Origin of the sequence: Caenimonas koreensis DSM 17982 (assembly GCF_009646335.1) — a bacterium.
Lineage (GTDB): Bacteria > Pseudomonadota > Gammaproteobacteria > Burkholderiales > Burkholderiaceae_C > Ramlibacter > Ramlibacter koreensis.
The window spans coordinates 339476-396143 of record NZ_WJBU01000001.1 but is presented as its reverse complement, the minus strand read 5'-3'; the positions used below and the strand labels follow the sequence as shown (position 1 = coordinate 396143).

Genomic DNA, 56668 nt, shown 5'->3' with positions numbered 1-56668 from the left:
TTGATCGCGTTTGCCGGCGATCACGTCCATGTCGTCCTCAGTGAGCTTGCCCCACTGCTCTTTCACTTTACCCTTGAGCTGTTTCCAGCTGCCTTCAATCGTGTCGTGATTCATGGAGCGTCCTCCAAAATTGTGGTCAGTCCAATGTACGGATGTGGCTGCGGGCGGCGCGTAGGCACGGCAGGAGCACTTTCGTAGGCATGTGGCTGACGGTCGTGCCCGCATAATCCTTCGGTGCCCTACAACATCGAAGCGTGCGCAGGCGTATGAACCTGGCTGGAATTCCCCTCGACTTCATCCTTTTCGCATTGACGCTGCTGGGTGTGGCTCTCTTTCACCACCATACGCTTGCAGTGGCCCTGACAGGGCTTGCGGTCATCACGCTTTACAAGCTCGGCTTTGGCGACTTCTCGGGGACGGCCGGGCTGCGCGGCCTGGTCGAACTGCTGTCCCATGAGTGGGTCACGCTCGCCAACTTGCTCGGACTGCTGCTCGGCTTTGCCCTTTTAGCCGACCACTTCGAACAAAGCCGCTTACCGGAGTTATTGCCAGCGTTGTTGCCCGATGACTGGAAGGGTGGCTTTTGCTTGCTGCTGCTTGTGTTTGTGATGTCCAGCTTTCTCGATAACATCGCCGCCGCGATGATTGGCGGCACGATGGCGGCCGTGCTCTACAACAAGCGCGTGCATATCGGGTTCCTGGCCGCCATCGTGGCGGCCAGCAACGCCGGTGGCGCTGGCAGCGTGGTCGGTGATACGACAACCACCATGATGTGGATAGCCGGGGTACCCGCGATGCAGGTACTGGAGGCCTATGTAGCCTCAGTCGTGGCGATCCTGATTTTTGGGGTGATCGCCGCGCGCCAGCAGCATGCCTTCCAGCCGATCATGAAAGACGCCGTGGTAGGTGCCCGGCTTGAGAGCGCACGCCTGACGATCGTCGTCGCGATCCTGCTGTCCGCCATCGGCGCCAATGTTTATTTCAACCTGACGAGTGCAGCCGTGCTGGACCACTGGCCAGTCATCGGCATTGCCGTGTGGGCAGCCATCGCAGTCACCGCTGCCTGGCGCAGGCCCAAGTGGTCGCTTCTGCCCGAGGCGATGCGCGCAAGCGTCTTCTTGCTTTCACTGGTGCTATGTGCGGCAATGATGCCGGTGCGGGCACTGCCGGCAGCGTCGTGGCAAACAGCCTTCGGTCTCGGTTTTGTGAGTGCGGTCTTCGACAACATTCCCCTGACGGCACTCGCATTGCGCCAGGGCGGCTATGACTGGGGCTTCCTGGCCTATGCCGTCGGCTTTGGGGGTTCGATGATCTGGTTCGGCTCCTCAGCGGGTGTTGCTCTGTCTGGCATTTATCCTCAGGCCCGCTCGGTAGGCGCCTGGGTCAAGGGCGGCTGGCACGTCGCTCTTGCGTACGTCATTGGATTCATGGTGCTGCTGGCCGTTCTCGGGTGGAAACCTGATCTGTCTCACGCGAGGCAATTGGCCGCGCCAGCGGAAGCGGCGAATGTACAAGGAGAAAAGAAGTGAGCAAACCACGCGTGCTGGTGAGTCGTGCCATCTTCCCGGAAGTCATCGCGCGCTTGCAGGAGCATTTCGAGGTCGATGCCAACCAGGGCGACGAACTCTGGTCCAGGGCCGAGTTTGCGGCGCGTCTCAAAGGCGCGGCCGGTGCGCTGACGACGGGCGCCGAGCGTATCGACGAAGATGCCCTCGCAGGCGCACCCGGCTTGCGCATCTGCGCCAACATGGCCGTGGGCTACAACAATTTCGACGTGCCCGCGATGACCCGGCGCCGCGTGCTCGCCACCAACACACCTGACGTGTTGACTGAGACGACGGCCGATTTCGGTTTTGCGCTCCTGATGGCCACGGCCCGCCGCGTCACCGAAAGCGAGCACTACTTGCGCGCCGGCAAGTGGACCCGCTGGAGTTACGACATGTTCTCGGGCTGCGAAGTGCACGGGACCACGCTCGGCATTCTGGGTATGGGCCGTATCGGGCAGGGTATCGCCCGTCGGGGCGCCCACGGCTTTGGCATGAAGGTGATCTATCACAACCGGTCGCGTCTGGCGCCCGAGCTCGAAGCCCAGTGCAAGGCGACGTATGTGAGCAAGCTGGATTTGCTGCGCACCGCAGATCACCTGGTCCTGGTCGTTCCGTACTCGGCCCAATCGCATCACTCGATAGGCGCGGCAGAACTCGCACAGATGAAGCCGACCGCCACAATCGTCAACATTGCGCGCGGGGGCATCGTCGATGACGCTGCATTGGCTGCAGCATTACGCAGCAAGGGGATCGCTGCCGCCGGCCTTGATGTGTTCGAAGGCGAGCCCCAAGTGCACCCCGACCTGCTCACGGTCCCGAACGTTGTGCTGACACCTCACATCGCGAGCGCGACGGTGCCTACTCGCCTGGCCATGGCGAACCTGGCGGCCGACAACCTGATCGGCTTTCTCGTGAACGGCAAGCCGCTCACGCCGCTGAACCCTGAAGTCTTGCAGGAGCATTGATTGGAAATCTGGATTCTTGTTGCGCTCGCCGTCGCCAACCTTGTGTTGGCGTTCGTCGTGCTGATGCGCAAGCCGCCCGCGAATGACGCAGCGCGCATGGAATTGCTTGCTGCCAACGAACGGATGGAGCGTGAACTGCGCCGCGAGATCAGCGAGTCATCCCGTGGCGCGCGCACCGAGCTGACCCACAACCTCGCGACCTTCCAGGACGCGATCATCAAGCAAGGCGCAGAAGCCACCCGTACGCAGAACACCCAGATCGACGCCTTCGGTCAGCAACTCGCACTTTTGCAGAAGACGCTGTCCGATACGCTGTCGATGCAACTGCAGAGCCTGGGTGAGTCGAACGCGAAGCGCATGGCAGAAGTGCGCGCAACGCTGGATGCGCAATTGCAGCAACTGCAGCAGACCAACACGGCCAAGCTCGACGAAATGCGAAAGACCGTCGACGAGAAGCTGCAGACGACGCTTGAAACGCGTCTGGGCGAGAGCTTCAAGCAAGTGGCCGACCGGCTCGAGCAAGTGCACAAGGGCCTGGGCGAAATGCAGGCGCTGGCGCAGGGGGTGGGCGACTTGCAGCGTGTGCTGACCAACGTCAAGACACGCGGCATGTTTGGGGAAGTGCAACTCGAGGCTTTGCTGGAGCAGGTGCTGATCGCCGAGCAGTACGCCAAGCAGGTCGAAACCAAGCCGCGCAGCAACCAGCGCGTCGACTTCGCGATCAAGTTCCCTGGCCGCAGCGCTGACGGCACGCCGGTATGGCTGCCCATCGACGCAAAGTTCCCCCGTGAAGACTACGAACGCCTGCTCGACGCGCAAGACCGGGCTGACCCGGCGGCTGCCGACATTGCAGCGCGCGCGCTTGAGTCGCGCATCCGAACCGAAGCCAAGTCGATTGCGGAGTCCTACCTGAGCCCGCCGAACACGACCGACTTCGCCATCCTCTTTCTGCCGATCGAAAGCCTCTACGCTGAAGTGTTGCGCCGCCCGGGCCTCATGGACTCGCTGCAGCGCGACTATCGCGTCACGCTCGCCGGGCCGACAACGCTCCTCGCGATGCTCAACAGCCTGCATATGGGCTTTCGCACGCTGGCGCTTGAGAAGCAGGCGTCTGAAGTCTGGAAGGTGCTCGGTGCCGTGAAGACCGAGTTCGAACGATATGGCACGTGGGTCGAGAAAATTCGCGAGCAGGTGCGCAAGGCATCGGAAACCATTGATACGGCGACAACGCGCACGAACCAGATGCGCCGCGCGCTCAAGGTGGTCGAGGCGCTGCCCGAAGAACAGGCGCAGGCCTTGTTGCCGCCTACGGCTGATGAAGGGGACGAAGCGGCCCCATGAGCAACGGCTTCAGCCCGGCGCTCGCACGCCTGATCGCGGCGCAGGTCTGTATTCATGCCTGCATGGCCGGCACGCGAATGGCCGCGCCGCTGCTTGCGCTTCGCAGCGGCTACAGCGAAGCCGCGGTCGGCTTTTTACTCGCGCTGTTCGCGCTGACACAGGTCTTCCTCTCGCTGCCTGCCGGCCGGTATGCCGACCGCCATGGCCTGAAGAAGCCGCTGGTGTGGAGCATCGCCGCCGCCGTTACCGGCGCAGGGCTGGCAGCCGCCTTCCCGGTCTTTCCCGTTCTGTGCATCGCCGCGCTATGCACCGGCGGTGCCACAGGCACCGCGTCGATTGCGTTGCAGCGCCATGTCGGTCGCGCAGCTGCGAATCCGGCCGAGCTGCGCCAGGTCTTTTCGTGGTTGTCGATCGGCCCGGCGTTCTCCAACTTTCTGGGCCCCTTTGCGGCGGGCCTCATGATCGATCATGCAGGCTTTCGCCAGGCGTTCTTCATGCTCGCCCTGCTGCCCGTTGTCACGTGGTTCTGTGTTCGCAGCCTCAACGAACTCGGGCCCGTTGTGCGCGAAGAGGGCCACAAGCGCGAGCGCGCGTGGGACTTGCTCGCCCAGCCCAACTTCCGCCGCCTGTTGCTGGTCAACTGGGCGCTTTCGTCATGCTGGGATGTTCACACCTTTGTAGTGCCGGTGCTGGGGCACGAACGCGGCATCTCTGCGTCGGTGATCGGCACGATCCTTGGTGCGTTTGCGGTGGCTGCTGCGCTGATTCGAGTCGCGCTTCCGATCGTGGCCGCGCGCGTGCCCGAGTGGAAGATGGTGACCGGCTCGATGGTGGCGACGGCCGCGCTCTTCGCGATTTATCCGTTCATGCACTCGGCCCTCGGCATGGGCATCTGCTCTGTACTCCTTGGCATCTCGCTGGGCGTGGTGCAGCCGATGATCATGAGCACGATCCACCAGATCACGCCGGCGCACCGTCATGGCGAAGCGCTGGCAATGCGGCTGATGGCGATCAATGCGTCGAGCGTCGCGATGCCGCTACTCTTCGGCCTGACAGGCGCCGCGATCGGCATCTCCGGCGTGTTCTGGGTCGTCGGGCTGGTGGTGGGCGCCGGCACGCGACTCGCCGTGAAGCTGGACGAGCGCTAGCCGTCCCGCGCCTCACAGGCGGTAGAACGTCTTGATGATGTTCCAGGCCTCCTGCGGGTCGTCCACGTACTGGAACAACTCCAGGTCAGCCTCAGAAATCACGCCTTCTTCGATCAGCATGTCGAAGTTGAGCAGCCGCTTCCAGTAGTCCGTGCCGAACAGCACGATGGGCACCTGGCGCGACTTCCTGGTTTGCACGAGCGTGATCACCTCGAACAGCTCGTCGAGCGTGCCGAAGCCGCCGGGGAACGCGACGAGCGCCTTGGCACGCATCATGAAGTGCATCTTGCGCAGGGCGAAATAGTGGAAACGGAACGACAGGGCCGGCGTCACGTACGGATTGGGCTCTTCTTCCATTGGCAGCGCGATGGCCAGACCCACGCTGATGCCGTTGCCTTCGTGGGCGCCGCGATTGGCCGCCTGCATGATGCCCGGCCCGCCTCCGGTGCAGATGAACAGCATGTCGGCAGGGTCCTTGCCGGCACTGTATTGCGCGACGATCTTGCCGAACGCACGGGCCTTCTCGTAGTAGTGCGAGTTGCGCGCCAGTGCCTGCGCCCGGCGGATCGCTGTCTCGTCGCCCGCTTTCTGCGCTGCCTCGACCAGCGCAGCGGCCTCCTCGGTGCTGCGAAAGCGCGCGCTGCCGAAGACGACGATCGTGTTCTCGATGCCGTGGGCCTGCTGCTCAAGATCGGGCTTGAGCAGCTCCAGCTGGAAGCGGATGCCGCGCGTTTCGCGGCGCAGCAGAAACTCCGGGTCGGCAAAGGCAAGGCGGCTGGCATCGGGGTCGAGCGGCAGGCCTTCGTTTGAGTGAGCTTGCAGGGTGGCCCAGGCGTCGGCCAGGCGGCGGTCGTGGAGATTTCGTGTAGATGGCATGCGCCCATTCTGCGGCAATCGAAGGCAGCCATTTCCGCTATCCTTGCCTCAACAATGAAGCACGGATCAGAAGCCCAGGAGAGCAGTTTTCACGTCTTGCTGGAGGGCGGGCGCGTTGGCCCGTACAACCGCAGGACGATTGTCGGCATGCGCATCAAGAACACGCTCACCAGCGAGCACATCGTGGTGGGCGACGACGGCACCGAGCGCACCGTGGCCGACCTGATCAGCCGCCGGCCGGCGGAGAGTTTCAGCGCCAATCGCAGCGGGGTTTTCTCGTTGGTGCGCGCCACTTACTCGGCCGCCCTGGTCGAGGCCGAACGTGGCCCGCTGGAGATCCCGGCATTTCGTGGCGAAATCGAAGCTCGTGTCCAGCACGACGTGCTGCGGCTGGCCGGCCGTTTTCGCAGTGGGCTGGGCTGGAAAGAAGGCCGTGTGAAGATTGCGCTGGCCTCGATCGTTCATGCGCGCTTGCGCGGCTCGCTGGTGGACTTGTGGCTGCGCAGCGGGGATTCAGAGAAACTGCAGAAGGTCGCGCTGGAAATGTTCACGCCCACGGCAGCGGGTGAGCTGGTGGAGTGGTTGCCTGATGCATCGGCTTGGCCGGGGGCGGTTGATGCGCCTTCGAACGCTGCATCCGGCAAGCCTGTGAGCCACTATGGCGTGTGGGTTGCCATTGCGGCTGTGGCGACGGTGCTGGTCACTGTGCTTGTGGTGCTGCTCTGGCCGCGCATTCGCTGAGCCAGCGCAGCAGGGGCTCTTTCGCGGCTGTGAGGCCCTTGTAGTCGAGCACGGCCGGCGTCATCGAAGCCAGCGAATCGTGAAGACGTTGTGCTCGCTCAGGCGTGTTGACGGCTTCGGCCAGCGGCTGCAGCATGACGCGTATCGAAAAGACCGCTTGCTTCGTGCCCTGGCCCACCGGAAAGAAGCACTGACGCTCGGCCCGCAGCCAGCTGCCCCGGGCGAATGCCGTGAAGTTGCCGGCAGCGGGCCATGGTGTACGTGTGTGCCGGCGCGGATGCTGGTCGTAGCGAGGCGACGGGTTGATCGTCCAGACGTGCCGTTCCCAGCAGTCGCCGTTCGTCGCGAGTGCGACGAGCTGCTTTGACGCAGCGACGAGCAGCGCGTTGTCGGCGACGGGCGCGTGCAGCGCGGCAAAGTCCAGGCCGAGTTTATCTTCGGGCGCCCAATGCGAAGGCACGCACACGCACAGGAAGGGAAGGGTGCCTGTGGTGCCATCGAGCACGGCAAAGTCTTCCTCGAAGGCGAGCGCGGGGTCTGCATCGCTGTGGCCCAGGGCTGCGATGGCGCGCAGCGCGGGCTGCGGATCGAAGCCTGGCACCAGCTGGCGAGAAACGCCTGCTTCGACGACGGCGCGCTTTTCCGAATAAAGCTGTCCTGATGCGTCGAGGGGCGTCAATTGCATCGCGTCTGCGTCAATACGCCGCAGGCCGGGCTGCATGCGGAAGGGCACGGTGATCAGGTTGAAGTCGAAATTCATCGCAGCTGGCATTCATCCTCTTTTCTACTGGACTGCGGCGTCTGCCGGGAGATCGAGTGTGAATACCGCACCCAAGCCCGGTCCGGCGCTGTCAGCAGTGAGCTTGCCACCCATCTCCATCGCAGCCAATGCACTGCTATGCAGCCCAAACCCATGGCCGCCGCTGCGCGTGGTGAAGCCGTGCTGGAAGATGCGCGACAGGTTCTGCGCGGCAATGCCTTCTCCTGCGTCGCGCACCGCGATGAAAAGTCGGCGGCCCGTCCCAGCAGTGGTGATGCCCGTGCTGAGCGTGATGCACCTCGCGTCGGCAGGCACGCTTTCCATGGCCTGCACCGCATTGGCGATGAGGTTCACCAGAATCTGCAGCAGGCGCTGTCGGTCGAGCTGCAGGTCGGGTACTTCGTCGTGGCGGTGAATGACTTGCACTGCGCTGCGCTGCAGCAGTTCATGGTTCAGGCGCAGTGCCTCATCGACCAGTTCCCGCGGCTGCGCCAGTTGCCGCACACTGGAAGGGCCGGCATGCGACTGCTGCATTGCCACCACATAGCTGATGTGGTCCACGCTTTGCGTGAGCCTGTCGAGGTCGCTCAAGATGCTCTCGCGCTCGGCATCCAGCACCCCAACTATCTCATTGAGGTAGGTGATCAGCGCCTTGCCACGCGGGTCGACGCTCATGAAGTTGGCAATATCACCTTCATGTTCGTTCAGCAAGGTGACGGCGCGGCTGAGGCCTTGCAGCCTGGAACTGCCGACCGTACGGCGCACGATGCTGGCAGAGACATTCACGCTGTTGAGCACATTGCCGACGTTATGCAGCACGTTATTGGCGATCTCCGCTTTGCCTGCGAGCCGCGCTGTCGTCACGAGCTGTGCTTGCGTCTGCTCCAGCTCTCGCGTGCGAGCTTTCACGCGCTGCTCCAGGCTTTCATAGAGATGCGCGTTGGCAAGTGACACGGCCAGCTGCCCGGCGATCAACATCACCGCGTCGAGCCGTTGACTGTTGAAGGCAGCTCTGCTCAACCGGTTTTCCAGCAGCAGCAGCGCGCGCGCGGAGCCCTGGCTGGCGATCGGGGCGGCCATCATGGTGCACACAGTCAGGCCTGCGAAGTAGGGGTCCCGTGCGAAGCGGTCGTCGTGCGGTGCATCGTCCACCACGAGCGGCTCCTGCGTGCGTTCGACATATCGCACGACCGAGTGCGGCACCAGGCCGCGCTGGACCGCAGCGGCCAACGAAATTGAAGTCTCACTGGGCGCAGGCGACAGCAATCTCCACTGGTCGTCCTGCCACGACAGGACCAGCACTTTGGTCGCTCCGCTCAATGCTGCAAGCACCTCAGTGACCCTGGCGGCGAGTCGCTCCAGGCTGGTTTCCGAACTGAGCGCCTGCGAAGCACGCAGCACGCCCATCACGCCAAGCGAGTCGGGGGCGGCAAGCTCACTGCCGCGCGCGTGGCTGTCTTGCCGGGTGCGTTCCAGGAAGGGATACACCCCCTGCATTTGCTCCACCTTCGCAGTGGCGCCCCAGTCGGCATACATATCGCGGGCCTGCGTCATCAATTGCCCGCCGGTGTGAGTCCACTCATTGGCGAGGTGAAATGCGGCGGCTCGCTCAGTGGCGAAGGCGAGGTGCCACGGGCGCTGGCGTGCAGCCGCCTCTTTCATCGCAATATCGAAGCAGCTCATGGCGCGCCACATGTCGCCCCGCGCCCAGGCTTCTTCGGCTTCGACCAGGCGCAGCAGATGCAAAAAGTTGTAAGGCTGGCCGGCGGCGCGCGCTTGCAGCCACTGCCTGCAACGCACGAGCTCAGCCAGCGCCGCGCTGTCGGCAGGCACATCGGATGCTCGTGCTTGCAACTGCCACGCCTGCGCCAGCGCGCGAAGCAGGTGCGTGTGGGCGCTAAGGTAGAAGCCCGGGGACGAATTGAGGAACGGAATCGCGGCGGCGCTGTGGTGCTCCAGGGTCGGCAAATCGCCGAACAGCCCCGCTGACAATGCGCGGCGTGCGTGGTAAGTGAGCTTCGCGATCGCGGGAACGGCCGTGCCGGCGATAAATGCTGCTTCGTCAAACAGGGCATCGCTGAAGCTGCCCATGCCGAGGGTTTCGCCACGCAGCGCTCGCAGCAACTGTTGGTCGTAGCGAATGAGCATGGCGGACACGTTGTTGCCGGTGCGCCGGCAAAGCGCCATGCCCGTGGCCACCTCGGCGGCATGCGTGTCGAGCGTGCGTTCGAATTCGAAGAACGCCTGACTGGTGACGAAGTACGTGAAGCACGCATAGGTGATGTCGCCCATCTGCGTGAGGTCTTCCCTGGTGCGGACCGCATGAACCACCGTGTCTTCCAGTGTCTCGAACCAGTGGCTGTTGCTGATCGTGAAGACGTGGCGCCCCTCGGACGTCTGAGGCTCGAAGCCATAGGCCAGCCCTGCGGCCAGCGCATACCGGGCTATGTCGTACCCGATGCGGTATTCGTTGCGGGTGAGCACGAGCATCATGCTCGATCGGCAAAGGGACACGACGAGTTCGGGGCAGGGGCCTTCTTCGTCCCACAGTCGCTGGCATTCGAGCGTGAGCCACGTGAGCGCATTCCTGTCGACCATGAAGTAGGCAGGCGAGAAGCACCGGCTGAGCACATTGGCGACGCCCAGGCGATGCCTGTCGGTGATCGGCGCCCGGACCAAAGGATCTGGCTGCGGCTGTCGCTGAATCCACGGGCCCAGCGCATCGAGCCGCTGCTCCATCGTTGGGTCGTCGAAGTCTGCAGGCACCTTCAGCCCGAGCCGCTTCAACAGGTCGAGGCCGAGGTCGAGCGCATCTCGCATGCGCCCGCGCATATAGATGCTGCGCATCTGCAGGCATGTTGGCTCGACCAGCAGCAATGGGTCGGCCATGCCCGCCTGGACTCGTGCGTGCAAGGCATCGGCCTCTTCCATGCGGCCCAGACTGAACTGCACAGCGTGCAGCGCGACATCGATCTGCCAGCGCAACACAGCATCTGGTTGGCCGTCGAGCGCATCAAGCAGGGTCGCTGCCGCTGTCAGGTAGCGTTCAGCGAGCGCGGGGTTCGCGTTGCCAACGAGCCGTGCGGCGGTTGAGTGAAAAAGCCGCGCAGCATGACGTACTTCATCGGGTGCCTGCTCGCGCAAGCGGTCAACGCAACCAAGGTATTGCTGCGCCGCGTACTCGTGCAATGAGCTCTGCTCAGCGAGCCGGCGGGCCATTTCGAGCTGGTGCTGGCTGCGCCGCAAGTCGTCAAGTGCACCCAGCACAGCCTGCTGCACGCGGTCATGGCGAAAGTGGGCGACGTCCTGCCCGTTAGCGTCCGGCACGAGCAGCCCGTCATCCATCGGTGCGCGCAGGTCCTCGCGCAATGCGTCGGTGTCGAGCCCGGCAGCAACCTTCAGCAGCCCGTACTCGACGGATCCACCCAGGCAGCTCATGTATTCCACCAGCAGTTGCGATGAACGCGGCAGTTTGGCGACGCGCTGGGCCAGCAGTTCCAGAACGCTGTTCTGGTAGACAAAGTGTCGAATGGCGTCGACGTCCCATTGCCAGCCGTCAGGCCCGATCCACAAGATACCTTCCTGGCGCAGGGTATTGACGATCTCTACCGTATCGAATGGATTGCCGCCGCTCAACGCGCCAACGGCCTCGGCGAGCGCATCGGCTTGTTCGTGCGACAACCTGAGCATCTGCCCGATCAGCTCGCTCATGCCCAGCGGCGTGAGGTTGCGCAGCTCCAGATGCGTCAGCGTGTCGGCCTGCTGGTTCCAGCGCAGCAGCATCGGCGAGAGCACGTGCGCCGGATCGATCTCGTTGCCGCGGTACGCGCCGACCAGGAGCAGGCCGCGAATGCCCGGTTCGTTCATTAGCCGTTCTATCGCCCGAAGCGACAGCCCGCCGGCCCACTGAATGTCATCCAGGACCAGCACGAGCGGGCGCTGCGGCGATGCAATCACGCGAAGGAGATCGGCAATGGCCTGCTGCAGCCGAATCTCTGCCTGTTGCGGATCGGCCTCTGCCATGTCGGGCTGTGGCCCGAGCAGCAACTCGAATTCGGGCACCAGCCGCGTCATCAGGCTTGCACTGCGCCCGAGACCGTCCAGGATCAGCTGGCGTTGTGCGGCTATTTCGTCTGCGGACTGCGCCAGCAGCAGGCGTCCGAGCCCGCGCAATGCCTGCGTCAAGGCTCCACCGGTGGCTCCGTCCTTTTGGTACTGGTCGAATTTTCCCAGCACGAACCATCCGCCCGCCGCAGCCACAACGGGGCGCAGTTCATTGACCAGAGCGCTCTTGCCCACACCGGGCGAGCCTTCAACCAGCACAGTGTGTCGCGCAGTCCGGATCGAATCAACGAGTGCACTGCGCAGCGCCGTGATCTCTGCCTCGCGCCCCACCAGTCGTGTTGGCGCTGCCAGCCGCATTGCGAAGTCCCGATCGCCCAAAGTGAAGATGCCGGCGTTCGGCTGGTCGATTTCAACGTGGAGCCGTTGCAAGTCATGCAGCAAGCCCTCTGCGCTCTGGTAGCGCTCCTGCGGGCCTTTGGCGAGCAGCCGCAAAATGATGCGCGAGAGCGTCGGGTGGACGTGGGGATTTCGCTTCGCCGGTGGCAATGGCTCATGCACCAGGTGGTCGTGAATCAGCGTGAGTTCGTCGTGCGACTCGAATGGCGCTTTGCCACAAACCATCTCGTAGAACGTGCACCCCAAGGAGTAGAGATCGCTGCGGGCATCGATGCCGAGTCGCGTTCGAGCCGTCTGCTCGGGCGACCGATAGGCGGGCGTGCCTGCAATCTGCCCGCCTTGTGTGGATACCACTTGCTTGTGCGACTGTATGGACAAGTCAAAGTCGATCAGCACCGGCTGTCCGTTCGTGCGGATCAGGATGTTGGCCGGATGGATGTCGCAATGAATGACGCCCGCGCGATGGACGGCGGCCAGCGTGCGGGCCAGCAAGATTGCCATCGGCAGGAAAACCTCCATCCTCAGCGGGCCGGCGCTTAGCTGCCTGCCAAGGGGGACTGCGTCGCATTCCTCAAGCGGCAGCCACCTGTCGTGATCGAACGCGCTTGCCAGCTGCACGACACCATCGAGGCCGGCGAGTCGCGCAAGTACACCCCTTTCGTGCTGCAACCGTCGCGATGCGTCCGCGCCAAGGGGCTGCTTGCACGCAAGCCGGACCCCGCCACTTTCCAGGCGGAAGACTCTTGTTGTCGCGCTTGCGTAGAGAAGCTCGGCTGCCTCGCCTTCGGTAGGGCTGGCCAGCGGAATCATCGTAAGTCCAATCAGATGTACGCCTCGCCCCATTCTTGCCGCAGCGCCCCAGCCGTGTCCAGCGCAGCGACCTCGGAAGGCAAAAAAAAGGCTCCTTGCGGAGCCTTGATTCTGAAGCCGTGTTGGCGTTAGACGCGGCGGCGGTATTCACCGGTGCGTGTATCGACTTCAATCTTGTCGCCTTGTGCCACAAAAATCGGCACGCCGACTTCGAAGCCAGTTGCCAGCTTGGCGGGCTTGAGGACCTTGCCGGAGGTGTCTCCCTTGACGGCGGGTTCGGTCCAGGTGATTTCGCGCTCGACGCTGGTGGGCAGCTCGACGGAGATGGCCTTGCCGTCATAGAACACCACTTCAGCGGGCATGCCCTCTTCGAGGTAATTCAGGGCGTCGCCCATGTTTTCCATTTCGACTTCGTACTGGTTGTACTCAGAGTCCATCCAGACGTACATCGGATCGGCGAAGTACGAATAGGTGCAGTCCTTCTTCTCGAGGACGATCTGGTCGATTTTGTCGTCGGCCTTGAAGACCAGTTCGGTGTTGAAGTTGGCGATGAGGCTCTTGAGCTTCATACGGACCGTGGCCGAGTTACGGCCGCCACGCTGGTATTCGGTCTTCAGGACGACCATGGGGTCCTTGCCATTCATGATGACGTTGCCAGCGCGGATTTCTTGAGCGATTTTCATAGCAGTTTGCTTGGGAACAAGGTAGGCCGCGAGCGGGCGTTTGACACGGCGCGAAACGGCGAAAGGCGCCTGTGGCAACCAAAAAGAGGGCACCCGGCGCAAAGCCTCTTATTCTATCGCGTTTTGCCCCTTCAGCCAGCAGGGCATGCCTGGCTTTCAGCGTCGCTTAAGTGTCCCTTTTGCAGACTCAGCGCATGCAGCTGAAAGTCAACCGTTGGGCCGCCCGGATGTTTCCCGCGACGGCGATATGGACAGTGGGTATCTTGGGACTGCTGCTTTTGTGGGACGCCAGCGACTTGGACATGGTGCTGGCCCGCGTGGGCGCTGCCGGCGCCGTTTTCCCCCTGCGCTACAACTGGTTCGTGAACGCCGTGCTGCATGACGGCATGCGTTATGCCGCCTGGTGCGTTGCCGCGTGGCTGTTTGTCGGCATCTGGGCTCCGACGGCATTGCTTTCACGGCTCACGCGGGCCGCACGTGTCCAGTGGCTCGTGAGCTTGCTGGTGTCAGTGCTGGTCATCAACTTGCTCAAGCAGGCGAGTCACACCAGTTGCCCCTGGGACCTGGCCGAATTCGGCGGGATCGGCACCTACGTGAACCATTGGGCCTGGGGCGTTGATGATGGCGGCCCTGGCCGCTGCTTCCCGGCCGGTCATGCGTCCGCTGCCTTCGGCTTTCTCGGGGGATTTTTCGTGTTCTACCCGGTGTCGCGCCGGCTGGCCTTTGCATGCCTGGGCCTATCGCTCACCGTGGGCTTGACACTGGGCATCGCGCAGCAGCTTCGCGGCGCGCATTTCATGAGCCACACCCTGTGGACAGCGTGGCTTTGCTGGCTTTGCGGCTTGCTGGTGAACTCTGTGGCCCAATGGCGCTGGCGCAACGACACCGCTCTTTCGGCTCATGAAGTTTCCTGACCTGCGGGGCACCCGTCCGGCGATCCACGTCGAGACGCTGGTCCTCGCCACTTCCATTTTCCTGTTGGCAGTCATGAACGCTCCGTTCTGGAGCGCAGCGTTGCGCGGCCGCAGTTGGGGGGAGCCGGCGACGTGGGCCTTCATGGCCGCCATGTTCGGCGTGTTTGTCTCTGCGTACTTCATTGCGGCGGCCCTGCTGTCGACCCGGCATACCGTCAAGCCGTTGCTCTCCATCCTGATCGTTGTCACGGCAGTCTGCGCCTATTACATCGACCGGTATTCGGTTTACTTCGACCGGGCGATGTTGCGCAACGTGCTTGCCACCAATTACAAGGAAGCGCGCGAGCTCGTGGGGCTGGACCTCATTACCTACGTACTGCTCTTCGGCTTGCTGCCAGCCACGCTGGTCTGGTGGCCCAGGCTCGACCAGCGGCCGCTCAAGCGGGCGCTGGGTGTGCGGGTGGTGTGGCTGACAGGGGCTATCGTGATCCTTGCCGCCAGTCTGCTTTTTGCATTTGCGGACCTCGCATCCCTGATGCGCAACCACAAGGAAGTGCGGCACCTGCTCACGCCCGGCAACGTCATCGCTGCTTCGGCAGGCAACGTATGGGGCCGAGCAAAGCGGCCGAACGTGCCAAAAACAGTCGTCGGCGGCGATGCGAAGCTCGATGCCGCGATCTGGCAGACCCACAAGCGGCCGACGCTGTTCGTCCTGGTCGTTGGCGAAACGGCGCGTGCGCAGAATTTTTCGCTCAATGGTTACGCGAGGGAGACCAACCCGGAGCTGGCCAAGCGCAACGTTGTCAACTTCCCGCAGACCGAAGCCTGCGGCACGTCGACCGAGGTGTCGCTGCCCTGCATGTTTTCCCCTTTCGGGCGGCGCAACTACGACGAGGAAAAGATCCTCACCCACGAGTCGTTCCTTCACGTCCTCAAGCGCGCGGGCATCGATGTGCTCTGGCGCGACAACCAGTCTGGCTGCAAGAGCGTGTGCGAGGGCCTGCCTGTACAGCAGCTGGATCACGCAGGCGTTGATGCGCTGTGTTCGGAAGGGCAGTGCCTCGACGAAATCCTCGTCCACGGCATGGACGGTGTATTGCGTGACGCCAAGGGCAACCTGTTTGTCGTGATGCACCAGCTTGGCAGCCACGGCCCGGCGTACTTCAAGCGCTACCCGGCCCTGTTCAAGCGATTCACGCCAGCGTGCGAGACCGACGAGCTGCGCCTGTGCAGCCCGGGCGATATTCGCAATGCCTATGACAACTCGCTGCTCTACACCGACTTCTTCCTCTCTCGCGTGATCGACTTCCTCGACAGCGCCCAGAAGACGCATGACACGGCGATGCTTTATGTGTCGGACCACGGCGAGTCGCTCGGCGAGGGCGGGCTGTACCTGCACGGCGTGCCGTATGCCATTGCGCCGGACGTGCAAAAGAAGGTCCCGATGGTCGTGTGGCTCTCGCCGGCATTCCAGCGCAGCTTCCAGGTGGACGTCGCCTGCCTGAAAAGCCGGGCGGCGCGGCCGGCGAGCCACGACAACCTGTTCCATTCCGTGCTTGGTGTCCTGGCGGTGCGCACATCCGCCTATGACGCGTCGATGGACGTTTTCGCGCCATGCCGCACCGCGGCGGGTGCTGCGGTCAAGCCGCAGGAAACGCCACGGTAACGCGCAATCCGCCTTCGGGCGCGTCGCTCAGGGTCACCGTTGCCTGGTGGCGCTGCGCCACCGCCTTCACGATGGCCAGGCCCAGGCCGCTGCCGCTCGTGCCAGACGTATCCGCGCTGCGATAGAAGCGGTCGAACACGCGGTCGCGCTCTTCGCCGGCGATGCCGGGCCCGGTATCGCTCACCTGCAAGCTCGGCTGACCTGCGTCGATCGCCGTGGCCACATCGACGCGACCGCCAGGCGGCGTGTGTCGCAAAGCGTTGTCTACGAGGTTATTGGCGAGGATGGTGAGCTGCTGGGAATCGCCGCGAATCCTCACGTCGGCACCGCAAGGCACGGCGCCCAGGTCGACGCCTCGTTGCTCGGCCCGCGCGCTGAACTGGCTGACAACGGCGCGCGCGAGGTCATCGAGCGACAGTTCATCCAAACGCAGGGGCGGTGCATCGGGGCCGAGCCGCGAGAGTTGCAGCAGCTGCTCGACCAGGTGCTGCGCGCGGGCAATTCCTGCCGCGAGTTCTGCCTGTGCGGTCTCGCGCTGGGCGGGGCCATTCGCCCGTTCGAGCAGCTGCAGCTGCAGCCGAAGCGCCGCGATAGGTGTGCGAAGTTCGTGCGCCGCATCGGCGACGAACTGCCGCTGCTGCGCCATGGCGGCGCCCAGGCGCGCCATCAGGTCATTGATGGCGCCGACCAGCAGGTGCAGCTCAGGTGGATGCGAATCAAGCGGGATCGGGTCCAGCGATTGCAGATTGCGGGAGGTCACGTCGCGCGCCGCCTGCGACAGGGGCGCCAGGGCGCGCTGCAGCGAGTAAGCCAGCAGCCCCGCCAGAACAGCAAGCAGCACGAGGGCCGGCACGATCATGATCGAAGTTGTTTCCCGTGCCAGGGCTGCGCGTTCGGTCGCGAGCTGTGCTGCCTGGACGATGCCGTCTTCGAGGACGATCGTGTACAGATACCACTGCTCGCCGTTCGCTGTCACCGTGCTGAGCCCGCTGCGGGTCAGAAAGGGCAGGCTCACCGATTCGTCGGAGGTGTGGATGCGCACGCCGTCCCTGGCCCAGACCTGTGTCACAAACTCGAACTTGCCGTACTCCTCGTACACGCGAGGCAACGCCTGGGCCAGACGCGGCTGGCGCAAAGTGCCGGATGTTCCGTGGTGATTGGCGACAGCCAGCGCGACCTGCTTGAGGTTGTCTTCGAAGACCTCGCCCATCTCGTGCGACATCACCCACCAGGCGCCCGCGACCAGCAGCGAGGCGCCGAGGGCGAGCGCGCCCATGGCCCACAGGATCACGCGCCTGCGGATCGAGCCTGTCATGCCGCGACCTTGTAGCCCACGCCGCGCACATTTCGTATCGTGTCGGCGCCCAGTTTGCGGCGAAGGTTGTGCAGGTGGACTTCAATGGCGTTGCTGCCGACTTCTTCGCCCCATCCGTAAACCGTATCTTCGAGCTGCTCGCGCGACAGCACGGCACCGGGCCGCTGCATCAACGCTTCGAGCAATGCGAATTCGCGTGCCGACAAGTGAACCGGCGCCCCGCGCAGACGCACATCCTTTCGCACCGGATCCAGTGTGAGCTCGCCGCATTCGAGCAACAGTGGCGAGCCGGCCCGCCGGCGCAGCACGGCGCGCACCCGTGCGACAAGTTCGTCGAGGTCGAAAGGTTTGAGCACATAGTCGTCGGCGCCGGCATTGAGGCCGGCGATACGGTCCGCCACTGCATCGCGGGCCGTCACGACCAGCACTGGCAGTGTTTCGCGCCTGGCGCGCAGGTCTGCCAGCACGCTCATGCCGTCTTTGCCCGGCAGCCCGAGGTCGAGAATGGCCATGTCATACACATCGTTGGCCAGCGCAAGCTCGGCAGCGCGCCCATCGGTCACCCAGTCCACAGTAAAGCCTGCGTCGGTCATGCCCTGGCGCATGCCGCGGCCGATCATGGGATCGTCCTCGACGAGCAACAGCCTCATGCGTGCATTCCTTTTTGCCGGACAAAGCGCATGAGGTTGGTCACCAGGTCGTCCTGCGCGAGCAGGCGATTGCGCGCATGGGCCGCGCAGGCGGCCCATGAAGCCATGTCGATGGCGGGCAGGGCGTTGTTCATGCCGTTCCACGCAAGATGGAATTCGCGCAGCGAGGCAGGCGCCTCGATCCAGTCGAGAAATGCCAGCAGCTTGGTGTGGTGGGCGTCGTCATGCTGCGGATAAATATGCCAGATGAACGGCCGCCCCGCCCAGAGCGCACGCACGAGTGAATCTTCGCCCCGCACGAAGTTCAGGTCGCAAGACCACAGCAAGTGATCGAAGTCGGGCTGGGTGAGCAGCGGCAGCAACTTCACTGCGAGGTGGTGTCGGGAATTCCAGCCCGGCGTCGCTTCGTCAAGTGCAGCGATTGCCTGGTGTATCGCCGCAGCGGGGCGTCCATCGGCCACGAGCAGCGCGACCTGCCTGGGGCCGGATGCGAGCTGCGCCAGCAGCTGGCACATGGCGGCAGGCTCGTAGCAAAAAAGGCTCACCACCATCGAATCGCCGCGCTCGATACCCTGTGCGCGCAGCCACGCATCCGCGTCGAAAGCATGTTGCGCGTCGTCCAGGCGCGTCTCGCGAAGCAACCCGCCTGTACCCCCGGTGAAGCCGGGATAGAAGAAGAACTTCGTCGCGCCCGCAGCCGGCCCCGTGAGCACGGGCGAGGCCAGTGTGTGGTTGCGTTCGGCGAACGATTCCGCCGTGAGGTATTCGAGATTGATCCAGACCGGTCGAGTGGCGCGCTGCGCCATCTGCTCCTGGAAGTGCTGCGGCAACTCACAGCCGAAGGCTTCGATCACGACGTCGCCCGGCGCCAGTGCAACGGCAGGCTCGTCGGTCCAGGCAATCACCTCGACGCGCTCGTGCCCTGACGGCGCCATCCAGGCGAGTGCCGATGGGTCATCCACCCACACGCGGGCGGATTCGCCGCGCCCGGCGAGCTGAGTCGCCAGCCGCCAGCACACGCCGATGTCGCCATGGTTGTCGATGACCTTGCAGAAGATGTCCCAGACCATGTTGCAAGTATGTCCTGCTGCCAGCCGGCGGTGCAGACTTGGCCACAATAGCGCCTGTATGTCCGATGTCCATTCCGATCAGCTGCTCGCCGAAGTGGCTGCGCTTCCCGCGATGCCGGGCGTGTACCGCTACTTCGATGCGAGTGGTGGCGTGCTTTACGTGGGCAAGGCGCGCAACCTGAAAAAGCGCGTGTCGAGCTACTTCCAGAAGAACCACGGCGGCACGCGCATCGGCCACATGATCGGCAAGATCGTGCGGATGGAGACCACCGTGGTGCGCTCCGAGGCAGAGGCGCTGCTGCTTGAAAACAATCTCATCAAGACGCTCAACCCGCGCTACAACATCCTGTTTCGCGACGACAAGAGCTACCCCTACCTCAAGATTTTCGGCACGGACAAATCGGCCGACGCGCAAGCGCCTTCGGCCTCAGTGTTCCCACGGGTCGCCTACTACCGCGGCTCGGTTGATCGCAAGCACCGCTACTTCGGCCCCTATCCCAGTGCATGGGCGGTGAAGGAGTCGATCCAGCTGCTGCAGAAGGTGTTTCGCCTTCGCACCTGTGAAGACACGGTGTTTGCCAACCGCACCCGGCCTTGCCTGCTCTACCAGATCAAGCGGTGTTCGGGCCCGTGCGTCAACCTCGTGTCGCCTGCCGACTACCAGCACGATGTGGCGAACGCAGAAGCATTCCTGCGCGGCGAGACGCAGTCGGTGCTGGCCGCGCTGGAGACGCGCATGATGCAGCACGCCGAAAGGCTTGAGTTCGAGCAGGCGGCTGAGCTGCGCAACCAGATCGGCGCGCTGTCGAAGGTGCTTCACCAGCAGTCGGTCGATACGAATTCCGACAAGGACGTCGACATTCTTGCCGTGAAGGTGCAGGGCGGCCGCGCCTGCGTGAACCTCGCCATGGTGCGGGGCGGCCGGCATCTGGGTGACCGGCCTTACTTTCCGACCCACGTCGAAGACGCCGCAGCCGTGCAGGATTTTGATGACCTTGCCGATCAAGGTGTGGGCGCATCGTCGGCAGTACCCGTGGAAGTGCACGTGCTTGAAGCGTTCATCGCACAGCACTACATCGGCGTGCCTGTGCCGCCCGCGCTGATCACGAGTGAGCCTGTGAGCCGCGAGCTGCTGGACGCGTTGAGCGAGCAGACCGGCGTGAAGATCAGCGCTGTGCACAACCCGCGCGAGCAGCGCAGGCTGTGGCTTGAAATGGCGCAAAAGGGCGCTGCGATCCAGCTGGCCCGCCTGCTCGCCGAGGAAGGCTCGCAACAGGCTCGCACCCGTGCGCTGGTTGAGGCACTGGACCTCGCGCCCGACGAGCTCGACACCTTCCGCATCGAATGCTTCGACATCTCGCATACAGCCGGCGAATCGACGCAGGCCTCGTGCGTGGTGTTCCACCACCACAAGATGCAGAACGCTGAATACCGGCGCTACAACATCAATGACATCACACCGGGCGACGACTACGCGGCGATGCGCCAGGTGCTGATGCGCCGCTATGCCAAGCTGGCGGAAGCCGGACGCGATTCGCCCGAGGCGACGCCTGCGCAAGACGTTGCCGCGCCCGCCGCACCGGAACCTTCGACAGATGCAGCAGCCGACGCTGCGGCACACCCCGCACCGGACGCACCGCCAACGCGTGCGGGCGGCAGCGCGCAGCGCCTTCCCGACCTGGTGCTTGTCGATGGCGGCAAAGGCCAGGTGAGCATGGCGCGCGAAGTGTTTGCTGAACTCGGCCTCGACCTCGCGGTGATCGTGGGTGTCGAAAAGGGCGAGGGCCGCAAGGTCGGGCTGGAAGAGCTTGTTTTTGCCGATGGCCGCGAGAAGGTGTACCTGGGCAAGGACTCGGCCGCGCTGATGCTCGTGGCGCAGATTCGCGACGAAGCGCATCGCTTCGCTATCACGGGCATGCGCGCGCGTCGCGCCAAGGTTCGTGTGGGCGGCAGCTCGCTCGAGGAGATTCCGGGCATTGGCGCCAAAAAGCGCGCGCGGCTGCTGCAGCGCTTCGGCGGCGTGCGCGGCGTGGCTGCTGCCGGCGTGGATGACATCGCGAGCGTGGAAGGCATTTCGCGCGAGCTGGCTGAGGAAATCTATCGCGCGCTGCACTGAAGCGCGCTGCGCCGCCAGGTCGCGCGATAGCGCGGCGCAAGGCCCGCGCGGCCAGTCATCACAGTCGTGCCAGAATCAGCCATGTTTTTCACGGTACCGACGCTGCTGACCTGGACGCGCATCGTGGCGATCCCTTTCATCGTCGGCGTGTTCTATATCGGTTTGCAGCCGCAGTTGCAGAACCTGCTGGCCACCGTCATGTTTGTCGTGTTTGCCCTGACGGACTGGCTCGATGGGTATCTGGCCCGCAAGCTCAACCAGACGTCGGCATTCGGCGCTTTCCTCGATCCGGTCGCAGACAAGTTTCTCGTCTGTGCGTCCCTGCTGGTGCTCGTGCACTTGCGCCGCGCAGACGTATTTGTGGCACTCATCATCATCGGCCGGGAAATCGCGATCTCTGCGTTGCGTGAGTGGATGGCGCATATCGGCGCCTCCAAAAGCGTGGCAGTGCACATGCTCGGCAAAGTCAAGACCACGGTGCAGATGGTGGCCATCCCGTTCCTGCTGTTCGACGGGCGGCTGTTCGGCCTGATCGACACGGGCGTCTGGGGCACGTGGCTGATCTGGATCTCCGCAATCCTTACCGTGTGGTCGATGGTGTACTACCTGCAAAAGGCACTGCCCGAAATCAGGCAACGCGTGAAGTAAGGCCATGTTTCACCGATGACCACAGCCTCAAGGCAGGCGGCGCTCATACGCGCGATGCCCGTCGTTTTTGTCCTGATCTGGAGCACCGGTTTTATCGTCGCGCGCTACGGGATGCCGCATTCGCCGCCCATGAAATTCCTGGCGCTGCGCTACCTGTTTTCTGTGGTGTGCTTCGCGGTGTGGGCGTGGCTCGCGCGCGCGAAGCCGCCGGTCGACCGCAACCAGTTCTTCCACCTGGCCGTGACCGGGGTGCTGATGCATGCCGGCTATCTGGGTGGCGTGTGGGCTGCCGTGAAGATGGGCATGGGAGCGGGTCTTGCAGCGTTGCTGGTCGGGTTGCAGCCGGTATTGACCGCCGTGTGGGTGTCGTCTCGCGGTGGTGCAGTTGCCTCGCGTCAATGGGGCGGTCTCGCGCTGGGGTTTGCCGGCCTGGCATTGGTGGTCTGGCAAAAGCTGGGCATCGGCGAGATATCGAGCGCCAATGTCATGGCTGCAACCATCGCGCTGTTCAGCATCACAGCCGGCACGCTCTATCAGAAGCGCTTCCTCAAACCCTGCGACGTGCGCGCCGCGAGCTTTGTCCAGCTTGCTGCCGCGTTCGTCGTCACGCTGCCGTTGGCACTGATGGAAACCGAAGCGATTGACTGGCAAGGCGAGATGATCGGCGCCATGGCCTGGTCGGTGCTGGCGCTGACACTGGGCGGCAGTTCGTTGCTCTACCTGCTGATCCAGCGCGGTGCGGCCACGGCCGTGACCAGCCTGCTCTATCTTGTGCCGCCCTGTACAGCCGTGATGGCGGCTGTGCTCTTCGGCGAACCGATCACGGCGTTCACGGTCGTGGGCATGGCGCTCACGGCTGTCGGTGTCAGCCTGGTGGTGCGTGCGCCACCTTCACCGCCCGCGCGGGGGTAGAGGCACGTGCTCGACTCGTTTGAGAGGTTCGAGGTGGTGCGTGGCGATGTTCGCCTGAACGCGCGGCGCGGCGGCACTGGCCCGCCTTTGCTGCTGCTGCACGGCCATCCGCAATCACACGTGATGTGGCACCGCGTCGCGCCTGATCTCGCGCAGCACCACACTGTCGTGATGATGGACCTTCGCGGCTATGGCGATTCAGCTCGCCCGGAGCCTGGCGATGGCAGTGTCGCCTATAGCAAGCGCGAGATGGCGCTCGATGCCATCGCAGTGATGCACTCGCAAGGTTTTGGCCGCTTCTGCGTGCTGGCCCATGATCGCGGTGCGCGCGTGGCTCACCGGCTCGCTGCCGATCATCCGCACGCCGTCGAGCGGATGATGCTGCTTGACATCGCGCCGACGCTCGGCATGTACGAGCACACATCGCTGGCGTTTGCGACCGCGTATTGGCACTGGTTCTTCCTGGTGCAACCACCGCCGCTGCCCGAGGCGCTGATCGAATCCGACCCGGTGCGCTACTTGCGCAGCGTGATGGGCAAGCGTCACGCCGGGCTGGCCGCATTCGCGCCACAAGCGCTCGCCGAATACGAGCGCTGCATCTCGATCGCTGGCAGCTCAACCGGGATTTGCGGCGACTATCGCGCCAGCGCCGGCATCGACCTGGAACACGACCGGGCCGACATTGCGGGCGGGCGCCGCATCGAGCAGCCGCTGCGCGTCCTGTGGGGCGAGCATGGGGCGGTAGGCGCGTCGTTTGATGTGCTGCAGCTCTGGCGCGAGCGTGCGAGCCAGGTCAGCGGGGCGGCGCTGCCGTGTGGCCATTACATTGCAGAGGAGGCGCCCGGCCTGCTCTTGCGCGAAGCATCTGAATTCTTCAAGGAGTTGACACCATGAGCAAGAAGCGTATTGCGGTGATTCCCGGTGACGGCATCGGCAAGGAAACCATGCCCGAGGGCATTCGCGTGATGGAAGCGGCGGCGAGCAAGTTCGGCATCGACCTTGAGTTTGACCACTTCGACTTCGCGAGCTGGGACTACTTCGAGAAGCACGGCCAGATGATGCCCGATGACTGGAAAGACAAAGTCGGCGGTCACGATGCGCTGTACTTCGGTGCGGTCGGCTGGCCCGAAAAAATTCCGGATCACATTTCGCTGTGGGGCTCGCTCCTTTTGTTTCGCCGCGAGTTCGACCAGTACGTGAACCTGCGGCCCGCGAGGCTCATGCCCGGCATCATTGCGCCCGTTGTGCGGCGCGACGGCAGCCCGCGCCAGCCTGGTGAGATCGACATGTATATCGTGCGCGAGAACACCGAAGGCGAATACTCGTCGATCGGCGGGCGCATGTATCCGGGCACCGAGCGCGAGATCGTCATGCAGGAAACCGTGATGTCGCGCATTGGCGTGGATCGTGTGCTGAAGTTCGCATTCGAGCTCGCGATGAAGCGGCCGAAGAAGCACCTGACGAGCGCCACCAAATCGAACGGCATCGCCATCACCATGCCCTATTGGGATGAGCGCGTTGTCGAGATGTCAAAGCACTATCCGCAGGTGCTGGTGGACAAGTTCCACATCGACATCCTCAGCGCCCATTTCGTGCAGCGCCCCGATTTCTTCGACGTGGTCGTGGCCAGCAATCTCTTTGGCGACATCCTCAGCGATCTTGGCCCGGCGTGCACGGGCACGATCGGCATTGCGCCCAGCGCCAACCTCAACCCTGACCGCAAATTCCCGTCATTGTTCGAGCCAGTGCATGGATCGGCGCCAGATATTGCCGGGCGTAACCTTGCCAACCCGATCGGGCAGATCTGGTGCGGCGCGATGATGCTGGAGTTCCTGGGGCACAAGGATGCGCACGACGCCGTGCTGCGGGCGATCGAACGTGTGCTCGAGCCCGGCAGTGGCGCACCGCGCACGGGCGATATCGGCGGCAAGGCCAGCACCACGGACCTCGGCCGCGCCATTGCTCAAGCGCTGTAAGAGGCAATCGTTTTCTGCACCATGAAATTGGCGCAGTGCCGCATAAAAATGGGCGGCAGCGGCGGGCCGTTTGCGCTGCAGACCGACTAGAATCCGCAGCCGCCCTGTTGTAAAGCTGCCCGCCTTATTGACACGCTATGGTCCCATAGCTTTAATCATTCGGTGGCTTTGCAAGAGCCGCGAACCCAAAGAAAGAGTCTCCCTCCATCGTCTGCGCCCAGCCCGTGCATGGTCACCGGCCACGATAGGGAGACTTCAATTTTTGAAGAGACATTTCTGCAACAACTTCTCTCTACGAGGGGCCTCTTGTGAACAAGACCGAACTGATTGAGCACATCGCAAAGAATGCCGATATCTCGAAGGCCGCCGCCACGCGCGCGCTGGAATCGATGATCGGCGCCGTCAAGACAACACTGAAAAAAGGTGGCTCTGTTTCACTGGTTGGTTTTGGCACATTCGCTGTCGGCAAACGGGCCGCGCGCAGTGGTCGCAACCCCCGCACTGGCGCAGCGATTAAAATCAAGGCAGCCAAGGTTCCGAAGTTCCGTCCCGGCAAGGCGCTCAAGGATGCGCTGAACTGAGACGCAATGCTGTCAAGGTGGGGTGCTTAGCTCAGTTGGTAGAGCAGCGCCTTTACACGGCGTAGGTCGGCGGTTCGAGTCCGTCAGCACCCACCACACGCCGCATGGCGAAGCGAAGGCGAACAACTTGTTCGCCTTTTTATTTTTTTAAAGACTCTCGGGTAGCGCATGTTCGATTTCGTTCGCAAGCACATGAAGGTCATGCAGTTCCTGCTGTTCCTGCTGATCGTGCCTTCATTTCTGGTCGTCGGCGTCAGTGGCTACAACAGCATGCAGGACAAGGGCGAGGTGGTCGCCAAGGTCGATGGCGTTGGCATCACCCAGGCCGAATGGGATGCAGCCCACAAGCAGGAAGTCGAGCGCATTCGCCAGCGCATGCCGCAGATCGACATCAAGCTGCTCGACTCACCGAGCGCGAGGTACGCCACGCTTGAACGCATGATCCGCGACCGCGTGGTCTCCGCAGCCGCTGGCAACGCACACCTCATGACGACAGACCAGCGGCTGGCGCGCGAGCTGCAGTCGAATCCGGCGATCGCATCGCTGCGCGGCGCCGACGGCAAGCTCGACATGGCAAGGTATCGCGCGTTGGTCGCGCAACGCGGCCAGACCCCTGAAATGTTCGAAGCCGAGGTGCGCGCGGACCTGTCGGCCCGCCAGCTGCTCGCAGGCGTGGGCAATTCGAGCTTCGCGACCGTTGCACAAGCTGCGCCCACCGTCAATGCCTTCTTCGAGAAGCGCGAAGTGCAGATCACGCGCTTTGCTCCGGCGGACTTCGCCGAGCGCGTCAAGCCGACCGATGCCGACCTGGATGCTTTCTACAAGGCCAACCCATCGATGTTCCAGGCGCCCGAGCAGGCGAGCGTCGAATACGTCGTGCTTGATCTGGATACGGTCAAGAAGGGGATTTCCGTCAATGAGGCGGACCTCAAGAGCTACTACGAGCAGAACATCGCCAAGAACACCAGGGCCGAAGAGCGCCGCGCCAGCCATATTCTCGTGGGGGTGGACAAGGCGGCGCCAGCTGCTGACCGTGCCAAGGCGAAGGCCAAGGCCGAAGAGCTGCTGGCAGCCGTGAAGAAGAACCCCGAGAGCTTTGCAGAGCTGGCCAAGAAGAATTCGGACGACAAGGGCTCCGGCGCCAATGGCGGCGACCTGGACTTCTTCACGCGCGGCGCGATGGTCAAGCCGTTCGAAGACGCTGCGTTCTCGATGAAAAAGGGCGACATCGTTGGCCCCGTCGAGTCGGATTTCGGCTTCCATGTCATCAAGCTGACGGACATCAAGGAGTCCAAGCAGAAGACGTACGACGAGATGAAAGCCGAGCTCGAAGGTGACCTGAAGAAGCAGCAGGCGCAGCAGCAGTTCGGCGCGGCGGCCGATTCGTTCACGAACCTCGTCTACGAGCAGGCGGACAGCCTCAAGCCCGCGGCTGACAAACTCAAGCTGGAGATCAAGACGGCCACTGGTGTTGCAAGAACCCCCGCCCCCAATGCCACCGGCCCGCTCGCCAATCCGAAGTTCCTCGCCGCTTTGTTCTCGCCGGACAGCACCGCGAAGAAGCGCAATACCGAAGCCATGGAGATTGCGCCCGGCGTGATGGTGTCGGGCCGGATTTCGCAGTACACACCTGCACGCACGCTCCCATTCGCCGATGTGAAAGACAAGGTGCGTGACCGCCTGATCGAGACGCGCGCTGCAGAGCTGGCGAAGGAAGAGGGCATCAAGCGCCTCGCCGCCTGGAAAGCTGATCCAGCGAAGGCGCAGATGCAGCCGGCCGTTGTCATCTCGCGCCAGGAACCTGGGCAGATGCTGCCCGCGGTGGTCGATGCAGCCATGCGCACCGACCCTGTCACGCTGCCTTCCTGGACGGGCGTAGAGCTGGGTGCCGGCGGCTACGTGGTCGTCAAGGTCACGAAGGTGCTCGCGCGTGACACGCCGACGCCTGAGGCCGCCAAGCGCGAGCGCGACCAGTACGCGCAGTGGTGGTCGTCCGCTGAGACGGTGGCTTACTTCAACTTGCTCAAAGAGCGGCTGAAAGTGCAGATCAAGGTGCCCAAGCCCGCGCCGACGGAAGGGCCTGAGGCGTTGAACTGACTCGCACCATTGATGCGCTGAACCTTCCGGCTCGACCAAACAAAAAGCCCGCAACTTTCGTTGCGGGCTTTTTTCATTTTCTGGGGTGGCTGATGGGGCTCGAACCCACGACAACAGGAATCACAATCCTGGACTCTACCAACTGAGCTACAGCCACCGTATTGGCCGTGATTATAGCGGGTCGCACTCGCGCACTGGCGGGCGCGGTGGCCTTCGGCCTCAGTTCACCATCACGAGCTTGCCCTTGACGCCGCGCGAGCCCATGTGGGCGTAGGCCGCCTTGAGCTCGGACATGGGCATGGTGCTGTCGATCACCGGCTTGATCTTGCCCTGTGCGTACCAGCCAGCCAGCTCGGCCATCATCGCGGCGTTGGCCTTGGGCTCTCGCCGCGCGAAATCGCCCCAGAACACGCCGACCAGCGAAGCGCCCTTGAGCAGTGTCAGGTTCAATGGCAGCGAGGGAATCGGTCCGGAGGCAAAGCCCACGACAAGGTAGCGGCCACGCCACGCAATGGAGCGGAAGGCAGGTTCAGCGAAGTCGCCGCCGACGGAGTCGTAGATGACGTCGGGGCCTTTGCCATCTGTTGCCGCCTTGATCGCATCGCGCAGCGATTCTTTCGTGTAGTTGATGGTGGCGTCCGCGCCGATCGACTTGCACAGTTCGCACTTTTCGTCGGTCGAGGCGGCGGCGATCACTCGGGCGCCAAGCGTCTTCGCGATCTGGATGGCTGCCGTGCCGACTCCGCCCGCTGCGCCCAGCACCAGCACGGTCTCACCGGCCTTGAGCTGGCCGCGGTCGACCAGCGCATGATGCGATGTCGCGTAGATCATGATGAAGGCGGCCGCATCGACATGCGGGAAGCCCGGCGGCAGTGGCATGCACAGCGCGGCCGGTGCGATGGTGTGGGTGCCGAAGCCGCCCGTGCCCGAAAGGCACGCAACACTCTGGCCGACCTTGAGATGGGTGACGCCTTCGCCCACCGCTGCGACAACACCTGCGTATTCGGAGCCCGGGACGAAGGGCAGGGCCGGCTTCATCTGGTACTTGTTCTGCACGATGAGCAGGTCAGGAAAGTTCAGGCTCGCGGCCTTGATCTCGATGAGTACTTCGCTTGCCTTGGGCTGCGGCGTGGGGATCTCTTTCCATTGAAGCGCATCGACGCCAACGGGGTTCTCGCAAAGCCATGCATGCATGTGAAGTTCCTGCTTGTTCGGTTGGCGCAAATCATAGGCCTGCGCGCGCAGCCCCAATGTCCCAGCCGCGACGAGGCGAGCTCATGCAGTCCTACAATCGCAGCGAAACCCCCCAATGAAAATCCTACTCTCCAATGACGACGGCTACCAGGCGCCGGGCCTGGCAGCCTTGTACGAAGCGATTCATGACCTGGGCGACGTCCAGGTCATTGCACCCGAGCACAACAACAGCGCGAAATCGAACGCACTATCGCTGCACACGCCGCTGTATGTTCACAAGTCGCACCTGGGCTTTCACTACGTCAACGGCACGCCCGCAGACTGCGTGCATGTCGCGCTCACCGGGTATCTCGGCTACAAGCCCGACCTGGTCGTCAGCGGCATCAACAATGGCGCCAACATGGGCGACGACACGATTTATTCGGGCACTGTCGGCGCGGCAATGGAGGGCTACCTGTTCGGTGTGCCGGCCATTGCGTTCTCGCAAACCCAGAAGGGCTGGGCACATATCGATTCGGCCGCGCGCAAGGCACGCGACCTCGTCCGGCTGGTGATCGAAAAGCACCTGGCCGATCAGCAGGTGTGGCTGCTGAACGTGAATATCCCGAATCTGCCGTACGACGAATTGAAGCCGTTCAAGGTTTGCAGGCTGGGGCGCCGTCACGCTGCAGAAAAGGTGATTCCGCAGTCGAGCCCGCACGGCGAGACGATGTACTGGATCGGCAATGCAGGCGCAGCGAAAGACGGCGCCGAAGGCACTGACTTCCATGCCACGGCGCAAGGCCACGTGTCGATAACGCCGCTGCAGGTTGACCTTACCGACCACACCGCGCTGGCCGCATGGTCGCAAGCTGCAAAGGCGCTTGGCTGATGATCAAGCGGCCGGGCTTTCCTGCACGCCTCGACCTGGGGCCGGCGCAGGCGCGGCCGGTGCGAGCGAAGCCGGTGGGCACAGCACTATCACCGGGCGGCATTGGCCTTGATTCGCAAGCAGTGCGTGCGCGCATGGTGCAGAAGCTGGCAGCGCAGGGCATCACCGATGCGCAAGTGCTCGCAGCGATGGGTGCAATTGAGCGCCATCGCTTCGTTGATAGCGCACTTGTGAACCAGGCTTACGAAGACACCAGCCTGCCGATTGGCCTTGGTCAGACGATCTCCAAGCCGAACGTTGTCGCACGCATGATCGAGTTGCTGTTGGGCGCGAAGAAGGAGCCATCAGGCAAGCTGGGCCGCGTGCTGGAAATCGGCACCGGATGCGGCTACCAGGCGGCGGTGTTGAGCGTGGTCGCCACTGAGGTGTACAGCATCGAACGCCTTCGTGGCCTGCATGAGAAGGCACGCGAAAACCTGCGGGCCTTTCGGCTGGCGAATGTGCATTTGCTCTTTGGTGACGGCATGGTGGGTTATGCCAAGGGCGCGCCGTACGCGGGCATCATCGCAGCCGCAGGCGGCGAGGCCATCCCGCAGGCGTGGGTGGATCAATTGGCGGTGGGTGGGCGCATCGTTGCACCGACGGTCATGGCCAATGGCAAACAGGCCCTTGTCGTGCTTGAGAAAACGCCTCGCGAATTGAAACAAACTGTGCTTGAGGCGGTTCACTTTGTCCCCCTAAAATCGGGCATCGCTTGAACGAATGAACGAAAGAGAAAAGATGCTTGAGTTGCGCGCAACCTGGATGACGGCAGTGGCATTGGCGGTATCAGTGCTTGCTGGCTGCGCATCTTCATCGCGCGCACCTGCGCCCGTGGAAGACAGAAGCTCTTCAATGCGCGCACCATCGAGCGCAGTTGTTCCTGTCGAGGTTCCGCGCGCGGGCTTGCCAGGATCAGAGAACGCGGGCAAGCCGGGTTACTACACGGTGCACGCGGGCGACACGCTCATTCGCATCGCGCTGGAAACGGGCCAGAACTGGCGCGACATTGCGCGCTGGAACAACATCGAGAACCCCAACGTGATCGAAGTGGGGCAAGTGCTTCGCGTCGTGCCGCCCGTGGCTGCGACGACCGATAGCGGCGTTGCGACGTCGCGGCCGGTCGTAACGGGCTCGGCTGTGCCGCTTGCCAGTGCGCCAGCGTCCGCTGCCAGTGCACCCAGGCCTGCTTCCTCGGGCTCGGTGGTGGCCAGTGTTCCACCGGTAGCATCCGCAGCGCCAACCCCGGCTGCGACGGCCGGCGATGACGAAGTACCGTGGGCATGGCCGACGGCTGCGGGCACGTCCGTGATCGCGGGTTTTGACGAACAGCGCAACAAGGGGCTCGACATCACGGGCAAGCCGGGTGATGCAGTGCTTGCCTCTGCCGACGGCAAGGTGGTGTATGCCGGCGCAGGCCTGCGTGGCTATGGCAACCTGATCATCCTCAAGCACAACAACACCTATCTTTCTGCTTACGCACACAACCAGGCGTTGCTCGTGAAGGAAGACCAGTCGGTGCGCAAGGGCCAGAAGATTGCCGAGATGGGCAGCAGCGACGCTGACCGGGTCAAGCTGCACTTCGAGATTCGTCGACAGGGCAAGCCGGTCGATCCAGCCAAGTACCTTCCGGCCAGGTAGTCATGAAAAAGCGCAACGGGCACAGTGAACCTGCTGCTCCGCCTGCGCCCGATGCAATTGCGGATGAACCATCCGTTGCGCCTTCCGCCACGTCCACCGCATTCGCCGACGACTCCAGCGACACGCTGACGCTCTATCTGCGCGACATCCGCAAGACGGAGCTGTTCACGGCGCAGGAAGAGTTCGAGACGGCCACGCGTGCACGCTCAGGCGACTTCGCAGCGCGCCAATCCATGATCGAGCACAACCTGCGGCTGGTCGTCAGTATCGCCAAGGCGTATCTGGGCCGCGGCGTCCCGCTGTCGGACCTGATCGAAGAAGGCAACCTGGGCCTGATGCATGCGATCGACAAATTCGAGCCTGAACGCGGCTTTCGGTTTTCGACCTACGCCACCTGGTGGATTCGCCAGTCGGTCGAGCGCGCAGTGATGAATCAGGGCCGGGTGATCCGCCTGCCGGTCCATATCGTGCGCGAGCTGCAGCAGGTGCTGCGCGCACGCAGGACGCTGCAAGCCGATCCTGCCTTTGCTCTTGAGCGCAACACTGGCGAAGGCGAGGGCGTGCGCGTGGACGACATCGCTGCACTGCTCGGGCGCGATGTGCAGGAAGTGTCAGAGCTTCTTGCCATGGCCGAGACGCCGAAGTCGCTCGACGCTGCGATGGACCTGTCAGAGGACGCGCGCACGCTCGGCGACTCCATGGCTGATGAAGTGACGATGGACCCACCGGGGGTGACGCACAGTCATGAAGTCGGCCGCTTGCTCGACAACTGGATTGACGTGCTGTCGAGCCGCGAGAAGGAAGTTCTTGAAGGCCGCTTCGGCCTGCACGACCGCGAGCCCGAGACGCTTGAGGTGTTGAGTGAACGCCTGGGCCTCACGCGCGAGCGCATCCGCCAGATCCAGAACGAGGCGATGGTCAAACTCAAACGGCACGTGATGCGCAGCGGCATCGACAAGGCGGCGCTGTTTTAGGGCCTGCTACAGTGGCCGCATGAGCTGGCCTGTACTCGTTTTCGACATTGAATCCATTCCCGATATTGCAGGTCTTCGTGCACTGCGCAGTGAGGCCGCCTCCACCAGCGACGCCGATGTTTACGCCGCGTGGCTTGCCGAGCGCAAGGAACGCGGGCAGAGCGACTTCACCCCACTGCACCTGCAGCGCGTGCTGGTCATCAGCTGTGTGTTTCGCAATGCCGAGGGCTTGAAGATCCACTCGTTTGTCGATCGCGACAATGCGAGCGAAGGCAAAGTGATCCAGACGTTTTTCAAGACGGTGGAGCAGAAGGCGCCGCAACTTGTGAGCTGGAACGGTGGCGGGTTCGATCTTCCCGTGCTGCATTACCGGGGCCTGCGCCACGGCGTGACAGCACCGAAGTACTGGGACATGGGCGAGGACGACCGCGAGCACAAGTGGAACAACTACATCAGCCGCTATCACATGCGGCACCTCGACCTGATGGACCTGTTGGCGCTGTACCAGCCCAAGAACAATGCCCCCCTTGATGCGATGGCCAAGCTGTGCGGCTTTCCGGGAAAGCTCGGCATGGACGGCTCGCAGGTGTACCCGGCGTTCCTTGAAGGCAAGCTTGAGGAGATTCGCCGCTACTGCGAGACGGACGTGATGAACACGTATCTCGTTTATTGCCGCTTCCAGAAGATGCGCGGCGGGCTGACCGAGGCCGAGTACGAACAGGAAATCGCGATGGTCAAGCAAACGCTCGGCGAGCTCGCGCAGTTCGAGCCGCATTGGAGTGAGTATCTTGCCGCCTGGGCGTGAGCCGGCAAAAGGCGTTGCTTGCGCCCTGAGACAATCGGGGCATGTCAGAAGAAGTCGAAATTGAATTGAAAGCCCCGGCCTTGCCGGAGGCGACAGGTCCGGCCTTGCCTGAAATGACGAGTCTGGCCTTGCCCGAGGGCTGGCTGCGCGTCGATGGCCTCGACCTTGAGGCGCAAGGTGTCGCACGGCGGGCAGACGGCAAAGTTGTCTTCATCGAAGGTGCCTTGCCCTTCGAAGTGGTGAGTGCCCGTGTGAACCGGCGCAAGAACAACTGGGAACAGGCCACGCTCACCGAGATGCATCGCGAGTCATCGCAGCGCGTGCGCCCGCAGTGCCCGCACTTCGGCCTTCACGACGGCGCGTGCGGCGGCTGCAAGATGCAGCATCTGCATGTGGGCGCGCAAGTGGCCAGCAAGCAGCGTGTTCTTGAGGACAACCTGTGGCATCTCGCGAAGGTCAAGGCCGACATGGTCGTGCGCCCTATAGAGGGGCCGGCGTGGGGCTATCGCTGGCGCGCCCGCTTTTCAGTGCGGCATGTACACAAGAAGGGCGCTGTGCTGATCGGCTTTCACGAGCGCAAGAGCCGCTACGTCGCCGACATGCGCGAGTGCCACGTCATTCCGCAGCACGTGAGTGACTTGCTGCTGCCGCTTCGTGCCCTGATCGGCTCCATGGATGCGATCGAGACTTGCCCGCAGATCGAACTGGCCTGCGGTGACGACGTCACAGCGCTGGTGTTGCGCCACCTTGAACCGCTCAGTGAAGGCGACATCGCCAAGCTTCGCGCCTTTGCGGCGCAGCATGCCGATATCGGCGTCCAGTGGTGGCTGCAGGCGAAGGGGCCGGACACGGTCAAGCTGCTGGATACGCCTGTGCGGGCACTGTCGTACGCGTTGCCCGAATACGGCATCACGATGCCTTTCAAGCCGACGGACTTCACGCAGGTCAATCCGCACATCAATCGCGTTCTGGTGTCGCGCGCACTGAGATTTCTGGGTGCGACGAGGCAAGAGCGTGTGATCGACTGGTTTTGTGGCCTGGGCAACTTCACGCTGCCTATCGCGACGATGGCCGGTGAGGTGCTGGGCATCGAGGGCAGCGAGTCGCTGGTCGCCCGTTCACGCGAGAACCTTGAGTGCAACCGCGCCGCTGCTCGCGCACAAGCGCCGTTCGGCAAGGTCGAGTTCGCCGCGCGCAATCTGTTCGAAATGACGCCCGAGCTGCTGGTGGCAGATGGATTCGCCGACCGCTGGCTGGTCGATCCACCGCGCGAAGGTGCATTCGCGCTGGTCAAAGCGCTGGCCGAGCTGCATGCGCAGCCCCAGATGCGCGGCGCGTGGCAGCCGCCGAAACGCATCGTCTACGTGAGCTGCAATCCGGCGACGCTCGCGCGCGATGCCGGCCTGCTCGTGCATCAGGCTGGCTACCGCTGTTCCGCCGCTGGCGTGGTGAACATGTTCCCGCACACGGCGCATGTGGAGTCGATCGCAGTGTTCGATCTGCAGTAAGCCGGCAACAGCAAAAAGGGGCCCGAGGGCCCCTTTCTGTGTGCTGCGCCGGACGACGCGCGAAACAGCGTCAGTCGCGCTGGCCGCCAGCGATGCCCAGCAAGGCCAGCAGGCTCTGGAACACATTGAAGAGGTCCAGGTACAGCGCGAGCGTGGCGCTGATGTAGTTCGTCTCGCCGCCATCAAGAATCTGCTTCAGGTCGTACAGCATGTACGCGCTGAAGATGCCGATGGCCATCACGCTGATCACCATCATGCCGGCCGTGGAGCCAATGAACACGTTGATGATGCCGCCGATCATGATCGCCAGCGCGCCGACGAAGAGCCACTTGCCCATGCCGGAGAGGTCGCGCTTGATCACCGAGGCGAGGCTCGCCATCACGAAGAACACGCCCGCCGTGCCGCCAAAGGCCGTCATGATCAGGCTCGGGCCATTGCTGAAGCCCAGCACCGCCGTGATCAGGCGCGACAGCATCAGGCCCATGAAGAACGTGAAGCCGAGCAACACGGGAACGCCGGCTGCCGAATTCTTTGTTTTCTCGATGGCGAACATGAAGCCGAAAGCACCGGCGAGGAAGACGATCAGGCCGAGGCCGCCCGTCAGGCCGATCACGATCCCCGTGGCTACGCCGACCCATGCGCCGAGAACCGTTGGCACCATGCTCAAGGCAAGGAGCCAGTAGGTGTTGCGCATCACCTTGTTGCGATTGTCCGCGCCAACGGCATAGCCGTAGTCGACGGTCTGGACGTTTTCACTCATGGTCAGCACTCCTTTTGCAGATAGCCGTTAGATGGGCGCATTCTAGGTTGGTTCAAGTCCCGGGCAATGCGCATGTCCGCAGCTTTGTACGGGCTTTGCGGCAGTATGCTTGGAGCCTTCAAAGACCAACGAGTTCCCACGCCATGAATTCCAAGCCCTTTCTCGACCTGGCCGACCTCAAGGCCATGGCTGCCGCCGCAGAAGCAGAGGCCATCAAGAACAAGTGGGCCGTCACGATTGCCATCGTGGACGACGGCGGGCATCTGCTTTGGCTGCAACGCCTGGACGGTGCGGCGCCCATCTCCGCCCACATCGCGCCGGCCAAAGCCAATACCGCAGCCGTGGGCAGGCGCGAGAGCCGCGTCTACGAGGAGATGATCAATGGCGGCCGCGTGTCGTTCCTGAGCGCGCCCGATCTCGCCGGCATGCTGGAAGGCGGCGTGCCCATCATGAAGGACGGGCAGTGCCTGGGCGCCATTGGCGTGAGCGGCGTGAAGTCCACGGAAGACGCGCAGATCGCCAGGGCGGGCATCGCTGCCATCGGCCTCTAGCGGGCGCATTGCCGGTTACTCCGGCCTGGGTTCGGTGATGAAGCCGATCTTTCGCAGGCCCGACTGCTGCGCAACTGCCATGGCTTGGGCCACGCGCTCGTAGCGCACGGCCTTGTCGCCGCGGATATGAAGCTCGGGTTGCGGGTTGCGCTGCGCTTCGGTCTTCAGCGCTGCGGCCAGGTCCTGGTCATCAACGCGCTTTTCATTGAGGAAGTAGCTGCCTTGGGCATCCACCGAGAGGCGGACTGTCTCCGGTTTTGCGTCGACCACCTTGTTCGTGGCTTGCGGCAGGTCGATGTTGACCGAGTGCTGCATGACCGGAACCGTGATGATGAAGATGATCAGCAGGACCAGCATGACGTCCACCAGGGGTGTCATGTTGATCTCGTTCATGACGTCGTCGATCTCGTCCTGTGTGCCGAATGCCATGGCTCAGGCCTTCTTCAGCGCGAGGATGCGCGCCGACGAGTCGGCGGCGATCGACACTCGCGCGCCGGTGATGAAGTACGCATGCAGATCGTGCGCGAAGCGGTTGAGTTTGCCCAGCACCGACTTGTTGCCCCGCACAAGTGCGTTGTAGCCCAGCACCGCAGGGATTGCGACGGCCAGGCCAAGTGCCGTCATGATCAGCGCCTCGCCGATGGGGCCAGCCACTTTGTCGATCGTGGCCTGGCCCGCCGTGCTGATCGACAGCAGCGCGTGGTAGATGCCCCAGACGGTGCCGAAGAGCCCCACAAACGGCGCCGTCGAGCCCACCGATGCCAGCACCGCGAGGCCTGACTGGAGCCTGGCAGTCGACTCGTCGATTGAATTGCGCAGCGACCGCGTCAGCCAGTCGCTCAGATCGAGCGAGTCATGCAACTGGGGCTGCTGCGCGCGGTGGTGTGCAGTGGCCTCGCGCCCCTCGACAGCGAGTGCGCGAAACGGGTTGGTTGCATCGGTGCCCAGTTTGTGAACCCCACTGGCGAAGTCGGTGCTGTGCCAGAAGTGTTCTGTCTGGCGGGCCTGGGATGCGCAGGTGCGCAGATTCAACGCCTTGATGATGATCACCATCCAGGACGAGAGCGACATGGCAAGCAGCAGGAGCGCCGTGCCACGGGTGACGATGTCGCCGCCTGTCCAGAGGTTGATGAGGCCGAGTTGGGAATTCATGGAAATAGGACCTATTCGAGGACAAAGTTGATGGGCACGTAGGCCCACATGGTTTCGGGGACGCCCGCTCGCTTGCCCGGCACATAGCGCCATTTCATGACCGTGGCGAGGGCCGCCTGGTCGAGCCTGTCGAACCCGCTGGCCTTGTACAGCTCCGCGCGTTGCGGCAGGCCGTCAGGGCCGATCAGCACACGGACGATGACGCTGCCTTGTTCGCCCAGGCGCTTGCTCAATGGCGGGTAGGCCGGCTTCGGGTTCTGGAGGTATTCGGCACTGGTGGATGGCAGTTCCACGCGCGCGGGAGCAGGCGAGGGCGCAGGAGGCGCGGAGGGCGAGGACAGCACTGAGGCATTGGCAGGCCCGGCCGCTGTCGTATTCATCGGCACTGCCGGTTCAGGTGAAGCGGTGACTGCGTTCGGTGCGGGCTCAGCGCGTGGGATGGCGACTGGCAGGGGCGTTGCAGCGGGCGCTGCCTTCGCGGGTGGCGGCGACGGTGCGCGCAGTTGCGCCTGTGATTCGCGCGATTCGCTCTTGGGCTGCGGCGGCTCGATCAGCTCGGTGAGCATGGCTACGGGCACCACCACCTCCATTGCACGCTGAAGCAAGCCGGACTGCAATGCCCAGAGCGCTGCGGCGTGAAACGCCAGCACGCCTGCGGCGATGACATAAGTTCGGTTCAGCGGTCGTTGGGCAATATGCACTGCGAATCAATCTTCAAATCCAAGTGGGGTCAAGCCACGTCGTGGGGGCCGGGTGCTCGCTTGCGGCCTGTCCACATCGACAGCACCAGGTTTTCACGGTGACGGCGACCTGTCGTCACCACGCCTGCAACGTGAGCCACTACAAGAGCGATGAGCAGCCATGCCAGCGCGTGATGAAGCCAGTCGAGCCACTCCACGCCCCAGAACATGTCGGTGTTCATCAGCCAGCCAGTCAGGCCGAGCGCTGCCACACATTGCCAGAGCGCCAATGCCATCCAGGCGCCCAGCGGGTTGTGACCGAGGTAGCGTGCTGCGTGGCCACGCAGGACCTCGCGAAAGTAGTGCCGCGTTGCACCCGGCCCGCGCACAAACTGCGCAAGCCGCGCGTAGGGGCTGCCGATTATTCCCCACGCGATGCGTGCGACGACGAGGGCGAGCGCGGCGTATCCGAATGGCTCGTGCCACCGCAGGAAGAAGTCGGAGGTGATCCATGCAGCCACGCACACGAGCGCGAGTGCCCAGTGCACCAGGCGCACGGGCCGGTCCCATACAACGACGGCTGGCGACGTGTCAGCGCCGCCGGGCGTTGTCACGGCTTCTTGACTTCGTTGACCAGCTCGAAGGTCTTGGGGTTGTAGAACTTCTCTGCACGCTTGTTGTTTTCGTCGAAGCCGTACACCTCATAGCAGCCGTTCTCGACCTTGACCTTGCGCACTTTTTTCCAGCCGTCTTTTTCCAGCTTGGCTTGCAGCGCTGTCTGCGGCTGCCACTCGGCTTTGGGCACGTCGCACTTGATGTCGCCATGCGCGAAAGCGAATGCGGGGGCGAGCGCGAGCGCTGCGAGGAGATGTCGTGTTTTCATGGGAAGGCTCCAGTCGTTGAAGAGTCAGATTGAAGAGTCAGATGTCGATCCACATCCGAAGGAGGTTGTGATACGTGCTGGTGAGCCCGATCACCGAGGGATCAGCTTCGCCCGCGCTTGAGCGCAAACGCCGAAGATGGTTGTCCATGTCGTGCAGCAGGCGGCGCTGTTCGTCGGTGCGCACCATGCTCTGGATCCAGAAGTAGCTGGCGATGCGGGCGCCCCGCGTGACGGGTTCGACACGGTGAACACTTGTCCCCGGATACAGCACCATGTCCCCGGCGGGCAGCTTCACGCGATGGCTGCCGAAGGTGTCTTCGATCACGAGTTCGCCGCCGTCGTATTCATGGGGCTCGCTGAGAAAGACGGTGCACGAGATGTCGGTTCGCACCCGCCCGGCGCCGTTTCGCAGGTAGCGCACCGCGCTGTCCACGTGATTGCCGAAACTGTTGGCGCTGCCGCCGTAGCGATTGAACAGCGGTGGCGAAACCTGCTTGGGCAGCGCTGCGGAAAAGAATGTCTCGTGGCGTTCCAGCCCGCGCAGCAGTAACTGCTGCACTTGTTGCGTCTGCTCGCATGCCTCGGGCAACTGCTCGTTGTTTTTGGCCACAGCCGACTGGCTCCCGGCGGTGATCCGGCCGTCGCCCCACGGGGCTGTCGCCAGGATGTCGCGGGCCTGCGCAACTTCAGCAGAAGTCAGGACGCCTTGGATGTGCAGCAGCATGATGGTGGTGGCTCAGTAGCGCACGCCGATTGTCGCCAGCACCTGGCGCTTCGCGCCAAGTACGGTGAAGCCGGGGTACAGCTGGTCGCCGTAGGCTTTGTTGGTCAGGTTGTTCACGTTGATCTGCGCGTACACATCGGGTGTGAATTTGTATTCCGCCATGGCATCGAAGACGGCAAAGCCTGGCACGCGCGCCGTGGTCGACGCCGCGCCGGTCGTGCCCTGCAGCGGCCGATTTTCGCTGGCGCCGTGCGCGCCCACCGCCAGGCGCAGTTCAGGCAACGCTTGGTAGCTGAGCCACACTGCGCCGGACTGCTTGGGCGTCAGGCCCACGCGCGAGCCTACTGAAGCGGCCTGGGCCGTGCCGAGCGCATCGATTTTCGCAATCGGGATCCACGTGTACGACGCATAGATTTCCCACTTGGGCGTGAGGTATCCAACCACATCGAGTTCGATGCCCGACGTATGGCGCTTGCCCGAGAGCAGGAAGGCCGTTCCGGCAAAGTCGGCATCGGTGGTGCGCTCATTGAACTTTTCTGTCCTGAAGATCGCGCCGCGCGTGGAGAGCCGCCCGCCCAGCCAGTCGAGCTTGGCGCCAAGCTCGATGTTGCGGCTCTTCTCGGGTGGCGTGCCCGCCGTTTGTGGCGTGACGAACTGGTAGGTGTCTGCCGATGTGTTGAACGAAGTGCCGTATGACACGTGATACGACTGCGAGGCCGTCGGCTGGTAGAGCACGCCGGCGCGGTAGCTCCACGGCGAGTTCGACAGGTGCGTCTTCGTGACGGTCGTCAATGCGCCATTGGCACCGGCTGCATAGGCGAGGCTTTCGAAGTCACCTTTGAAGCTGTCGTAGCGCACGCCGCCGAGCAACTTCCACACGGGTGTGAGATGGATGGTGTCCTGCGCATAGGCGCCCCATGCTTTGGCGGTGTAGTTGCTGGAGTTGCGCCACTGCGGAAACGATCCGGGGCCGGCGAGCACGGCGCCGCCGTCGGGTGTGCCGACGGTGGTCGCGGGGCGTGTTGCGAGCAGCGATCCGTTGTTCTGGAATCGATTCGCCTGCTCACGCGAGATGTCGACACCGGCCAGCAAGTCGTGGCGCATGCCGAAGGCCTCGATGCTCTTGCTGTAGTCGGCCTGTGCGTACGTGGCCTTGTAGCGGTCTTTGCGTGGCGTGAGGCCGCTGCGGGTCAGGAAGGTCGCCGGTGTCAGCGATGTGACGGCGGGTGTGCCAGCCGGGCAAGTCCCCGCAGGTGTCGGCGTCGCGCCGCATGCGCCGGCGGCCGTACTCCATTGCGCGCGGTCGAAGATGCCGCTTCGCCATTGGGCACGCAGTTCGCCGCCATTGGCAAACAGGTGCTTCCAGCTGCCGTTGACATACGTCGCTTCGCCTGTCGCGAAGTCCGATGCCGTGCCGTAGAACGCACCGGCCGCGACAGGTGCCAGGCGGCCATTCACATAGCGAACGGCCGCCATCGGTACGTTGTCATTCTTGATGGTGAACAGGCCAACGTTGAACTCATCAGGCGTGCCCAGGCCCCACGCGTAGCTCGGCGCGAAGCCGTACTTGTCTACTTTTGCGCCGCCGTTGTTGGCCTTGTTGACCATGGCGTTGATGCGAAGAGCGTTCGTCTCGCCCGTGCGCAGGTTGAAGTCCGCGGTGCTGCGGAAATAGCCGCCGGTGCCAGCCGTGCCGGTGATATCTGTCTGGTCCTGCAGCAAAGGCCTTTTCGTCACCTGGTTCACGACACCGCCAGTCGAGCCGCGGCCGAAAAGCATGGACGCCGAGCCGCGCATCACTTCGATCCGCTCCAGGTTGAACGTGTCGCGGTCGTATTGCGAGGGGTCGCGCATGCCGTCGATGAGTACGTCGCCCGTGGTGGCAATCGGGAAGCCGCGCAGCCGCACGTCCTGGTCGGTGCCGTTTTCCGTCGCGGCGAACGTGATGCCAGCCGAGTAATGAAGGGCTTGCTTGAGCGTGTCGAGCTTGACGTCGTCGATCAGCTTTTCGGTGATGACGTTGACTGATTGCGGGATGTCCCGGATGTCCTGCTCGCCCTTGCCGATGGATGTGCGCTTGGTCTGTACTGCGTCTTTGCCCTGCGGGGCCTCGGCCTTTTCCCGGATCGTGACGGGCGCCAGCGTGGATACAGGGCGCGTCTGGGCCCAGCTGCTGACCGACGCGGCAAGCATCAGGGCGCCTACGTGCAGCGACGGTGCCGTGAAGGACTGCTTTTCACCAAACTCTCTACTCGCCACGGGGGCCTCCGCCGAATTAATTTCCAGCGGCGAGTTTAACGCAAATGAGAATCTATCTCATTTGCGTTGAGAAAATATTTTCAGAAGTTCAATGAGCGGGCGCGCTCGACCGGATGAGGTGGTCGAATGCGCCCAGCGCTGCCTTGGCACCGTCGCCTGCGGCGATGATGATTTGCTTGAATGGCACGGTCGTCGCGTCGCCCGCGGCAAACACGCCGGGAATCGATGTCTGCCCCTTCGCGTCAACGATGATTTCGCCGTGGCGCGACAACTCGAGCGTGCCCTTGAGCCATTCCGTGTTCGGCACGAGCCCGATCTGCACAAACACACCTTCGAGCTCGACCTGCTTCGCTTCGCCGGTGGAGCGGTCCTTGTAGGAAAGCCCGGTGACGCGCTGGCCGTTGCCTGCAATTTCAGTCGTCTGTGCATTCACCAGCACCGTGACGTTGGCCAGGCTGCGCAACTTGCGCTGCAACACTTCATCGGCACGCAGTTTTGTGTCGAACTCGATCAGCGTGACGTGCCCGACGATGCCTGCCAGGTCGATCGCTGCTTCCACGCCCGAGTTGCCGCCGCCGATCACGGCGACGCGCTTGCCCTTGAAGAGCGGGCCGTCACAGTGCGGGCAGTACGCGACGCCCTTGTTGCGGTACTCGTGCTCACCGGGAACGTTGATATTGCGCCAGCGTGCGCCCGTCGTGACCACCACGCTCTTCGCTTTCAGCGACGCACCGCTTTCGAGCTGGATCTCGATCAGCTCGGGACCGGGAATCAGCGCCTTGGCCCGCTGCAGGTTCATGATGTCCACGTCGTATTGGCGAACATGCTCTTCGAGCGCCAGTGCGAACTTCGGCCCTTCAGTTTCTTTCACCGACACGAAGTTTTCAATGCCCATCGTGTCGAGCACCTGGCCGCCGAACCGCTCGGACGCGATGCCGGTTCGAATGCCTTTGCGCGCGGCGTACACCGCCGCTGCAGCGCCTGCAGGCCCGCCGCCGACAATCAGCACGTCGAACGGATCTTTGCCGGCGATCTTGTCGGCCTCACGCTTCACACCGCTCGTGTCGATTTTTGCGAGGATCTCTTCCAGGCTCATCCGGCCCTGGCCGAAGTGCGTTCCGTTCAGGAACACCGTGGGAACCGCCATGATCTGGCGTTCCTTGATTTCGTCCTGGAACAGCGAGCCGTCGATCATCGTCGCCTTGATGCGCGGGTTCTGGATCGCCATCAGGTTCAGTGCCTGCACGACGTCGGGGCAGTTGTGGCACGTCAGCGAGATGTAGATTTCGAAATCGAAGTCACCGTCGAGTTCGCGAATCTGCTTGAGGACCGGTTCGTCGACCTTCGGTGGGTAGCCGCCCACCTGGAGCAGCGCCAGCACGAGCGACGTGAACTCATGGCCCATCGGCAGGCCCGCGAATCGCGGCCCGTGCGAGTGGCCCTGCCGCGTGACGGCGAACGAGGGTGCGCGGTGCGGTCCACCGCGCGACTCGACCACTGTCACCAGTGGCGAGGCGTCAGAAATGTCTTTCAGCAGCGCCTGGAGCTTGGCGGAAGCCGGCGTGTCGTCAAGCGAAGCGACGAGCTCCACCGGCTGGTCGATTCGCTGGAGATACGCCGCGAGCTGCGCTTTGAGGTTGGCATCGAGCATGGCGGCGCGAGTCCTCTTCAGATCTTGCCGACGAGGTCGAGCGACGGTGTCAGCGTTTCGGCGCCTTCGCTCCACTTGGCGGGGCACACTTCGCCCGGGTGGGCGGCGATGTACTGCGCTGCCTTGACGCGGCGCAGCGTTTCGGTGGCATCGCGGCCAATGCCGTTGTCGTGCACTTCGATGGTCTTGATGCGGCCCTCGGGGTCGATCACGAACGTGCCGCGCAGGGCCAGGCCGGTGTCTTCGCCTTCGGTGATCAGCACTTCGAAGAAGCGGGCCAGCTGGTGGCTTGGGTCGCCCACCAGCGGGTACTGCACCTTGCGGATCGTGTCCGACGTGTCGTGCCATGCCTTGTGCGTGAAGTGCGTGTCGGTCGAGACGCCGTAGACCTCGACGCCGAGCTTCTTGAACTCTTCATAGTGATCGGCCAGGTCGCCGAGCTCGGTCGGGCAGACGAACGTGAAGTCAGCCGGGTAGAACACGACGACCGACCACTTGCCCTTGAAGTTCTCCTGCGTGACGGGAACGAACTTGCCGTTGTGGTATGCCGTGGCCTGGAAGGGAGCGACTTGGGTATTGATGAGTGACATGGTTTTTCCTCTCTTGGGGTTTCAGATTGCGATGCGTGGAGGTTACGGGCGACGGGTGAATCAATCCAATTTATTGATCGAATCGTTCCGTTAGCGAATGTCTATTGCTCTGCCTGAGCGAGCGCAGATCCTCCTCGTGGTGAGGCGCCGCAGGCCGGGGGCAGGTTGGCTCAGTACACCAGCCGCTCCGGCCGGATTTCCTGGAGGATGGTGGTGGCGATCTCTTCGATCGACTTGGTTGTGGTGCTCAGCCAGCGAATGCCGGCACGGCGCATCATGGCCTCGGCTTCGGCCACTTCAGTGCGGCAGTTTTCCAGCGCCGCATAGCGCGAGTTGGGCCGCCGCTCATTTCGGATTTCGGCCAGCCGCTCGGGCTGGATGGTCAAGCCGAAGATCTTCTTGCGATGCGCCGCCAGCGCGGGGGGCAGCTGCTGACGCTCGAAGTCTTCGGGGATGAGCGGGTAGTTCGCTGCCTTCAGGCCGTATTGCATCGCAAGATAGAGCGACGTCGGTGTCTTGCCACTGCGGCTCACGCCGACAAGGATCACGTCGGCGCCTTCGAGGTCGCGGTTGGACTGGCCGTCGTCATGCGCCAGGCTGAAGTTGATGGCCTCGATCCGGTCGTGGTACTCCTTGCTCTTGCTTGCGTCCGAAAAGCGGCCCACGCGGTGGTTCGACTTCAGGCCCAGCTCCACTTCGAGTGGGCGCACGAAGGTGCCGAACATGTCGAGCAGCATTCCGCGGCAGCCTTGCTCGATCACGCGAAGAATCTCGATATTGACGAGCGTCGTGAAGACCAGGGGCTTGCGGCCCTCGACTTCTGCCGTGTGGTTGACCTGCCGCACGACCTGATGAGCTTTGTCGACCGTATCGACAAAAGGCAGCCGGACATGGCGCGGCTTGAACTCGAACTGAGCCAGGATGGCGTTGCCGAACGTCTCGGCGGTGATCCCTGTGCCATCGGAAATGAAGAAGACGGTGCGTGTATGCATGCAGTGGTTCTTTCAGGCCATTGCAAGCCGCGAGCGGGACGCCGACGCCTACAATGCCAGCAATTATCCGATTCCCTCGCGCATGACCCGCATCGGCCCCAACCAACAACCAGATCGCCGTTGCCTTGCTCATGCCCGGGCGCGCCCTACGAGCGCAGACCAGCTTTTTACTTTTGGAGCTTTCCCATGTCTGCAACAGCCTCTGCGGCCCCGCTGGAGAACCGCCTAGATAACCTGCTCGTTGTCCCCTTCGAGGATTTGAGAATGGACGATGTCGCCTATGTGGGCGGCAAGAACGCCAGTCTCGGCGAGATGATTTCGCAGCTGCCGCAAGGCGTGCTGGTGCCAACCGGCTTTGCCACAACAGCGCATGGGTACCGCCAGTTCCTGGCCCATGCCGGCCTGGCCGAGCGCATCAACCAGCGGCTCGATGCACTCAACACGGATGACGTGCGCGCGTTGGCGGCCGCCGGCGCCGACATCCGCAGCTGGGTCGAAGCCCAGCCGTTTCCACCCGATCTCGAAGCGGCGATCCGCGCAGCCTTCACGAAACTGTCCGCCGGCAATCCGATGGCGAGTTTCGCAGTCCGGTCCTCGGCCACTGCCGAGGACTTGCCAGACGCATCATTTGCGGGCCAGCAGGAGACGTTCCTCAATGTCGTGGGCATTGACGACGTCCTGGCGAAGATGAAGGAAGTCTTCGCGTCCCTCTACAACGACCGTGCGATCAGCTACCGCGTCCACAAGGGCTTCGCACATGCCGACGTCGCACTGTCGGCGGGCGTGCAGCGCATGGTGCGCAGTGATCTGGGCGCGGCCGGCGTGATGTTCACGATCGATACCGAATCCGGCTTCGAAGAGGTGGTGTTCATCACCTCGAGCTACGGCCTGGGTGAAACGGTGGTGCAGGGCGCCGTGAATCCCGACGAGTTCTATGTGCACAAGCCGATGCTCGCTGCCGGCAAGCGCGCTGTGATCCGCCGCAATCTGGGCTCCAAGCTGATCCAGATGGTGTTTTCCAGCGACGCTGAAAAGGCGGCCTCCGGCAAGCTGGTCAAAACCACCGAAGTGCCGCTGGAGCAGCGCAACCGTTTCTCATTGACCGATGCGGATGTGGAGCAGCTCGCGCGCTATGCGCTGGTGATCGAGAAGCACTACGGCCGGGCCATGGATATCGAGTGGGGCAAGGACGGCACTGACGGTCAGATCTACATCCTGCAAGCACGCCCCGAGACCGTGAAGAGCCAGCAGCAAGGCAAGGCCGAGCTGCGCTACAAGGTCATGGGCAAAGGCACGGTGCTGGCAGAAGGCCGCGCGATCGGCCAGAAGGTCGGCACAGGCCCTGTCCGCATCGTGCAGAACATCTCCGAAATGGACAAGGTGCAGCCGGGCGATGTGCTCGTGACTGATATGACCGACCCGAACTGGGAGCCCGTGATGAAGCGCGCGAGCGCCATTGTCACGAACCGCGGCGGACGGACCTGCCACGCGGCGATCATCGCGCGCGAACTGGGCATCCCGGCCGTTGTCGGCTGCGGCAATGCCACTGACTTGCTTGGCGAAGGAATGCTCGTCACGGTGAGTTGCGCCGAGGGCGACACCGGCTTTATCTACGACGGTTTGCTCGAGACGGAAGTCAGTGAAGTGCAGCGCGGCGCGATGCCCAAGATTGCCATCAAGATGACGATGAACGTCGGCAATCCGCAACTGGCCTTTGACTTCGCGCAGCTGCCCAATGACGGCGTGGGCCTGGCGCGGCTTGAGTTCATCATCAACAACAACATCGGCGTGCACCCGAAGGCGATCCTCGACTACCCGAACGTCGATGCCGACCTGAAGAAAGCCGTGGAGTCAGTGGCCCGCGGTCACGCGTCGCCGCGAGCGTTCTATGTGGACAAGGTGGCAGAAGGCGTTGCGACCATCGCCGCTGCGTTCTGGCCCAAGCCCGTGATCGTGCGCCTGTCCGACTTCAAGTCGAACGAATACCGCAAGCTGATCGGCGGCTCGCGCTATGAGCCCGAAGAAGAAAACCCGATGCTGGGTTTTCGCGGCGCAGCGCGCTACATCAGTGAAGACTTCCGCGAAGCGTTCGCGATGGAATGCGAAGCGCTCGTGCGCGTGCGCGGCGAGATGGGCCTGACCAATGTGCAGGTCATGGTGCCGTTCGTGCGAACGCTCAAGCAGGCTGACCGCGTCACGCAACTGCTCGCAGTACAGGGGCTCAAGCGCGGAACGGAGGACCTGAAGGTCATCATGATGTGCGAGGTACCGAGCAACGCGATCCTGGCGGACGAGTTTCTCGAGTATTTCGACGGCTTCTCGATTGGCTCGAATGACCTGACGCAGCTCACGCTCGGTCTCGATCGCGACTCCGGCCTCGAACTGCTCGCCGCTGACTTCGACGAGCGCGACCCGGCGGTCAAGGCCATGTTGTCGCGCGCTATCAAGGCCTGCCTGTCGAAAGGCAAGTACGTCGGCATCTGCGGCCAGGGCCCGAGCGACCATCCGGATTTCGCCGCCTGGCTCGCCGACGAGGGCATTACGTCGATCTCGCTCAACCCCGACAGCGTTATCGCCACCTGGAAGCAGCTGGCGTCGCGCTGAAGTACTGCGCACTGCGGCAACCTAGGGCCACACCTAAGGCGGCAACTCGCCTTGGGTGACATGATCCGCGCATGGTTGAACCGCAGGCGCTAGAAAAACACGATCCGCGCGTGCTGGCTTTGAAGGCAGCGCTGCTGGCCGTGTGGGCAGTGGTGAGTTTTGGTGTCTGTTTCTTTGCGCGCGACCTGGCGTTTTCGGTGGGGCCGTGGCCGTTCGGCTTCTGGATGGCCGCGCAGGGCGCCGTCCTGGTTTTCATTGCAATCGTGGCGATTTACGCGATGGTGATGAAGCGCCTGGCCCCGGAAGACAGCCTGCCGACGCGTGGCAGCCCGCCGGATGCCTGATACGCCCGTGTATGCCGCCTACAAGCGGCGCCTGCATCGCAACGTTGGCATCTTTGTCGCCGGCTTCCTGCTGTTTCTGGCGCTGATGGCGTGGGCCGAGCGCAACGGCCTGTCTCGCTACTGGCTGGGCCCGATCTTCATGTTTTCCACCGTGATGATGTACGCGGTGATCGGCATTTACGGGCGCACCACGGACCCTGAGGAGTACTACGTGGCCGGCCGCCGCATTCCCGCCATGTACAACGGGATGGCGGCCGCGGCCGACTGGATGAGTGCGGCTTCATTCATCAGCCTGGCAGGTGGCCTCTACTTGCAGGGGTTCGGCGGCACGCAGGCGCAGGCCGGCGGGCTGGCCTACGTGCTGGGCTGGACAGGCGGCTTTTGCCTGGTGGCGCTGCTGATTGCGCCTCACCTGCGCAAGCTGAACCTCTACACCGTGCCCGACTACTTCAGCCTGCGCTACGGCGGGCGCTGGCCGCGTGTGATCGCGGCGCTCGCGGCCATGTTGTGCTCGTTCACCTACGTCATCGCGCAGATCTATGGCATTGGCCTGATTGCGTCGCGACTGACGGGGGTGCAGTTCGAGATCGGCGTGTTGCTGGGCCTGGGTGGTGTGTTGCTCTGCTCGTTCCTGGGCGGCATGCGCGCCATCACCTGGACGCAGGTGGCGCAGTACATCATCTTGCTGCTTGCATTCCTGATTCCTGTGTCCTGGCTGGCGTACAAGCAGCTGGGCAACCCGATGGCGCCGGTGGTCTATGGTGCGCAGCTCAACAAGATCTCCGAGCTGGAAACCAGGCTGATGCAAGACCCGGCCGAAAAGGAAGTCGCGACGATTTTCCTGCAGCGCGCCAAGGAGTACGAGTCCAGGCTGCAGGATATCGAGGGCTCGCTGCAAAAGGAGCGCTCCCAGGCCCAGGAGTTGATCCGCAGGTTGAAGCAGCAAGGTGCGGATTCGGCCCTGATCGTGCAGGCTAACCGGGATTTCGCTGCCCTGCCGAAAGACCCTGTTGCCGCGCGCGAGCGGTGGGTACGCATCATCAATGAAAGCTACGAGCGCGCCCGCCCGCTAGGCGGCGTGCCTGCGCACACGCAGCCTTATGCGGGTGACCCCACAGGCACGCCAGCCGAACAGGAGGCTTTCAGCACTTCTCGCCTGAATTTCCTGGCTCTCATGTTCTGCCTGATGGTGGGTACTGCGGGGCTGCCGCATTTGCTCACGCGCTACTACACAACACCGTCGGTGGCTGAAGCCCGCACGTCGGTGGCATGGTCGCTTTTCTTTATTGCGCTGGTTTACGTCAGTGCGCCCGCGCTGGCGGTGCTCGTGAAGTTCGAAGTGATGAACAACCTGGTAGGCAGCAGTTTCGACGCGTTACCGCCCTGGATCGCGCAGTGGGCGAAGGTGGACAGCTCACTGATCTCCGTCGCTGATGTCAATGGTGACCGCATCCTGCAATGGGGCGAGATTCGCCTGGGCGCCGACATGATCATGCTGGCAACGCCCGAGCTCGGCGGGCTGCCCTATGTCATTTCAGGGCTGGTTGCTGCCGGTGGGCTTGCAGCTGCGCTGTCCACCGCCGATGGACTGCTGCTGACCATCAGCAATGCGATGGTGCGCGATGTGTACTCGCACGAGATCAATGACCATGTCACACCGGAGCAGCGCGTGATTCTGTCGAAGTTCGCGTTACTCGCCGTCGCGCTGATCGCCGCGGGGGTGGCTTCGTTCAAACCGGCGGAAATCCTGCCGCTCGTTGCGGCGTCGTTCTCGCTCGCCGCTTCAGCGTTCGTGCCTGCGATGGTGCTGGGCATCTTCTGGCCACGCGCCAATCGGCGCGGCGCTGTGCTGGGCATGCTGGCCGGACTCGGCATCACCATCTACTACATGATGGTCAATGCAGCACCCGTGCGTGCGTTCTTCGCGATGTCGCCCGGCCAGGACTTGTGGTTTGGAATCCAACCAATTTCAGCGGCCGTCTTTGGCGTGCCGCTCGGATTTGCAGTCGTTGTCGCAGTCGGTCTTCTCACTGCGGAACGGCGGACTGCTTCGTATCAAACCTAGGGTATGCCCTAACAGGACTTGCCCGCGCAACTGCCGAGAGTCAGTTTGTTGTCAGATGGTTTGCCAACACTTCGCGTGCCGCAAAACAAACCTGAAGGAGACTCCATGGCAACAGCGTCCGGAAACGCCGGTTCAAAACCGGTAGCCTCGACGGCCCCCATGACGAAAGAGGAAAAGAAGGTCATCTTCGCCTCATCGCTGGGAACCGTTTTCGAGTGGTACGACTTCTACCTGTACGGTTCGCTGGCTGCGATCATCGCGGGCCAGTTCTTCTCGGGCCTGGACCCGACATCCGCGTACATCTTCGCGCTGCTCGCCTTTGCGGCGGGTTTCCTTGTCCGCCCGTTCGGCGCCATCGTGTTCGGCCGCCTGGGCGACATGATTGGCCGCAAGTACACGTTCCTGGTCACCATCCTGATCATGGGCGCGTCGACATTCGTTGTCGGCTTGTTGCCAGGGTACAAGTCCATCGGCATCGCTGCTCCTGTCATCCTGATCGCACTGCGCATGCTGCAAGGCCTGGCGCTCGGTGGTGAGTACGGCGGCGCGGCAACGTATGTGGCAGAGCACGCACCGCACGGCAAGCGCGGCGCTTACACGGCATGGATCCAGACCACGGCTACGCTGGGCCTGTTCCTGTCGCTGCTCGTCATTCTCGGCGTGCGCGAAAGCATGGGCACGAAAGACTTCGCCGACTGGGGCTGGCGCATTCCTTTCCTGGCCTCCATCCTGCTGCTCGGCATCTCGGTGTGGATCCGCTTGAGCCTGAATGAGTCGCCGGCATTCCAGAAGATGAAGTCGGAAGGCAAGACGTCGAAGGCTCCGCTGGCCGAGTCGTTCGGCCAATGGAAGAACCTGAAGATCGTGATCCTGGCGCTGCTGGGCCTGACGGCAGGACAGGCAGTGGTCTGGTACACGGGGCAGTTCTATGCGCTGTTCTTCATGACCACGATTGCCAAGGTCGACGTGACGACCGCCAACCTGTTCATCGCAGCATCACTGTTGATCGGCACGCCTTTCTTCATCGTCTTCGGCTCGCTGTCCGACAAGATCGGGCGCAAGCCGATCATCATGGCCGGCTGCCTGATCGCTGCGCTGACGTACTTCACCGTGTTCCCGATGCTGCTGCAGGCCGCGAACCCCGCACTGGCCGATGCGCAGAAGGCCGCCAAGGTGGCCGTGACTGCCGACCCGGCGCAATGCTCTTTCCAGGGCAGCCCGATTGCACGTGAGATCGACTTCACGTCGTCCTGCGATATCGCCAAGCGCACGCTGACCACTTCGTACATTCCGTATGAGAACAAGATCGGCCCGGCTGGCTCGGCCGCGACGGTGACGATCGGCGACAAGGTGATGCCTGCACCGACCGCCACACTGAATGCTGAGCGCCATGGTTTTGCGCCTGACAGCGCGAAGGCTATTGCCGAGTTCAAGAAGTCAGTGGGCGATGCGGCCAAGGGCGCCGGCCTGACGACTCCCGCTGCGCCGGACAAGATGAACAAGGCCATGGTGCTCGCGCTGTTGGTCTTCCTCGTGATTCTGGTGACCATGGTGTATGGCCCGATCGCAGCGATGCTGGTCGAGCTGTTCCCCACGCGAATCCGCTATACCTCGATGAGCCTGCCTTATCACATTGGTAACGGCTGGTTCGGCGGTCTGCTGCCCACCACGGCGTTCGCGATGGTGGCGGCCACGGGCGACATCTTCTACGGGCTCTGGTACCCGGTCACCGTCGCTGCGGGCACGTTCGTCATCGGCATGCTGTTCATTCGCGAGACGAAGGACGTGGACATCTACGCTCGCGACTGACAAGAGCACACGCCCCCGCAAAAGCCCGCCTTTCAAGCGGGCTTTTTTTGGCCTGTCGTATGGATAAACCCCTATGCTCTTGTGACAACGGTCGTGCAAAGCTAGGTGCACCAAGATGGACGTGTCCCAAGCATGGGTGGATACTGGTTACTGCGAGCAACCCGCTGGTTTGATGGGAGGTAAGCGATGCTGTTAGCCAAGACCGAATCTGGGCTCAAGGTGATGAAAGACAGGTCTGTTGCACTGTCGCCCAAACAGCGCGCAGCCTTCATCCTTGTTGACGGCCAGCGCTCGCTCGACAATATCCTTGCGGCCACTGCGGCAATGGGTGTCACACGTGCCGATATCGACGTCCTGTTCCAGCTGGGGCTCATCGCGGACGTCGCGCCTGAGAAATCGCGCGTCGAACAGGCTCAGCAGCAAGCAGCAGCCCAAGCCGTCGCCCAGCACAAGCAACGCACACCGCAAGAGCGATACGCCGAGGCGTACCCCATTGCGACGCGACTGACTTCCGCGCTCGGCTTGCGCGGGTTCCGCCTGAATCTTGCGGTGGAAGGTGCGACCAATTATGAGGAACTGCTTGCGGTGGCACCGCGCATCCTCGAGGCCGTCGGTGCCGAAAAATTCAGGCCGCTCGATAACGCGTTGAACGACCGTTGATTGAAATGCGCTTGCGCGGCAAGCGCGGTCATTGCAAACTGCCCGCAGTGCATCGAATCGCTCTGGAGGCGACGTGATCATTTGCAAGACACTTCTCGGACAGCGTGTCATGAGGGACCGTTCCGTCGTACTCACGCCTCACCAGCGGTCCGTTTTTATCCTGGTCGACGGCAAACGATCGATCGCGGAACTGCTTGCGGCCACCAAGGCTGGTGGTGTGACAAGGGCAGATATCGACGCCCTGGTTGAACTCGGCCTGGTCGCAGAGCTTTCCAAGGCCGCTGCCATGGCACTTTCCAACGCAAAGAAGCTTGAGGCTAAACGCTCGGGGCGCTCGCTGATGGAGCGCTACGACCGCGCCCAGCCAGTGGCAGAGATGCTGACTGCAAACCTCGGTTTGCGCGGGCGCAATCTCAACTTCGCCGTCGCGAACGCCATGACCTACATGGACCTTCTGGCGCTGGCCCCACGGATTCGTGAGGCCGTGGGCGAGAAGGATTTCGCCATGCTGGACCAGTTGCTGAACGACTGAGCCGCCAGCCGGCCCGGCCGCGGGCTATAATCGCGGGCTTACCTTGCTGCACTGGCTCTTGACGCGCCTGGCAGCTGCCACCTGGGCCCTGCAGGGCCCGCACCCAAAAGGAGTCTCATGCGTCACTATGAAATCATTCTTCTGATCCATCCGGACCAGAGCGAACAAGTTCCGGCCATGCTGGAGCGTTACAAGGGCATGATCACCGCCGGCGGCGGCAAAGTGCACCGGGTTGAAGACTGGGGCCGTCGTCAGCTGGCGTACCAGATCAACAAGCTGGCCAAAGCCCATTACCTGTGTGTGAACATCGAGGCTGACCAGCCCGTGATGGCCGAACTCGAGCACGCATTCCGCTTCAACGACGCCGTGCTGCGCCACCTGACTGTCGTCAAGAAGAAGGCCGAAACTGGCCCGTCTTCTATGATGAAGACGGTTGAACGCGAAGAGGCCCGCAAGGCCCAGCAGGCGGAGTACCAGTCGTAAGCGGCTCGTCGCCGCCCTGGAAGTGAATCAGCTCGTTTTGAGCGCCCGTATCGCAGAAGCTTCGGCGCTGCGCTACACCCCGGCCGGGTTACCCGCCTTCGATGCCCGCCTCGAACATGAGTCGGAAATTCTGGAAGCAGGGCAGCTCAGGCAGGTGAAAGCGGCGATCAAGGCAGTTGCTTTTGGCAGCAACGCCGAGACCTTGGTCCGGCAGCCCATAGGCAGCAACTGGCGCTTCACGGGATTCCTGGCGACACCGCGCAACGGCAAGCACGCTGTGCTCCACATTCAGTCATTCGATCAAGCTTAAAGAGGTCCCTTCATGGCCACGTTCAAGAAATTCAACAAGGACAAGCGTCCGAAGCGCAACACGCAATCATTGCTGTTCAAGCGCAAGCGCTTTTGCCGCTTCACAGTCGCTGGCGTCGAGGAAATCGACTACAAAGACGTCGACACCCTGCGCGACTTCATCGCTGAAAACGGCAAGATCATCCCGGCCCGCCTGACGGGCACCCGCGCGATTTACCAGCGCCAGCTCAACACCGCCATCAAGCGTGCTCGCTTCCTGGCCCTGGTCCCGTACTCGGACCAGCACCGCATCTAAGGGGCGAAAAACATGCAAGTCATCCTGCTCGACAAGGTCGTTAACCTTGGCAACCTCGGCGAAATCGTCAAGGTCAAAGACGGCTACGCCCGCAACTTCCTGATCCCGGAAGGCTACGCCCGCCGCGCTACCGAAGCGAATAAGGCCGAATTCGAAGCCAAGCGCATCGAACTCGAGAAGGCAGCAGCTGCGAAGCTGGCCGAGTCCCAGGCACAAGGCGCCAAGCTTGGTGGCACCACGATCAAGCTGACACAGAAGGCCGGCGTTGACGGTCGCCTGTTTGGCTCGGTCACCAACTTCGACATCTCCGAAGAGCTCACCAAGCAAGGCTACAAGGTCGCCAAGGCGCAAGTGCGTATGCCCAACGGCCCGATCAAGATGGTGGGCGATTCGACGGTCGGCGTGCAACTGCACACTGATGTGGTGGTCGACATCACCGTGACGGTCCTGGGTGAAACGGCTTAAGCCGGAACACTCCGCCGATCCACCAAAAGGCCGCCTTCGGGCGGCTTTTTGTTTGTCCCGTGGTTTTACACAGTTGCCCACTGCCAACCCACAGGTTGTCCCGTGACTTCCACAGGTTGTCCTGATTCAATTGCCTATCCATGTCCGCAGTACTTACCTCCAACGACGATGACTTTTCCCGCGACCGCCAGGTCGCGCAATTGCGCATCCCGCCGCATTCCATTGAGGCGGAATCGAGTGTGCTGGGCGGCCTGTTGCTCGACAACGGTGCCTGGGATCGGGTTGGCGATCTGCTCACCGACAGTGACTTCTATCGCTATGAGCACCGGCTGATCTACGCGTCAGTTGGCGGGCTGATCAACGCCACACGCCCTGCCGATGTCATCACGGTGTTTGAACAGCTTCAATCTGTCGGCAAGGCGGAGGAAATCGGCGGGCTCGCTTACCTGAATTCGCTCGCGCAATACGTGCCCAGTGCGGGCAACATCCGCCGCTATGCCGAGATCGTTCGCGAACGATCGATCCTGCGCAAACTCGTGAGCGCCAGCGACGAAATTGCCACTGCTGCCTTCAACACCCAAGGCAAGGCGGTCGACAAGATCCTGGACGAAGCCGAGCAGAAGATCTTCAACATCGGCGAGGAAGGCTCGCGGATGAAGCAGGGCTTCCAGGGCATGGATTCGCTCGTGGTCGAGCTGCTGGACCGCGTGCAGGAGATGGCAGACAACCCGAACGACATCACTGGCGTGCCGACGGGCTTCTATGACCTCGACCGCATGACTTCAGGAATGCAGGCAGGGGACATGATCGTGCTGGCGGCACGCCCGTCGATGGGCAAGACGGCGCTCGCGATCAACATTGCGGAACACGTCGCGCTGAAAGAGGAACTGCCGGTTGCCGTGTTCTCCATGGAAATGGGCGCAAGCCAGCTGGCCGTGCGTATCGTCGGCTCGATTGGCCGGATCGACCAGACCCATTTGCGCACCGGCAAACTCACTGATGACGAATGGCCGCGCCTGACCGAAGCCATCGAAAAGCTCCGCAACGTGTCATTGCACATCGACGAGTCACCCGGACTCACGGTGAGCGAGCTGCGCGCCAACGCGAGGCGACTTGCACGCCAGTGCGGCGGCAAGCTCGGCCTCATCGTGGTCGACTACCTGCAGCTCATGAGCGTATCGACAGGCATGAGCGATGAGAACCGCGCGACAGCCGTCGGCGAACTCTCGCGCGGCCTGAAGTCGCTTGCCAAGGAGTTGGGTTGCCCGGTGATTGCGCTGTCTCAGCTGTCTCGTGGTGTTGAATCGCGCACGGACAAGCGGCCCATGATGAGCGACCTGCGTGAATCGGGCGCGATCGAGCAGGACGCCGACGTGATCATGTTCATCTACCGCGACGACTACTACAACAAGGACTCGAAGGAGCCCGGCGTCGCCGAAATCATCATCAGCAAACAGCGAAACGGCCCCACCGGGACCGTCAAGCTTGCTTTCATCAAGCCGCTGACGAAGTTCGAAAGCCTCGCCAGCGGTGGTGGGGACTTCTAGCTTGCGCTAGAGCACATCACTCGCAAAGTCGGCCAGGCGCGAACGCTCGCCGCGCGCCAGCGTGATATGGCCGCTATGCGGCCAGCCCTTGAACTTGTCGACCGCGAACGTCAGGCCCGACGAGCCTTCGGTCAGGTAGGGCGTGTCGATCTGCGCGAGATTACCCATGCAGATGATCTTGGTGCCAGGGCCTGCGCGCGTGACCAGCGTCTTCATCTGCTTGGGCGTCAGGTTCTGCGCCTCATCAATGATCACGTACTTGTTCAGGAATGTGCGGCCGCGCATGAAGTTCATGCTCTTGATCTTGATGCGGCTGCGGATCAGCTCGTTGGTGGCTGCACGGCCCCATTCCCCGGCGCTGCCTTCTGTCTTGCCAAGCACTTCGAGGTTGTCGTCGAGCGCGCCCATCCACGGACCCATCTTTTCTTCTTCAGTGCCGGGCAGAAAGCCGATGTCCTCGCCAACGCTCACCGTGGCGCGCGTCATGATGATCTCGGTGTAGCGGCGGTCGTCGAGCACCTGTGTCAGGCCCGAGGCCAGTGCCATCAGTGTCTTGCCGGTGCCAGCCGTTCCCGTGAGCGACACAAAGTCGATCTCCGGGTCCATCAGCAGGTTCATCGCGAAGTTCTGCTCACGGTTGCGCGTGCAGACACCCCACACCGCGTTCTTGAGGTGGCCATAGTCCTTCAGCGTCTTGAGAACCGCGGTCTTCGCACGGGTTTCTGTCACCCGCGCGTAAAGGCTCGGCTCACCAGGCGACTCGAAGTACACGAACTGGTTGATCAGCAACTGCGGCACGATCGGGCCGGTGATGCGGTAGTAAGTGTGCTGGCCGCTTTGCCAGCTCTCCACGGTCTTGCCGTGCTTGGCCCAGAAGTCCGGCGGCAGCGCCAGCGAGCCGGAGTACAGCAGCTCGAGGTCGTCGATTGTCTTGTCGTTCTGGTAGTCGTCCGTTGCCAGGCCAAGTGCGCGCGCTTTGACCCGCATGTTGATGTCCTTGGACA

At 63.0% G+C, this 56668-nt stretch carries 53 protein-coding genes and 2 tRNA genes (2 of these 55 cut by a window edge); 33 read left to right on the top strand and 22 right to left on the bottom strand.

What is annotated here, in order from left to right; all coding sequences use genetic code 11:
• Positions 1–114 carry the start of a CsbD family protein gene (locus GHT07_RS01830; RefSeq protein ID WP_153583326.1) on the bottom strand. Its footprint begins 132 nt before the window's first position, so the window shows 114 of its 246 coding nt (coding positions 1–114); it begins with the start codon at positions 112–114; its stop codon lies beyond the left edge, outside the window.
• 152 nt (positions 115–266) lie between these two features.
• Here GHT07_RS01830 and GHT07_RS01825 point away from each other — a divergent pair, with 152 nt between their 5' ends.
• From GHT07_RS01825 to GHT07_RS01810, 4 genes are read left to right on the top strand one after another with little or no spacing between them, the layout of a single operon-like run.
• Positions 267–1529 (top strand): citrate transporter, encoded by a 1263-nt coding sequence (locus tag GHT07_RS01825; RefSeq protein ID WP_153583325.1) that lies wholly within the window; start codon positions 267–269, stop codon positions 1527–1529.
• Entirely contained in the window at positions 1526–2512 is a 987-nt protein-coding gene (locus tag GHT07_RS01820) for a 2-hydroxyacid dehydrogenase (RefSeq protein WP_323740737.1), read from the top strand. Before GHT07_RS01825 ends, GHT07_RS01820 begins: the two co-directional genes overlap by 4 nt.
• On the top strand, positions 2513–3853 hold the full coding sequence (locus GHT07_RS01815; RefSeq protein WP_228488115.1) for a DNA recombination protein RmuC: 1341 nt from the start codon (positions 2513–2515) through the stop codon (positions 3851–3853).
• A complete protein-coding gene (locus tag GHT07_RS01810) occupies positions 3850–5001 on the top strand; it encodes an MFS transporter (RefSeq protein WP_153583324.1) in 1152 nt (383 codons plus the stop codon). The genes GHT07_RS01815 and GHT07_RS01810 overlap by 4 nt, the downstream gene beginning before the upstream one ends.
• A 12-nt stretch (positions 5002–5013) precedes the next feature.
• Here the strand turns inward: GHT07_RS01810 and GHT07_RS01805 are convergent, their stop codons facing one another.
• Positions 5014–5877 (bottom strand): LOG family protein, encoded by an 864-nt coding sequence (locus GHT07_RS01805; protein WP_153583323.1) that lies wholly within the window; start codon positions 5875–5877, stop codon positions 5014–5016.
• A gap of 54 nt (positions 5878–5931) precedes the next feature.
• Between GHT07_RS01805 and GHT07_RS01800 the strand changes: the two genes are divergently transcribed.
• On the top strand, positions 5932–6618 hold the full coding sequence (locus GHT07_RS01800; RefSeq protein WP_153583322.1) for a hypothetical protein: 687 nt from the start codon (positions 5932–5934) through the stop codon (positions 6616–6618).
• Here the strand turns inward: GHT07_RS01800 and GHT07_RS01795 are convergent.
• The 3 genes from GHT07_RS01795 to efp form a co-directional block, all read right to left on the bottom strand.
• Positions 6578–7390, bottom strand: a complete 813-nt coding sequence (locus GHT07_RS01795; RefSeq protein WP_153583321.1) for a heme-dependent oxidative N-demethylase subunit alpha family protein — start codon at positions 7388–7390, stop codon at positions 6578–6580. The genes GHT07_RS01800 and GHT07_RS01795 overlap by 41 nt on opposite strands.
• Before the next feature lie 12 nt (positions 7391–7402).
• Complete coding sequence (locus tag GHT07_RS01790; RefSeq protein ID WP_194792785.1) at positions 7403–12649, bottom strand: trifunctional serine/threonine-protein kinase/ATP-binding protein/sensor histidine kinase; 5247 nt, start codon at positions 12647–12649, stop codon at positions 7403–7405.
• A gap of 128 nt (positions 12650–12777) precedes the next feature.
• Positions 12778–13332: an elongation factor P gene (gene efp, locus GHT07_RS01785; protein ID WP_153583319.1), complete on the bottom strand. Its 555-nt coding sequence runs from the start codon at positions 13330–13332 to the stop codon at positions 12778–12780.
• 194 nt (positions 13333–13526) lie between these two features.
• Between efp and GHT07_RS01780 the strand changes: the two genes are divergently transcribed.
• Both GHT07_RS01780 and GHT07_RS01775 read left to right on the top strand, forming a co-directional pair.
• Positions 13527–14246, top strand: a complete 720-nt coding sequence (locus tag GHT07_RS01780; protein ID WP_228488114.1) for a phosphatase PAP2 family protein — start codon at positions 13527–13529, stop codon at positions 14244–14246.
• Complete coding sequence (locus tag GHT07_RS01775) at positions 14233–15912, top strand: phosphoethanolamine transferase (protein ID WP_153583318.1); 1680 nt, start codon at positions 14233–14235, stop codon at positions 15910–15912. Before GHT07_RS01780 ends, GHT07_RS01775 begins: the two co-directional genes overlap by 14 nt.
• On the opposite strand, the gene GHT07_RS01770 is transcribed toward GHT07_RS01775, so the two are convergent.
• From GHT07_RS01770 to earP, 3 genes are read right to left on the bottom strand one after another with little or no spacing between them, the layout of a single operon-like run.
• Positions 15887–17227 (bottom strand): sensor histidine kinase, encoded by a 1341-nt coding sequence (locus GHT07_RS01770; RefSeq protein ID WP_153583317.1) that lies wholly within the window; start codon positions 17225–17227, stop codon positions 15887–15889. The genes GHT07_RS01775 and GHT07_RS01770 overlap by 26 nt on opposite strands.
• Complete coding sequence (locus GHT07_RS01765) at positions 17224–17877, bottom strand: response regulator (RefSeq protein WP_153583316.1); 654 nt, start codon at positions 17875–17877, stop codon at positions 17224–17226. The genes GHT07_RS01770 and GHT07_RS01765 overlap by 4 nt, the downstream gene beginning before the upstream one ends.
• Entirely contained in the window at positions 17874–18947 is a 1074-nt protein-coding gene (gene earP, locus GHT07_RS01760; protein WP_153583315.1) for an elongation factor P maturation arginine rhamnosyltransferase EarP, read from the bottom strand. The genes GHT07_RS01765 and earP overlap by 4 nt, the downstream gene beginning before the upstream one ends.
• A gap of 58 nt (positions 18948–19005) precedes the next feature.
• Between earP and uvrC the strand changes: the two genes are divergently transcribed.
• From uvrC to GHT07_RS01720, 8 genes are all read left to right on the top strand, one after another.
• Positions 19006–21063: an excinuclease ABC subunit UvrC gene (uvrC, locus tag GHT07_RS01755; protein WP_153583314.1), complete on the top strand. Its 2058-nt coding sequence runs from the start codon at positions 19006–19008 to the stop codon at positions 21061–21063.
• An 81-nt stretch (positions 21064–21144) separates the two neighbouring features.
• On the top strand, positions 21145–21711 hold the full coding sequence (gene pgsA / locus GHT07_RS01750; RefSeq protein ID WP_153583313.1) for a CDP-diacylglycerol--glycerol-3-phosphate 3-phosphatidyltransferase: 567 nt from the start codon (positions 21145–21147) through the stop codon (positions 21709–21711).
• A 15-nt stretch (positions 21712–21726) separates the two neighbouring features.
• The gene (locus tag GHT07_RS01745) at positions 21727–22623 is read left to right on the top strand and encodes a DMT family transporter (protein WP_153583312.1); all 897 of its coding nucleotides are present in this window, start codon (positions 21727–21729) and stop codon (positions 22621–22623) included.
• Between the two features lie 6 nt (positions 22624–22629).
• Positions 22630–23517, top strand: a complete 888-nt coding sequence (locus GHT07_RS01740) for an alpha/beta fold hydrolase (RefSeq protein WP_323740736.1) — start codon at positions 22630–22632, stop codon at positions 23515–23517.
• On the top strand, positions 23514–24599 hold the full coding sequence (locus GHT07_RS01735; protein WP_153583311.1) for a tartrate dehydrogenase: 1086 nt from the start codon (positions 23514–23516) through the stop codon (positions 24597–24599). The genes GHT07_RS01740 and GHT07_RS01735 overlap by 4 nt, the downstream gene beginning before the upstream one ends.
• A gap of 308 nt (positions 24600–24907) precedes the next feature.
• Positions 24908–25180 carry an HU family DNA-binding protein gene (locus tag GHT07_RS01730; RefSeq protein ID WP_323740735.1) on the top strand — a complete coding sequence of 91 codons (273 nt, stop codon included), beginning with the start codon at positions 24908–24910 and terminating at the stop codon, positions 25178–25180.
• 20 nt (positions 25181–25200) lie between these two features.
• Positions 25201–25276: transfer RNA gene (locus tag GHT07_RS01725), tRNA-Val, on the top strand.
• 72 nt (positions 25277–25348) lie between these two features.
• Entirely contained in the window at positions 25349–27277 is a 1929-nt protein-coding gene (locus GHT07_RS01720; protein ID WP_153583310.1) for a peptidylprolyl isomerase, read from the top strand.
• A gap of 81 nt (positions 27278–27358) precedes the next feature.
• Here the strand turns inward: GHT07_RS01720 and GHT07_RS01715 are convergent.
• Positions 27359–27434: transfer RNA gene (locus GHT07_RS01715), tRNA-His, on the bottom strand.
• 62 nt (positions 27435–27496) lie between these two features.
• Positions 27497–28471: an NADPH:quinone oxidoreductase family protein gene (locus tag GHT07_RS01710; RefSeq protein WP_153583309.1), complete on the bottom strand. Its 975-nt coding sequence runs from the start codon at positions 28469–28471 to the stop codon at positions 27497–27499.
• A gap of 115 nt (positions 28472–28586) precedes the next feature.
• Between GHT07_RS01710 and surE the strand changes: the two genes are divergently transcribed.
• Genes surE through rlmD form a run of 6 tightly spaced genes read left to right on the top strand, consistent with a single transcriptional unit; the run spans position 28587 to position 34309 of the window.
• A complete protein-coding gene (gene surE / locus GHT07_RS01705) occupies positions 28587–29342 on the top strand; it encodes a 5'/3'-nucleotidase SurE (RefSeq protein WP_153583308.1) in 756 nt (251 codons plus the stop codon).
• Positions 29342–30100 carry a protein-L-isoaspartate(D-aspartate) O-methyltransferase gene (locus tag GHT07_RS01700; protein WP_153583307.1) on the top strand — a complete coding sequence of 253 codons (759 nt, stop codon included), beginning with the start codon at positions 29342–29344 and terminating at the stop codon, positions 30098–30100. The genes surE and GHT07_RS01700 overlap by 1 nt, the downstream gene beginning before the upstream one ends.
• Before the next feature lie 22 nt (positions 30101–30122).
• A complete protein-coding gene (locus GHT07_RS01695) occupies positions 30123–31022 on the top strand; it encodes a peptidoglycan DD-metalloendopeptidase family protein (protein WP_153583384.1) in 900 nt (299 codons plus the stop codon).
• Between the two features lie 2 nt (positions 31023–31024).
• A complete protein-coding gene (locus GHT07_RS01690) occupies positions 31025–31996 on the top strand; it encodes a sigma-70 family RNA polymerase sigma factor (protein ID WP_153583306.1) in 972 nt (323 codons plus the stop codon).
• Positions 31997–32015: 19 nt separating this feature from the next.
• Positions 32016–32801: a 3'-5' exonuclease gene (locus GHT07_RS01685; RefSeq protein WP_153583305.1), complete on the top strand. Its 786-nt coding sequence runs from the start codon at positions 32016–32018 to the stop codon at positions 32799–32801.
• Between the two features lie 41 nt (positions 32802–32842).
• Positions 32843–34309, top strand: coding sequence for a 23S rRNA (uracil(1939)-C(5))-methyltransferase RlmD (rlmD, locus tag GHT07_RS01680; RefSeq protein ID WP_153583304.1), 1467 nt, complete (start codon positions 32843–32845; stop codon positions 34307–34309).
• Positions 34310–34379: 70 nt separating this feature from the next.
• On the opposite strand, the gene GHT07_RS01675 is transcribed toward rlmD, so the two are convergent.
• A complete protein-coding gene (locus GHT07_RS01675) occupies positions 34380–35069 on the bottom strand; it encodes a Bax inhibitor-1/YccA family protein (protein ID WP_153583303.1) in 690 nt (229 codons plus the stop codon).
• Positions 35070–35212: 143 nt separating this feature from the next.
• On the opposite strand from GHT07_RS01675, the gene GHT07_RS01670 reads away from it, so the two are divergent.
• Positions 35213–35620 (top strand): GlcG/HbpS family heme-binding protein, encoded by a 408-nt coding sequence (locus GHT07_RS01670; RefSeq protein ID WP_153583302.1) that lies wholly within the window; start codon positions 35213–35215, stop codon positions 35618–35620.
• A gap of 15 nt (positions 35621–35635) precedes the next feature.
• Here the strand turns inward: GHT07_RS01670 and GHT07_RS01665 are convergent, their stop codons facing one another.
• From GHT07_RS01665 to ppsR, 10 genes are all read right to left on the bottom strand, one after another.
• Positions 35636–36049, bottom strand: a complete 414-nt coding sequence (locus tag GHT07_RS01665; RefSeq protein WP_153583301.1) for an ExbD/TolR family protein — start codon at positions 36047–36049, stop codon at positions 35636–35638.
• Between the two features lie 3 nt (positions 36050–36052).
• Complete coding sequence (locus GHT07_RS01660) at positions 36053–36772, bottom strand: MotA/TolQ/ExbB proton channel family protein (protein ID WP_153583300.1); 720 nt, start codon at positions 36770–36772, stop codon at positions 36053–36055.
• Between the two features lie 11 nt (positions 36773–36783).
• A complete protein-coding gene (locus GHT07_RS01655) occupies positions 36784–37473 on the bottom strand; it encodes an energy transducer TonB (protein ID WP_323740734.1) in 690 nt (229 codons plus the stop codon).
• Between the two features lie 29 nt (positions 37474–37502).
• Entirely contained in the window at positions 37503–38066 is a 564-nt protein-coding gene (locus GHT07_RS01650) for a cytochrome b/b6 domain-containing protein (RefSeq protein ID WP_323740733.1), read from the bottom strand.
• Positions 38063–38335, bottom strand: coding sequence for a PepSY domain-containing protein (locus GHT07_RS01645; protein WP_153583299.1), 273 nt, complete (start codon positions 38333–38335; stop codon positions 38063–38065). The genes GHT07_RS01650 and GHT07_RS01645 overlap by 4 nt, the downstream gene beginning before the upstream one ends.
• A gap of 37 nt (positions 38336–38372) precedes the next feature.
• On the bottom strand, positions 38373–39059 hold the full coding sequence (locus tag GHT07_RS01640) for a Fe2+-dependent dioxygenase (RefSeq protein ID WP_153583298.1): 687 nt from the start codon (positions 39057–39059) through the stop codon (positions 38373–38375).
• 12 nt (positions 39060–39071) lie between these two features.
• Complete coding sequence (locus GHT07_RS01635; protein WP_323740732.1) at positions 39072–41318, bottom strand: TonB-dependent receptor; 2247 nt, start codon at positions 41316–41318, stop codon at positions 39072–39074.
• An 88-nt stretch (positions 41319–41406) separates the two neighbouring features.
• Complete coding sequence (gene ahpF / locus GHT07_RS01630) at positions 41407–42969, bottom strand: alkyl hydroperoxide reductase subunit F (protein ID WP_153583297.1); 1563 nt, start codon at positions 42967–42969, stop codon at positions 41407–41409.
• A gap of 17 nt (positions 42970–42986) precedes the next feature.
• Positions 42987–43559, bottom strand: coding sequence for an alkyl hydroperoxide reductase subunit C (gene ahpC / locus GHT07_RS01625; RefSeq protein WP_153583296.1), 573 nt, complete (start codon positions 43557–43559; stop codon positions 42987–42989).
• A 170-nt stretch (positions 43560–43729) separates the two neighbouring features.
• Positions 43730–44551, bottom strand: coding sequence for a posphoenolpyruvate synthetase regulatory kinase/phosphorylase PpsR (ppsR, locus tag GHT07_RS01620; protein WP_153583295.1), 822 nt, complete (start codon positions 44549–44551; stop codon positions 43730–43732).
• Positions 44552–44737: 186 nt separating this feature from the next.
• Between ppsR and ppsA the strand changes: the two genes are divergently transcribed.
• The 11 genes from ppsA to dnaB all read left to right on the top strand — a co-directional run bounded on the left by ppsA (position 44738) and on the right by dnaB (position 55664).
• Positions 44738–47155 (top strand): phosphoenolpyruvate synthase, encoded by a 2418-nt coding sequence (gene ppsA / locus GHT07_RS01615; RefSeq protein ID WP_153583294.1) that lies wholly within the window; start codon positions 44738–44740, stop codon positions 47153–47155.
• A gap of 71 nt (positions 47156–47226) precedes the next feature.
• Positions 47227–47499: a DUF4212 domain-containing protein gene (locus GHT07_RS01610; RefSeq protein WP_153583293.1), complete on the top strand. Its 273-nt coding sequence runs from the start codon at positions 47227–47229 to the stop codon at positions 47497–47499.
• Complete coding sequence (locus tag GHT07_RS01605) at positions 47492–49564, top strand: VC_2705 family sodium/solute symporter (protein WP_153583292.1); 2073 nt, start codon at positions 47492–47494, stop codon at positions 49562–49564. The genes GHT07_RS01610 and GHT07_RS01605 overlap by 8 nt, the downstream gene beginning before the upstream one ends.
• A 105-nt stretch (positions 49565–49669) precedes the next feature.
• Positions 49670–51373: an MFS transporter gene (locus GHT07_RS01600; RefSeq protein WP_153583291.1), complete on the top strand. Its 1704-nt coding sequence runs from the start codon at positions 49670–49672 to the stop codon at positions 51371–51373.
• A 186-nt stretch (positions 51374–51559) separates the two neighbouring features.
• Entirely contained in the window at positions 51560–52033 is a 474-nt protein-coding gene (locus tag GHT07_RS01595) for a hypothetical protein (RefSeq protein WP_153583290.1), read from the top strand.
• Between the two features lie 73 nt (positions 52034–52106).
• Positions 52107–52565, top strand: a complete 459-nt coding sequence (locus GHT07_RS01590) for a hypothetical protein (RefSeq protein ID WP_323740730.1) — start codon at positions 52107–52109, stop codon at positions 52563–52565.
• Between the two features lie 117 nt (positions 52566–52682).
• On the top strand, positions 52683–53048 hold the full coding sequence (gene rpsF / locus GHT07_RS01585; protein WP_153583289.1) for a 30S ribosomal protein S6: 366 nt from the start codon (positions 52683–52685) through the stop codon (positions 53046–53048).
• A gap of 22 nt (positions 53049–53070) precedes the next feature.
• Positions 53071–53358 (top strand): primosomal replication protein N, encoded by a 288-nt coding sequence (gene priB, locus GHT07_RS01580; RefSeq protein WP_323740729.1) that lies wholly within the window; start codon positions 53071–53073, stop codon positions 53356–53358.
• A 12-nt stretch (positions 53359–53370) separates the two neighbouring features.
• Positions 53371–53652 carry a 30S ribosomal protein S18 gene (gene rpsR, locus GHT07_RS01575; protein WP_048438842.1) on the top strand — a complete coding sequence of 94 codons (282 nt, stop codon included), beginning with the start codon at positions 53371–53373 and terminating at the stop codon, positions 53650–53652.
• 12 nt (positions 53653–53664) lie between these two features.
• Complete coding sequence (gene rplI, locus GHT07_RS01570; protein WP_153583288.1) at positions 53665–54117, top strand: 50S ribosomal protein L9; 453 nt, start codon at positions 53665–53667, stop codon at positions 54115–54117.
• Positions 54118–54257: 140 nt separating this feature from the next.
• The gene (dnaB, locus tag GHT07_RS01565; protein ID WP_153583287.1) at positions 54258–55664 is read left to right on the top strand and encodes a replicative DNA helicase; all 1407 of its coding nucleotides are present in this window, start codon (positions 54258–54260) and stop codon (positions 55662–55664) included.
• 6 nt (positions 55665–55670) lie between these two features.
• Here dnaB and GHT07_RS01560 read toward each other — a convergent pair whose 3' ends face one another.
• On the bottom strand, positions 55671–56668 hold the 3' portion of the coding sequence (locus GHT07_RS01560) for a PhoH family protein (RefSeq protein WP_153583286.1). It continues 694 nt past the right edge of the window; only the last 998 of its 1692 coding nucleotides appear in the window; its start codon lies beyond the right edge, outside the window; its stop codon occupies positions 55671–55673.

Excerpts from the sequence above, each read along its gene's own strand:
- GHT07_RS01825 (WP_153583325.1), top strand. The coding sequence starts at position 267 with ATGAACCTGGCTGGAATTCCCCTCGACTTCATCCTTTTCGCATTGACG.
- GHT07_RS01810 (WP_153583324.1), top strand. The coding sequence starts at position 3,850 with ATGAGCAACGGCTTCAGCCCGGCGCTCGCACGCCTGATCGCGGCGCAG.
- GHT07_RS01805 (WP_153583323.1), bottom strand. The coding sequence starts at position 5,877 with ATGCCATCTACACGAAATCTCCACGACCGCCGCCTGGCCGACGCCTGG.
- GHT07_RS01800 (WP_153583322.1), top strand. The coding sequence starts at position 5,932 with ATGAAGCACGGATCAGAAGCCCAGGAGAGCAGTTTTCACGTCTTGCTG.
- GHT07_RS01795 (WP_153583321.1), bottom strand. The coding sequence starts at position 7,390 with ATGCCAGCTGCGATGAATTTCGACTTCAACCTGATCACCGTGCCCTTC.
- GHT07_RS01790 (WP_194792785.1), bottom strand. The coding sequence starts at position 12,649 with ATGATTCCGCTGGCCAGCCCTACCGAAGGCGAGGCAGCCGAGCTTCTC.
- efp (WP_153583319.1), bottom strand. The coding sequence starts at position 13,332 with ATGAAAATCGCTCAAGAAATCCGCGCTGGCAACGTCATCATGAATGGC.
- GHT07_RS01780 (WP_228488114.1), top strand. The coding sequence starts at position 13,527 with ATGCAGCTGAAAGTCAACCGTTGGGCCGCCCGGATGTTTCCCGCGACG.
- GHT07_RS01775 (WP_153583318.1), top strand. The coding sequence starts at position 14,233 with ATGAAGTTTCCTGACCTGCGGGGCACCCGTCCGGCGATCCACGTCGAG.
- GHT07_RS01770 (WP_153583317.1), bottom strand. The coding sequence starts at position 17,227 with ATGACAGGCTCGATCCGCAGGCGCGTGATCCTGTGGGCCATGGGCGCG.
- GHT07_RS01765 (WP_153583316.1), bottom strand. The coding sequence starts at position 17,877 with ATGAGGCTGTTGCTCGTCGAGGACGATCCCATGATCGGCCGCGGCATG.
- earP (WP_153583315.1), bottom strand. The coding sequence starts at position 18,947 with ATGGTCTGGGACATCTTCTGCAAGGTCATCGACAACCATGGCGACATC.
- uvrC (WP_153583314.1), top strand. The coding sequence starts at position 19,006 with ATGTCCGATGTCCATTCCGATCAGCTGCTCGCCGAAGTGGCTGCGCTT.
- pgsA (WP_153583313.1), top strand. The coding sequence starts at position 21,145 with ATGTTTTTCACGGTACCGACGCTGCTGACCTGGACGCGCATCGTGGCG.
- GHT07_RS01745 (WP_153583312.1), top strand. The coding sequence starts at position 21,727 with ATGACCACAGCCTCAAGGCAGGCGGCGCTCATACGCGCGATGCCCGTC.
- GHT07_RS01735 (WP_153583311.1), top strand. The coding sequence starts at position 23,514 with ATGAGCAAGAAGCGTATTGCGGTGATTCCCGGTGACGGCATCGGCAAG.
- GHT07_RS01720 (WP_153583310.1), top strand. The coding sequence starts at position 25,349 with ATGTTCGATTTCGTTCGCAAGCACATGAAGGTCATGCAGTTCCTGCTG.
- GHT07_RS01710 (WP_153583309.1), bottom strand. The coding sequence starts at position 28,471 with ATGCATGCATGGCTTTGCGAGAACCCCGTTGGCGTCGATGCGCTTCAA.
- surE (WP_153583308.1), top strand. The coding sequence starts at position 28,587 with ATGAAAATCCTACTCTCCAATGACGACGGCTACCAGGCGCCGGGCCTG.
- GHT07_RS01700 (WP_153583307.1), top strand. The coding sequence starts at position 29,342 with ATGATCAAGCGGCCGGGCTTTCCTGCACGCCTCGACCTGGGGCCGGCG.
- GHT07_RS01695 (WP_153583384.1), top strand. The coding sequence starts at position 30,123 with ATGCTTGAGTTGCGCGCAACCTGGATGACGGCAGTGGCATTGGCGGTA.
- GHT07_RS01690 (WP_153583306.1), top strand. The coding sequence starts at position 31,025 with ATGAAAAAGCGCAACGGGCACAGTGAACCTGCTGCTCCGCCTGCGCCC.
- GHT07_RS01685 (WP_153583305.1), top strand. The coding sequence starts at position 32,016 with ATGAGCTGGCCTGTACTCGTTTTCGACATTGAATCCATTCCCGATATT.
- rlmD (WP_153583304.1), top strand. The coding sequence starts at position 32,843 with ATGTCAGAAGAAGTCGAAATTGAATTGAAAGCCCCGGCCTTGCCGGAG.
- GHT07_RS01675 (WP_153583303.1), bottom strand. The coding sequence starts at position 35,069 with ATGAGTGAAAACGTCCAGACCGTCGACTACGGCTATGCCGTTGGCGCG.
- GHT07_RS01670 (WP_153583302.1), top strand. The coding sequence starts at position 35,213 with ATGAATTCCAAGCCCTTTCTCGACCTGGCCGACCTCAAGGCCATGGCT.
- GHT07_RS01665 (WP_153583301.1), bottom strand. The coding sequence starts at position 36,049 with ATGGCATTCGGCACACAGGACGAGATCGACGACGTCATGAACGAGATC.
- GHT07_RS01660 (WP_153583300.1), bottom strand. The coding sequence starts at position 36,772 with ATGAATTCCCAACTCGGCCTCATCAACCTCTGGACAGGCGGCGACATC.
- GHT07_RS01645 (WP_153583299.1), bottom strand. The coding sequence starts at position 38,335 with ATGAAAACACGACATCTCCTCGCAGCGCTCGCGCTCGCCCCCGCATTC.
- GHT07_RS01640 (WP_153583298.1), bottom strand. The coding sequence starts at position 39,059 with ATGCTGCTGCACATCCAAGGCGTCCTGACTTCTGCTGAAGTTGCGCAG.
- ahpF (WP_153583297.1), bottom strand. The coding sequence starts at position 42,969 with ATGCTCGATGCCAACCTCAAAGCGCAGCTCGCGGCGTATCTCCAGCGA.
- ahpC (WP_153583296.1), bottom strand. The coding sequence starts at position 43,559 with ATGTCACTCATCAATACCCAAGTCGCTCCCTTCCAGGCCACGGCATAC.
- ppsR (WP_153583295.1), bottom strand. The coding sequence starts at position 44,551 with ATGCATACACGCACCGTCTTCTTCATTTCCGATGGCACAGGGATCACC.
- ppsA (WP_153583294.1), top strand. The coding sequence starts at position 44,738 with ATGTCTGCAACAGCCTCTGCGGCCCCGCTGGAGAACCGCCTAGATAAC.
- GHT07_RS01610 (WP_153583293.1), top strand. The coding sequence starts at position 47,227 with ATGGTTGAACCGCAGGCGCTAGAAAAACACGATCCGCGCGTGCTGGCT.
- GHT07_RS01605 (WP_153583292.1), top strand. The coding sequence starts at position 47,492 with ATGCCTGATACGCCCGTGTATGCCGCCTACAAGCGGCGCCTGCATCGC.
- GHT07_RS01600 (WP_153583291.1), top strand. The coding sequence starts at position 49,670 with ATGGCAACAGCGTCCGGAAACGCCGGTTCAAAACCGGTAGCCTCGACG.
- GHT07_RS01595 (WP_153583290.1), top strand. The coding sequence starts at position 51,560 with ATGCTGTTAGCCAAGACCGAATCTGGGCTCAAGGTGATGAAAGACAGG.
- rpsF (WP_153583289.1), top strand. The coding sequence starts at position 52,683 with ATGCGTCACTATGAAATCATTCTTCTGATCCATCCGGACCAGAGCGAA.
- rpsR (WP_048438842.1), top strand. The coding sequence starts at position 53,371 with ATGGCCACGTTCAAGAAATTCAACAAGGACAAGCGTCCGAAGCGCAAC.
- rplI (WP_153583288.1), top strand. The coding sequence starts at position 53,665 with ATGCAAGTCATCCTGCTCGACAAGGTCGTTAACCTTGGCAACCTCGGC.
- dnaB (WP_153583287.1), top strand. The coding sequence starts at position 54,258 with ATGTCCGCAGTACTTACCTCCAACGACGATGACTTTTCCCGCGACCGC.